This window comes from Streptomyces sp. NPDC006655, assembly GCF_040703965.1.
GTDB lineage: Bacteria > Actinomycetota > Actinomycetes > Streptomycetales > Streptomycetaceae > Streptomyces.
In genome coordinates this window covers 1-54,695 of sequence record NZ_JBEYJU010000055.1, presented here as the reverse complement: position 1 = coordinate 54,695, position 54,695 = coordinate 1, and the positions used below count along the sequence as shown (strand labels likewise).

Here is a 54,695-nt window from a genome sequence, read left to right as displayed (position 1 = left end):
GACGATCGCGACGAGGAGCAGGATCAGGGTCAAGGGGGCCTTGGCCCAGCCCTTGGTCGGGTTGTGCGTCTCCAGGGGCCCGGCACCCGGCGTGCTGCTCTCGGCGGGCGGGGTCTCGCCGGGCGGGACACCGCCTCCGGGCTCCAGCCCGGTGGTCCGCTCGGGCTCCGGATCGGGGTTCACATGACTCATGCCCCCCGAGTAACCAGACCGGGCCGGATCATCGGCCGGAGCGCCCCTCCTTCGGTTTCCGTGCCAGGACGAACGCCCGCGGCCACCTCTCGCCCTCCAGCGGCTCCCGGATCAGGGTCGCCGCCACGTCCAGACCCGCCTTGGAGAGCATGTCGCCCACCGCGTATGCAGGGCGCCAGTGGTAGCGGAGGTCGATCCGGTGGCCGAAGCGCTCGGTGAGGTGCAGCCCGGGCGGATCGCCCTTCTGGAAGGCCAGCAGGACGTGGCCCCCGGGGACCAGGATGCGGTGGAACCCGGCGAAGGTGTCCGGGAGGTGGGCGTCGGGGATGTGGATGATCGAGTAGAGGGCGAGGATGCCGCCCAGGGTCGCGTCGGGCAGGTCGAGCGACGTCATCGAGCCCAGGTGGAAACGGACCCCGGGGTGGGCCGCACGGGCCAGGGCGACCATCGCGGGCGAGAGGTCGATGCCGAAGGCCGGTACGCCCAGGCCGTTCACATGGGCGGTGACGTCCCCGGGGCCGCTGCCCAGGTCGGCCACCGGCGCGGTGCCGTTCGCCTTCACCAGCGCGGCGAACGCGCCGATCAGGGACATGTCCACCGGCCGGTCGGGGAGGCCGGGGTAGGCGGTGGAGTAGTCCTTGGCGATCGCGTCGTAGGACGTACGGGTGGTCTCTATGAAGTCGGTCGTGTCCGAGTCCGTCACGGACGCGCAGGCTACCGGGCGGGCGTGGCCCGCGTGGCGAAGTCGCGGCACCGGGCCGGTCCCGTTTCGATCGGTGGACAGAACCGGCGTGATCGTCGTCAGACGTGGTATGCGTGGAAGAGGAAACATACGTGTTACCCAGCCACGTCCGAGGTCATGCCTACCCGGTCAGAGTTTCTTCCCCTAACGGGCTGAACTTTTGTTGATCTCGGGTCAGTTGACCCTTCGGGCGTCCTACCCTTCAGAGGGTGAACCAATTGATGTCCCTAGAGTCCGAGGCCGACCTCCCCGGGGATGTGCTCCCCGGCGTGCTCAGCGAGGAGCTGCACGCCGAACTCGTAGCCTTCCGCCGCGACCTGCACATGCACCCCGAGCTAGGAAACCAGGAGTTCCGCACCACGGCCGCGATCAAGGAACGGCTGGAGAAAGCCGGGCTGCGACCGCGTGTCCTCGGGTCGGGGACCGGGCTCCTCTGTGACATCGGGCCGGCCGGGGACGGGCTGCCGATGCTCGCCCTGCGCGCCGACATCGACGCGCTGCCCATCCCGGACATGAAGACCGAGTCACCGTACCGGTCCACCGTCCCGGACCGGGCGCACGCCTGTGGGCACGACGTGCACACGACCGTGGTGCTCGGCGCCGGGCTGATCCTCGCGGACCTGCACCGGCAGGGGAAGCTGCCGCGCCCCGTGCGGCTGCTCTTCCAGCCCGCCGAGGAGGTGCTGCCCGGCGGCGCCGCCGACGCCATCGCGGACGGGGTGCTGGACGGGGTGGGGCGGATCATCGCCGTGCACTGCGACCCCCGGGTGGACGCCGGGCGGATCGGGCTCAGGACCGGGGCCATCACCAGCGCCTGCGACCGGATCGAGGTGGCCCTGGACGGCCCCGGCGGGCACACCGCCCGGCCGCATCTGACCACCGACCTGGTCACCGCCGCCGCCCGGGTCGCCGTGGACGTGCCGGCGCTCATCGGGCGACGCGTGGACACCCGCAGCGGTCTCGCGGTGACCTGGGGGCGGATCGAGTGCGGACACGCGCCCAACGTCATCCCGCAGCACGCCGAGCTCTCCGGGACCGTGCGCTGCCTGGACATCGAGGCGTGGCGGCAGGCGCCCGACGTGGTGTACGCGGCCGTCGAGGAGATCGCCACGCTGCACCGGGCCAAGTCCGAGATCAACTACGTGCGCGGGGTGCCGCCGGTCGTCAACGACCCGGTGATCACCGAACTGCTCCGGGAGGCGATGATCGCCCGCCGCGGCTCCGAGGCCATCGAGACGACCGAGCAGAGCCTCGGCGGGGAGGACTTCTCCTGGTACCTGGAGCACGTCCCGGGCGCCCTGGCGCGGCTCGGGGTGCGGACCCCGGGCGAGCGGACCGTGCGCGACCTGCACCAGGGCGACTTCGACGCCGACGAGCGGGCCATCACCGTGGGCGTGGAACTGTTCACGGCCGCCGCCCTGATCGACGCCACCATGTAGTCGTACCACCGCGAGTCATATCAATCGCCGGCAGAAACGGTCCCCTTGCCGGCGGTCCGGTCGGCCACCGGTCCGGCCGTCCGGGGGGGGCGAAGGGTGTCCGACAGGTACCCCTTCGCCCGCTTGTGTCACCCCGCCGTAACCGGCGATCTTCACTTGTAACCCGGAGTCGGCACGGTTCGATAACGGCCCGGAGAAACCCCGTTCCCCTCCCCTTCTACGCGCGTTACTGTGCGCCGAAATCGCCACCGCGGGTGGCCGGTTGAGCAACGGGCCGGTGACGGTGCCGTGGGGACGAAGGGGTACGTGCTGTGCGTTCTGTCTCTCGGAGGACGAGGTTCTCCAAAGCCGCGGTGACCGTAGCCGTCATCGCCCTCGCGGCCGCCGGGTGCGGTAAGTCCAGCCAGGACAGCGGTGGCTCCACCGCCGGCTCGTCCGGCAAGTACAACGGCAAGGGCATCGGCCTCGCCTACGACATCGGCGGCAAGGGCGACCAGTCCTTCAACGACGCCGCCTACGCCGGTTTCCAGAAGGCCGAGAAGGAGTTCGGCATCAGCGGCCGGGACATCGAGCCGCAGGACGGCGAGTCCGACGCCGACAAGGTGCAGCGCCTCGACACGCTGGCCAGGGCCGGTTACAACCCGATCATCGGGGTCGGCTACTCCTACGCGCCCGCCGTCAAGGAAGTCGCGGCCAAGTACCCCAAGATCACCTTCGGCATCATCGACGACAACGAGGTGACGGCGAAGAACGTCGTCGACATGGTCTTCGCGGCCGAGCAGTCGTCGTACCTCGCGGGCGTGGCGGCGGCCTCCGCCACCAAGAAGGACCACATCGGCTTCATCGGCGGCGTCGACGTCCCGCTCATCCACACCTTCGAGGCGGGCTTCGACCAGGGCGCCAAGTCGGTCAACCCGAAGATCAAGATCGAGTCGCAGTACCTGACCCAGACCGCCCAGGAAGGCGGCTTCTCCAGCCCCGACAAGGGCAAGGCCGCCGCGCAGGGCCAGATCGACGCCGGCGCCGACGTCATCTACCACGCGGCCGGGCTCTCCGGCCAGGGCGTGATCGAGGCCGCCGCCACCGCCAAGATCTGGGCGATCGGCGTCGACTCCGACCAGTACCAGCAGTCCGCGCTCGCCAAGTACAAGGACTACATCCTGGGGTCCGCCCTGAAGAACGTCGGCGGCGCCGTGTACGACCTCGTGAAGTCCGTCCACGAGGGCAAGCCGGAGACCGGTGTGGTCGAGGGCACCCTCAAGACCGGCGGCGTGGGCTTCGCCGACACCAACCCGAAGTACAAGGCCCTGACCAAGGTCGTCGCGGCCGTCGACAAGGCCAAGCAGGACATCATCGACGGCAAGGTGACCGTCAACACGAAGTAATGCGCCCATAGCGGTCTCGGCTCGTACGCCCCTTGCCTCCTGCAAGGGGCGTACTGCTGTCCGTGACGGTGGGCCGTGACGGTGGCCACAGCTAGATAACGGACCGGACATTGGGGGTTTTCCGTCTGGTCTACGCGCGTTACGCTGCGGCGGAACCAGCGCCTGGTTTGGGCGCTTGCACAAAGGAGTCAAGTTCCATGCGCCGGGTGTCTCGTATCGCGGTTGCGGGCGTTGCAACCGCAGCCCTCGCCGTCACTGTTTCAGCGTGCGGCAGTTCGTCCAGCTCGTCCACCGGCAAGGGCGGCGCGTCCAAGGGCGTCGGTCTCGCGTACGACGTCGGCGGCAAGGGCGACCAGTCCTTCAACGACGCCGCCTACGCCGGTTTCCAGAAGGCCGACAAGGAGTTCGGCGTCACCGGCCGGGACATCGAGCCGCAGGACGGCGAGTCCGACGCGGACAAGGTGCAGCGCCTGGAGACCCTGGCCAAGTCCGGGTACAACCCGGTCATCGGCGTCGGCTTCGCCTACGCGCCCGCCGTCAAGGAGGCCGCCGCGAAGTTCCCGAAGGTCACCTTCGGCATCATCGACGACAACCAGGACCAGGCGAGCAACATCGCGGACATGGTCTTCCACGAGGAGCAGTCCTCGTACCTGGCCGGCGTCACCGCCGCGCTGTCCACCAAGTCGAACACCGTCGGCTTCATCGGCGGCGTGGACGTCCCGCTGATCCACAAGTTCGAGGCGGGCTTCGAGCAGGGCGTCAAGGACACCAAGAAGAACGTCACGGTCAAGGCCCAGTACCTGACCCAGACGGCCCAGGAGGGCGGCTTCTCCAGCCCCGACAAGGGTGAGGCCGCCGCCGAGGGCCAGATCGGCGCCGGCGCCGACGTGGTCTACGCCGCCGCCGGCCTCTCCGGCCAGGGCGTCATCAAGGCCGCCGCCGCGCACAAGGTGTGGGCGATCGGTGTCGACTCCGACCAGTACAGCCAGGCCGCGCTGTCGAAGTACAAGAACTACATCCTGACCTCGGCCCTCAAGAACGTCGAGGGTGCGGTCTTCGACCTGGCCAAGTCCGTCATCAAGGACAAGGAGCCGCTGTCCGGCGAGATCCGCGGCTCCCTGAGCAACGGTGCCGTCGGCCTGGCCGACTCCAACCCGGCCTTCAAGAACAACGCCACCCTGCAGGCCGCGCTCAAGAAGGCCGAGGCCGGCATCAAGGACGGCTCCATCGTGGTCAAGACCTCCTGACCCGACGGTCATGACCATGTCGTAGGCATGGCCAAAAGAACGCTGTAATGGCAGCGTTACGGCCACGGAACGGGGTGCGGGGAGGATGACTTCCCGCGCCTCTGCCGTAGACCTGAGCGATCCGCACGAGAGTCCGCGCACCGGCCCGGGGGCCGGCCGAAGATCCCTGGGGGACCCAGGGAGCAGCGGCCGGGATCCCGGGCGGGGGCTGGGCGATCGGTCGGGATCCGGGCACAGGTCCGGATCATCGGCCGGGGACCCCGGGCGCAGGTCCGGGTGACCGGTCCAGGATCGCGGGTGCCCGGCGGGGAGACCCTTGCGGACTCCTCGCGGTCCAACGGCAGAGCCACCCCCCGTTCGCGCGGCAGAATGCTCGGAACGGATCGAGAGTCAAAAAAGCTCGGTCAGGTCCGGGCACTATTTAAAGCAGGGGCGCTACGCGCGTAGAGCGGCCCCTTTCCCGAGGAGAGTGCGCCATCGACGCGTCCAGCAGCCCTCCGCTCACCGCAGAGACGACAGCCGCGGTCGAGCTGGCGGGGATCACCAAGCGATTCCCGGGTGTCGTAGCCAACCACGACATCCACCTGTCCGTCCGCAAGGGCACCGTCCACGCCCTCGTCGGGGAGAACGGCGCCGGCAAGTCGACCCTGATGAAGATCCTCTACGGCATGCAGAAGCCGGACGAGGGCACCATCGCGATCGACGGCGAGCAGGTCACCTTCTCGTCCCCGGCCGACGCCATCGCGCGCGGCATCGGCATGGTCCACCAGCACTTCATGCTGGCCGACAACCTGACCGTGCTGGAGAACGTGGTGCTCGGCAGCGAGAAGCTGTACGGCATCGGCGGCAACGCCAAGAAGAAGATCCGCGAGATCTCCGACCGCTACGGCCTCGGCATCCGCCCGGACGCCCTGGTCGAGGACCTCGGCGTCGCCGACCGGCAGCGCGTGGAGATCCTCAAGGTCCTCTACCGCGGCGCCAAGACCCTGATCCTCGACGAGCCCACCGCCGTCCTGGTCCCGCAGGAGGTCGACGCGCTCTTCGACAACCTGCGCGAGCTGAAGTCCGAGGGCCTCTCGGTCATCTTCATCTCCCACAAGCTGGGCGAGGTGCTGTCCGTCGCCGACGACATCACCGTCATCCGGCGCGGTACGACCGTCGGCACCGCGATCCCCTCCCAGACCACCCCCCGCCAGCTCGCCGAGCTGATGGTCGGCAGCGAGCTGCCCACCCCGGAGACCGCCGAGTCCACGGTCACCGACCAGGCCGTCATCACCGTGCGGAACCTCACCGTCTACGCCGCCGGCGCCTCCCTCGGTCCCGAGGCGGAGCCCGCCCCCGCGGCCAGCGGCGGCACCGGCGTGCTGATCGCGGAGCCCGGCGACGGCGCCAAGCGCGTCCTCGACGACGTCACCTTCACCATCCACGCCGGTGAGGTCATGGGCATCGCCGGCGTCGAGGGCAACGGCCAGACCGAGCTGATCGACGCGCTCATCGGCACCCGGCACGCCGACTCCGGCGCGATCGAGTTCCTCGGCGAGGACGTCACCGGCTGGGCCACCCGCAAGCGCCGCGAGGCCGGCGTCGGCTACATCCCCGAGGACCGGCACCGCCAGGGCCTGCTCCTGGAGTCCCCGCTCTGGGAGAACCGCATCCTCGGCCACGTCACCGAGAAGCCCAACGCGAGGGGCTTCTGGCTCGACATCAAGGGTGCCCAGGCCGACACCCGCCGGATCGTCGAGGAGTACGACGTCCGCACCCCCGGCATCGACGTCACCGCCGCCTCCCTCTCCGGCGGCAACCAGCAGAAGCTGATCGTCGGCCGCGAGATGAGCCACAGCCCGAAGTTCCTGATCGCCGCCCACCCCACCCGCGGTGTGGACGTCGGCGCCCAGGCGCAGATCTGGGACCGCATCCGCGACGCCCGCCGCGAGGGCCTGGCCGTGCTGCTGATCTCCGCCGACCTCGACGAGCTGATCGGCCTGTCGGACACCCTGCGGGTGATCTACGACGGAAAGCTGGTCGCGGACGCCGACCCGGCCACCATCACGCCCGAGGAACTGGGCTCGGCCATGACAGGTGCCGTCACCGGCCACCTGGAGCATCACGATTCCGACGGTGTGTCCGGGGAGGACCAGGACCGATGAAGAAGTTCGACAAGGAGCGGGTGCTCCTCGCGGTGGCCGGCCCGGTCATCGCGCTCGTCCTGGCGATCGCCCTGACGTCGATCGTGCTGCTGGCCTCGAACCGCAACCCGTTCGAGCCGTACGTGCTGATGCTCCAGCAGCTGCCGTACTCGGACATCCAGGTCCTGATCGTCAACCAGGCGGCGATGTACTACATCGCGGCCATCGCGGTCGCCCTCGGCTTCCGCATGAACCTGTTCAACATCGGCGTCGACGGCCAGTACCGGCTCGCCGCCGTGATGACGGCCGTGGTCGGCGCCAACATCGGCCTGCCCGCCTTCCTGCAGATCCCGATGCTGCTCCTGGTCGCCATGTTCACCGGCGCCTTCTGGGCCGGCATCGCGGGCGTCCTCAAGGTCACCCGAGGGGTCAGCGAGGTCGTCGCCACGATCATGCTGAACGCCATCGCCACCAGCCTGATCGGATACGTCACCCTCTCCAACGTGTGGGGCGTCCAGGTCGGCAACAACATGACGACCGGCGTGATGAAGAAGTCCGGCTGGTTCCCGGGCATCAACCTGGGCTCCGACGTCGGCGAGATCTACGGGATGGTCTTCGTCGCCATCGCCCTCGGCGTCGCCTACTGGGTGGTCCTCAACCGCACCCGCTTCGGCTTCGACCTGCGCGCCACCGGCGCCTCCGAGTCGGCGGCCGCGGCCTCCGGCGTCGACGCCAAGCGCATGGTCCTGATCTCCATGCTGATCTCCGGTGCCGTCTCCGGCCTCGCGGGCCTCCCGCTGCTGCTCGGCGACTCCCACACCTACAGCCTGGACTTCCCGGCCGGCCTCGGCTTCACCGCCATCGGCATCGCCCTGCTCGGCCGCAACAACCCCGGCGGCATCGCCTTCGCCGCCCTCCTGTGGGCCTTCCTCGACAAGGCCTCGCCCGCCCTCGACTACGCCACCCCGGTGGCGTACGAGAAGGAGATCGCCACGATCATGCAGGGCCTGATCGTCTTCTCCGTCGTCATCTCCTACGAAGCCGTACGCCAGTGGGGCCTGCGCCGCCAGCAGCGCCAGGTCGGCGCGGAGCTCGCCGCGGCCGCCGCCCAGAACACCAAGAAGGAGGTGGCGGCCTGATGTCCACCGCGACCATCGCCAAGCCGCAGGCGACCCAGCCCGGCAAGGGCGGCCGCCGAATGTCGCTCCCGGTACTCCTGCTGGTCATCGCGGGAGTCCTGGTCCTCACCTCGGCCGTGCGCATCATCACCGGCGCCGAGGGCATCACCTCGACCGGCCAGATGTCCACCGCGCTGCGCCTCGCCGTCCCGATCGGCCTCGCCGGTCTCGGCGGCCTGTGGGCCGAGCGCGCGGGCGTCGTCAACATCGGCCTCGAAGGCATGATGATCCTCGGCACCTGGTTCGGCGCCTGGGCCGGGTACCAGTGGGGCCCGTGGGTCGGCGTGGTCTTCGGCATCCTCGGCGGTGCGCTCGGCGCCCTGCTGCACGCCGTCGCCACCGTCTCCTTCAACGTCAACCACATCGTCTCCGGTGTGGCCCTGAACATCCTCGCCCTGGGCGCCACCCGCTACCTCTCCAAGTTCACCTTCGAGAACGCCCCCGGCGGCTCCTCCAAGCAGTCCCCGCCGATCGACTCACTGGGCACCTTCAGCGTCCCCGGCCTGTCCGACTGGCTGGACACGCTCAACGGGAAGCACTGGTTCCTGATCTCGGACGTCGCCGGCCTGGTCGGCGGTCTGCTGACCGACCTCTCCCCGCTGACCGTCGTCGCGGTCGCCCTGGTCCCGATCACGTGGTGGGTGCTGTGGCGCACGGCCTTCGGCCTGCGGCTGCGCTCCTGCGGCGAGAACCCGGTCGCGGCCGAGTCCCTCGGCGTCAACGTCTACAAGTACAAGTACATCGCCGTGATCATCAGCGGCGGTTTCGCCGGCCTGGGCGGCGCGTTCCTCTCCATCGTCGCCTCCAACGTCTACCTGGACGGCCAGACGGCCGGCCGCGGCTACATCGGTCTCGCCGCGATGATCTTCGGCAACTGGATGCCGGGCGGCCTCGCCCTCGGCGCCGGCCTGTTCGGCTACACCGACAGCCTCAACCTGCGCGGCGGCACGGTGAACGTCCACGCGCTGATCCTGCTGATCGCGATCCTGCTGGTGTTCGGCGCGGCCTACCTCGCCTGGCGCAAGAAGTACGTCCCGGCCGTCGCCACGATCGTCATCTCGGCCCTGATGTTCGTCTGGTACGCCTCCACCAACGAGGTCCCGCGTCAGCTCGTGACCGCGACCCCGTACATCGTCACCCTGCTGGTGCTCTCGCTGTCCGCGCAGTCCCTGCGGATGCCGAAGGCGGACGGCCTGCCGTACCGGAAGGGACAGGGCAAGTGACGCCCGGCGCCGGGCTCGACTGGGAGGCCCTGCGGGCCGAGGCACGGGAGGCCATGTCCCACGCCTACGCCCCGTACTCCGGCTTCCCGGTCGGGGTCGCGGCCCTGGTGGACGACGGCCGTACGGTCTCCGGCTGCAACGTGGAGAACGCGTCGTACGGCCTCGGCCTGTGCGCCGAGTGCGGACTGGTCTCCGAGCTCCAGCGCACCGGTGGCGGCCGGCTCACGCACTTCACCTGCGTGGACGGCACGGGCGGACTGCTCGTCCCGTGCGGCCGCTGCCGCCAGCTGCTCTACGAGTTCGGCGGCCCGGACCTCCTCCTGGACACCCCGGAGGGCGTCCTGCCCCTCTCCGAGATGCTGCCCCAGGCCTTCGGCCCGGCCCATCTCACCAAGTAATCCCGTACGGCCCCTCCCCGCCCGTCCGCGCGGAGGGGCCGTGCGCTTCGCAATGCTTCGAAGGGAACGTCATGGCCATGGACGCCATCTCCGTCATCCGCACCAAGCGGGACCGCGGTGAACTCACCGACGAGCAGATCGACTGGGTCATCGACGCGTACACGCGGGGCGAGGTGGCCGACGAGCAGATGTCGTCGCTCGCGATGGCCATCCTGCTCAACGGCATGAACCGCCGCGAGATCGCCCGCTGGACCGCCGCGATGATCGCGTCCGGCGAGCGCATGGACTTCTCCGCCCTGTCCCGCCCGACGGCCGACAAGCACTCCACCGGCGGCGTCGGCGACAAGATCACGCTGCCGCTCGCCCCCCTCGTCGCCGCCTGCGGCGCGGCCGTCCCGCAGCTCTCCGGCCGCGGCCTCGGCCACACCGGCGGCACCCTGGACAAGCTGGAGTCGATCCCCGGCTGGCGCGCCCTGCTCTCCAACGAGGAGATGCTGAACGTCCTGGACACGACCGGCGCCGTGATCTGCGCGGCGGGCGACGGCCTGGCCCCCGCCGACAAGAAGCTCTACGCCCTGCGCGACGTCACCGGCACGGTCGAGGCGATCCCGCTGATCGCCTCCTCGATCATGTCGAAGAAGATCGCCGAGGGCACCGGCTCCCTGGTCCTGGACGTGAAGGTCGGCACCGGCGCCTTCATGAAGACCGTCGAGGACGCCCGCGAGCTGGCCTCGACCATGGTGGGCCTCGGCACCGACCACGGCGTGAAGACGGTCGCGCTCCTCACCGACATGTCCACCCCGCTCGGCCTGACCGCGGGCAACGCCCTGGAGGTCCGCGAGTCGGTGGAGGTCCTGGCGGGCGGCGGCCCGGCCGACGTCGTCGAGCTGACGATCGCCCTGGCCCGGGAGATGCTCGACGCGGCGGGCATCCGCGACGCCGACCCGGCGAAGGCGCTGGCCGACGGTTCGGCGATGGACGTCTGGCGCCGGATGATCGCGGCCCAGGGCGGCGACCCGGACGCGGTCCTGCCGGTGGCGAAGGAGCAGCACGTGGTGAAGGCCGCCTCCTCGGGCGTCCTGACCCGCCTCGACGCCTACGGCGTCGGCGTCGCCGCCTGGCGCCTCGGCGCGGGCCGCGCCCGCAAGGAGGACCCGGTGCAGGCGGGCGCGGGCGTCGAACTCCACGCCAAGCCCGGCGACACCGTCACCGCGGGCCAGCCCCTCCTCACCCTCCACACGGACACCCCCGAACGCTTCGAGTACGCACTCCAGGCGGTCGAGGGTTCCTACGACATCGAGGCGGCCGGTACGGACTTCACGGCGTCGCCGGTCGTGCTGGAACGTATCGCCTGACCAGGGGATTGCTCGATCGGGTGAACGGGATCGGTGGACCTGCGCCGGTCCCGTTCGGCATGCTGAGATCGGTGACGCAACCGAAGGAGACCGCCATGAGCGCACTCACCGTGGGCCACGACCCCGAGCAGAGCTGGGACGAACTCGTCCAGTTCTGGGAGGAGATGGAATGGCCTGAGGGCAGCAAGGTGGAGATCATCGAGGGGATCGTCACCGTGTCACCTGCTCCCGCATCCCGCCACAACGTGATCGCGGCGCGCATCCAGCGCCGCCTCTACAGCGTGGTTCCCGAGGACTTGGAGATCTTCCAGACTCTCGCCATCGCGGTGCCGTCGCGTCTGGGCATGCTCATCCCGGACCTGTTGGTGGCACCCGTGCAGGACTGTGCGGAGGCGGAATCCCACATCCCGGCCGCGCTGGCCGAGTTGGTCGTCGAGGTCACTTCCAAGTCCAACGCCCGCCACGACCGCGTCAGCAAGCCCGCCGCCTACGCCACCGCGGGCATCCCGCTCTACCTCCTGATCGACCGCTGGGCCCCCGGTGGCCCCACCGCGACGCTCTACGGCGAGCCGAAGGGCGATGTCTACCGGGTCCTCAGCGCGGTCAAGTTCGGCGACCCCATCAAGCTGCCGGAGCCGTTCGGCCTCACGATCGACACCGCGGAGTTCCCCGCCGACTGACCGGCGCGTCATCCCAGCAGCGCCGCCACCACGACCAGCACCGGCACCGACAGCACCGTCGACAGCAGGATCGAGTCGCGGGCCAGTTCCTCGCCGACCCGGTAGGTGCTCGCGTACGTGTACAGGTTCTGCGCGGCCGGGAGCGCCGAGGTCACCGTCACGTCCAGCAGGGGCGCCCCGTGCAGGTCGAAGACGGCCGACGCCAGGGCCCACGCGGCCAGCGGCTGGCCCACCGCCTTCAGGGCCACCGACAGGAACACCGGGTGGCGTTCGCGGCCCCGGCCGGGGAGTCTGCTGCCGCGCAGGGAGATGCCGAAGGCGAGCAGGACCGCCGGGACGGACATGTTGCCGATCAGGGTCAGGGGGTCCATGACCGGGCCCGGGACGTGGATCCCGAGACCCGAGACCGCGACGCCGGTGAGGGAGCCGATGGCGATCGGATTGCGCAGCGGGGTCAGCAGGCGGCGCCACCAGGGGCCCTTCTCGCCCGCGCCAGACAGGTCGAGCACCGTCAGGGCGACCGGGGTGAGCAGCACCACCTGGAACAGCAGCACCGGGGCCACCAGCGACGCGTCGCCCAGCACGTACACCGCGATCGGGATACCGAGGTTGCCGGAGTTGACGTAGCTGGAGCACAGCGCGCCGATCGTCGTACGGCCCACACCCCAGCCCCGTACGACACCCACCGTCACGAACGCGCCCGCCGCCGCTGCCGTGGACAGGGCCGTCACCAGGAGGCGGCTGGAGAAGACCACCGCCAGGTCGGCCTTCGCGAGGGTGGTGAACAGGAGCGCGGGGGAGGCGACGTGGAAGGCGAGCTTCGTGAGGACCTCGCGGCCGTTCGCCCCGAGGTGGCCGCCGCGGCCTAGGACGTAACCGACGCCGATCACGATCGCGATCACCGCGAAGCCGCTCAGCACCCCCTGCACGGGACCCCCTCGGCGCGCGGAAGGCCGTCGGGTATGCGGGTGGGTGCCAGGGGCGGTGCGGATCTGTGGGACATACACCTGACCCTCTGGTGCCGGTCAGGTGCAGGTCAACCTTGTGATCCTTGCGGACACCGCGCGTACCGATGAGTTGCCGGGTCCTCACCGGTCTACCGCTCGTGGATGCCGTGACCCCCGCCGTGCTCGTGCTGGCCGGCCCCGTCGCCAGGGACGAGGTGCCGGGGCTCTGTGACGACGTGCGGGCGCTGCTGCGGGGCGGCGGGACCCGGACCGTCGTCTGCGACGTCGGCGGTCTGGGACCGCCGGGCCTCGCGGCCGTCGACCTGCTGGCCCGGCTGGAGCTGACCGCCCGCCGGGCCGGTGGCCGCATACGACTGCGCGACCCCGACCCCGCGCTACGCTCCCTGCTCCGGTTCGTCGGACTCCGCATCCAGCTGGAGGGGGAGGTCGAAGAGCGGGAACCAGCGCTTGGTGTCGAGGAAGAAGTGGAACCCGGTCAGCCGTCCGTCTGAGATCTCCAGGACCTGGATCGACCACGGGGTCCAGCCGCCGGTGTCCGGGTCGGGCTTGTACTGCGCGAACCCGGGCAGGCCGTTGACCTGGACCGGGAACAGCCGGGAGCCCTCGCAGGCCGAGCCGAGGGTGGTCATGAAACCGGCGATGTCGTCGTGACCGGTGAGCCACAGGTCGAACGGCGGCATCGTCATGACGGCGTCCTCGTGCAGGAGCGCCGTCAGCGCCGTCATGTCGTACCCCTCGAAGGCCGCGACATAGCGCTCGAGGAGTTTCTGCTGCTCCTCGTCCAGCGGGTCGGAGACCTCGGCGGCGGCGCCCGACTGCTGCTGCTCCGCCAGCGTGGCCCGGGCCCGCTGCAGGGCGCTGTTCACCGAGGCGACCGAGGTGCCGAGCAGTTCGGCGACCTCGCTCGCCTTCCAGGCCAGTACCTCGCGCAGGATGAGCACCGCCCGCTGCTTGGGCGGCAGCTGCTGGAGCGCGGCCATGAACGCCAGCCGGATGGACTCCTTGGCCACGGCCGCCTCCGCCGGGTCGTCCACGGTCGGCAGGACGCGCGCGTCCGGCACCGGCTCCAGCCAGGTGTTGTCGGGGCGGGGGGAGAGCGCCGCCTGGGCCAGCGGCGTCGACTCGGACAGGTCCATCGGGCGGGCCCGCTTGGTGCCCGCGTTCAGCATGTCCAGGCAGACGTTGGTCGCGATCCGGTACAGCCACGACCGCAGGCTGGAGCGGCCCTCGAACGTGGCGTAGCTCCGCCAGGCCCGCACCAGCGTGTCCTGCACGGCGTCCTCGGCCTCGAAGGAGGAGCCGAGCATCCGGTAGCAGTACCCGGTCAGCTCGGTCCGGTGCTTCTCCAGTGCGACGTCCAGCTCCGCGGTCGCCGTGCTGTTGGTCATGCCGTCCACCCACCCCACGTGGCCTTTTCACGCGCCTTCGCGCTCCAGCACTTGAAAGCTAGCGCAGGGGACTGACAATGGCGGCCGTTGTTCGGGAACGTGCAGGTGGGGCTGGGTCGGCCCTAGGGGGGTGGGGTGCGGGTTCCGGTTGCGAGTGCGGCGCCGCGGGGGTTGGTCGCGCAGTTCCTCCCCCCTAGCCTTCGGCCGGGGGGACCCCCAGCGCCCCTTTCGGGGCGCTTCAGTGGGCGCCGGCCATGACGTGGCGGCGGGCCGCCAGGGAGCCGAGGACCGTGATGGTGACCACACCCGCTACCGCCAGGAGGCCGACGCTCACCGTGCCCGACCAGCCCTGGGCGTGGAACGCCAGCGCGCCGACCGTGCTGCCCGCGCTGGAGCCGATGTAGTACGCGGACTGGTAGAGGGCCGAGGCCTGGGCCCGGCCGTGGGTCGCCGTCTTGCTGACCGCGGAGGAGGCCACCGCGTGGCCCGCGAAGAAGCCCGCGGTGATCAGGACGAGGCCGAGCAGGACCAGCGGGAGCGAGTCGGCCAGGGAGAGCAGCAGGCCGGTGGCGGTCGTACCGCCGCCCAGGTAGAGGGCGCCCCGGCGGCCGAGGCGGCCCACCAGCCGGCCCGCCGCGGACGCCGACACCGTGCCGACCAGGTACACCAGGAAGATCGAGCCGATGATGCCCTGGGGGAGCGAGAACGGCTCCTCGGTCAGGCGGTAGCCGATCACCGTGTAGACACCGCCGAAGACGGTCATGAAGAGCGCGCCGATCGCGTACAGGCGGCGCAGCAGCGGGTTGGCGAGGTGGTCGCGGACCGTGCCGAGCAGACGGCGCGGGTGCAGCGAGCCCGCCGTGAAGTGCCGCGGGGCGGGCAGCAGCAGCCGGAAGGCCACCGCGCAGCCGACCGCGACCACGCCGATGGTGCCGACGGCGACCCGCCAGCCCCACTCCTGTGCCACCCAGCCGGTGATGACCCGGCCGCTCATCCCGCCGACGCTGTTGCCCGCGACGAACAGGCCGATGGCCGTCACCAGCGCCTTCGGGCGGACCTCCTCCGCCAGGTAGGCCTGCGCCGAGGCCGGCAGACCCGCCAGCGCCGCGCCCTGGACGCCGCGGAGCACGACCAGCACGGCCAGCGAGGGCGCGAAGGGGACCAGCAGGCCGACGGTCACCGCCACCGCCAGCGACGCCGTCATGACCGTACGGCGCCCGAAACGCTCGGACAGGGCGCTCATCGGGATGACGAACAGCGCCAGACCGCCGGTCGCCGCCGCCACCGTCCAGCTGGCGTCGCTCGCGCTGACCCCGAAGCCGTCGGAGATCAGGGGCAGCAGCGCCTGCGTGGAGTAGAGGAGGGCGAAGGTCGCGACACCGGCGAGGAAGAGCGCGAAGCTCATCCGGCGGTAGCCGGGACCGCCCGGGGTCAGCCGGGAGTCGGCGGGAGGAGCGGACGGGACGGCGACCACGCTGGTGGACGCCTCGGTACTGGCGGGAGACATGCTTCGAACGTACGGACCCCTTGTTGATCCGTCCAATGCATGGAATCGCCATAATCGTTCCCATGGAGCATCAGCAGAGGTCGGCGGGGCGGCTGTCACCGTCCAGTGACACAGAAGACATGACGATGTCGCTGGCGCCCCGCCTCGCGTACTTCGCCGGAGTGGCCCGCACGGAGCACGTCACCAGGGCCGCGCAGGAGCTGGGCGTCCCCCAGTCCACCCTCTCCCGCGCGGTGGCCCGCCTGGAGGAGGACCTCGGCGTCGACCTCTTCAGCCGCCACGGCCGCACCGTCTCGCTGACCCCCGCCGGCCGCACCTTCCTCACCTCGGTCGAACGCGCCCTCGCCGAGGTGCGGCGCGCCGCCGACGAGGTACGTGCCGACGCCGACCCCGCCACCGGCAAGGTCGCCTTCGGCTTCCTGCACACCATGGGCGCGGAGACGGTCCCCGGCCTGCTCCAGGCGTTCCGGCTCGACCATCCCCGGATCCGCTTCAGCCTCGTCCAGAACTACGGCGAGGCGATGCTGGAGAAGCTCCGCGCGGGGGAGCTGGACCTCTGCCTGACCTCCCCGGTCCCGGACGCGCCCGACCTGGTGGCCCGCCGCCTGGACGAACAGAAACTCCGCCTGGTGGTCCCGGCCGACCACCGCCTGGCCACCCGCAGACGCGTCCGCCTGGTGGAGGCGGCCGAGGAGACCTTCGTGACCCTGGAACCGGGCTACGGCCTGCGCCGCATCACCGACGACCTGTGCCAGGAGGCCGGCTTCAGGCCGCGTATCGCGTTCGAGGGGGAGGAGGCCGAGACACTGCGGGGCCTGGTGGCGGCGGGGCTGGGGGTGGCCCTCCTCCCGCCACCCGCCTTCCCCCGCCCCGGAGTCGTCGAACTGACGGTCACGGCCCCGAGAGCGGCGCGGGAGATCGGCGTGGCCTGGCTGGAGGGCCACCCGGACACCCCACCGGTGGCCGCCTTCAAGAAGTTCCTGCTCTCAAGAAGAGGCAACTTGCTCCCGACCTAGTGTGCAGGCGCCCCTTCAGGGGCGCTGGGGGTACCCCCGGTCGAAGGCTGGGAGAGGAACTGCGCGACCAGCCACCACGCACCCGCACCCCGAACACCCACGAACCCCCCACCCCCTACCGCCTCAACGACTTCCCGAACCCCGCAGCCAACGGCATCCGCAACCCGATCGGCGGCGGCGCGGCCAGCGCATCCTCCACCGGCCGCGACACCGCACACCCGTACAACGCCCCCATCACGAAGTCCGAGGCCAGCGCGAGCACTTCGTCCCGGTGCTGATGCAACCCGTGCCCGTCGGAGTGCACCTCGAACCGGCACACCTCCCGGTTCGCCTTCTTCGCCCGCGCCGCCAGCCGGAACGACAGCTCCGGATCGGTCCGTTCGTCATTCGTGCCGTGCACGATCAGCACCCGGCGACCCGCCAGCTGCCGAACCGGTTCGTCAGGCGCCGCCACATCCGCCTCCGGCAGCCACGGGGCGATGGACACCACCGAGTTGACGGCCTCGTGGCCCCCCGCACGCAGCGCCGCCCGGCCGCCCATCCCGACGCCCAGCAGGCAGACGGGCACGTCGCCGTACCGCCGTACCACCTCGTCGGCCGCCCAGTTCGCGTCGCCCGCGAGGTGCGCCTCGCTGCCGTTCCAGCCGCGGTAGCGGTAATGGACGACATGCGCGGCGAGGCCCTCGTCGCGGCCGTCGCGGGCGAGCCTGCGGCCGAGCGCGCGGACGAACGCCGTCGCCCATACGAGGGACGGCTTGCGCGCGGAGTTCTCCTCGCCGCCCGGGAGCAGCAGGACCGCTCCGCTCACCGTCGTCGGCTCCTGGCCGACTGCCCTGCCCAGTCTGGCCGTTCGCACCGGTGTCGCTTGCTGTGCCATGACAGAACAGTGTCAGAAGTCGCGGTGGACCTGACCTGTCCGTGGGGTCACCGTTGCGTATCGACGGAGAGGGAAAAAGTCGGGTGCCGGGCGATCTACGCGCGTAGGAGTTACAGTGCGGAAATGACGAGCCAGAGCACCGCGAACACCCCGACGCCGGACCAGATCCGCCGGGCGCCCAAGGTTCTGCTGCACGACCACCTCGACGGCGGCCTGCGTCCCGGCACGGTCGCCGATCTCGCCCGGGAGACCGGGTACACCCAGCTCCCGGAGAGCGACCCCGACAAGCTCGGCATCTGGTTCCGGGAGGCCGCCGACTCCGGCTCGCTGGAGCGGTACCTGGAGACCTTCTCGCACACCGTCGGCGTGATGCAGACCCGGGACGCGCTGGTCCGGGTCGCGCGCGAGTGCGCCGAGGACCTGGCCGAGGACGGCGTCGTCTACGCCGAGGTGCGCTACGCCCCCGAGCAGCACCTGGAACAGGGGCTGACCCTGGAGGACGTCGTCGAGGCCGTCAACGAGGGCTTCCGGCAGGGCGAGGCCCTCGCCCGGGAGGGCGGCCGGCGGATCCGGGTCGGCGCCCTGCTCACCGCCATGCGGCACGCGGCCCGCTCCCTGGAGATCGCCGAACTCGCCAACCGCTACCGGGACCTGGGCGTCGTGGGCTTCGACATCGCCGGCGCCGAGGCCGGTTACCCGCCCACCCGGCACCTCGACGCCTTCGAGTACCTCAAGCGCGAGAACCATCATTTCACCATCCACGCGGGTGAGGCCTTCGGACTGCCGTCCATCTGGCAGGCCCTGCAGTGGTGCGGCGCCGACCGGCTCGGGCACGGCGTGCGGATCATCGACGACATCCAGGTCGACGACGACGGCACGGTCAGGCTCGGCCGGCTCGCTTCCTACGTCCGTGACAAGCGGATCCCGCTGGAGCTGTGCCCCAGCTCCAACCTCCAGACCGGAGCCGCCGACTCCTACGCCGGCCACCCGATCGGACTGCTCCGCCGGCTGCACTTCCGCGCCACCGTCAATACGGACAACCGTCTCATGTCCGGCACCAGTATGAGCCGGGAATTCGAGCACCTCGTCGAGGCGTTCGGTTACACGCTCGACGACCTCCAGTGGTTCTCCGTCAATGCGATGAAATCAGCGTTCATTCCTTTCGATGAACGCCTTGCCATGATCAATGACGTCGTCAAGCCCGGATATGCAGAGCTGAAATCCGAATGGCTGTTCAGGCAGACCGCTTCCACCAGCGGTTCTGTCGATCCGAAGGGCTGACGCGGCATCCGGACGGGGTGCGGAATGCGGGCGGGCTTTCACAAGCCGTCCGCATTTCGTTGTTTGCGGCGGGCGGTCCGCCATGTTTACGGTCGTGGACCGCTCAGCATGTTATCGATCCCTCGTCACCGCATTCCAAGGACGCATCAACGATGAAGCAGTCTGCTGCCAAGACCCTCGGTGTCGCCGCCCTCGGTGCCGCCTTCGCCGCCGTCGGCGCGGGCGCGGCCAACGCGGCCCCGGCCGTCCCGGACTCCTCCCAGGCCCTGGACACCGTCACCAAGACGCTGCCGGCCGAGAACGTCTCCAAGGCGCTGCCGGGTGCCGGGGAGGCCGTGACGCAGGGGCAGAGCGCCCTCGGTGCCGGACTGACCGCCGTCCAGCCCGCCGTCCGGCAGGTCCTCGCCGGCGGCCCGACCAAGCCGGTGGCCGGCCTCCTCGGCGGACTGCCGGTGCAGGGCCTGCCCACCCACGGCCTGCCGGTCAACGGGATTCCGCTCGGCTGACCCTCTCCCCGGCCGGGCGGTGACACCGTCGGGGCGCCCCGGACCGTTCCGGGGCGCCCCGACGGCGTTGTCGTACCGGGGGATCACCAGGCGGCGGCCTTCTCCTCCGAGGGGAGGAGGATCCACAGGGCTATGTAGAGCAGGAACTGCGGGCCGGGCAGCAGGCAGGACAGCAGGAAGACCACCCGCATCGTGGTGGCGGAGGTGCCGAAGCGCCGGGCCAGCGCGGCGCACACTCCGCCGATCATGCGGCCGTGGGTGGGGCGGGCGAGGCTGGACATCTGCGGCTCCTTCGTGAGCGTCCGGTGCGAGAAGGCCCGTACGGCCCCTCGTCTGTCCACCACGGTACGGAGACGAACCGGGTCGAAGCGTCGCTCTACGGGGCGATCCCGACCCTGGGAATCGTCGGGGTACGACCCTGAGCCGGGTCCTCCTGGAGGACGGCGGCCGACCGCTCCCGCCGGTGCCTGCGGCGGAGCCGGGCCCGGGCCGCCGGGACCACCGCGAGGTGCGCGACGACCACACCGACGGTGTTCAGCAGGATCGAGTCGACGTCCACCACCCGGCCGGGCACCCCGGTCTGCAACAGGGCGATGCCCAGCGAGAGCAGGGCGGCCGTGGTGGCCGTGCCGACCAGGGAACCGAGCGGGGAGACGCGGACCCTGCCGTTCGCCATCGGCAGCAGCACCCCCAGCGGTGCGAGCAGCGCGAGCCCCTCACCGATGCGGTGCACCGCCTCGCGCGGGCCCAGCGCCAGGTCGGCCCGGATGCCGGCGAACGGATGCAGGTTGGCGGGCATCACCCAGGGCACGTCCAGCGGGCGCAGCATCAGCCAGGCGACGAGCGCGAGGTGTGCGGCGAGGAGAACACCCCCTGCCGCACGGACCCGAATCCCGGCGCTCCCGCCGATGAACCCTTGACGCTGCACGCCCCTCAAGACGCCCCCGCGCACCCGAACGGTTCCGGACCGGGGCGTGAGCCCTCCAACACGCGCCCCCGACAGCGCCCCTGAAAGGGGCGCGGGACTGTATTCGATATGCGGCTACCGCCGCGCGGGCGCGATCAACCGAATGCGACCGGCACCCGCCCCACAACCCGAGGTGGTACCCCACTGGGCGCCCCGGCCCCCCTCACCCGGAAGTGACCTCACCGGACGGCGGCCGGTTCCCGCTCGGAGAGTTCCGCACCGCGTCCGTGCACGCGTACCGCCGCAACGGCTCCGGCCCCGGACCCCCGAGGATCACCGACCCGTCGCCTTCCGCGGCCGCCGAGTCGGACAGCGTGCACACGATCTGGGCGAGGGCGTACGACGTCAGCTGCGGCGGCGACGTGCTCAGCCGCAGCGTGTCGTCGGGGTCCCCGCGCCGCGGCCCGCCGACGCTCATCCCGCCGCGCACGTACGTCGTGTAGCCCGCCTCCTGCTCGGCGGCCGACGGCGTCTCCGCGAGCTGGTCCAGCAGCCCCTGGGCGACGATCACCCGCCGCTTGGCGACCGCCGTGCCGTCGGGGACGCGCACCTCCCGGTCGACGGTCACCAGCGAGGCCCCGCACAGCAGGAACACCTGCACCGGCACCCCCTGCGAGGACTGCGCCGACAGATCGGGCTGGGTCATCGAGCACGGCACCCGCGACGGCGCCCCGCCGAAGTCGGTCGGCACCTCCGTCGCCCGGATCCCGCACCCGGCGAGCGCGAGCGCGAGCGCGGCGACGCCCAGGAGTCTTCGTACGTGCATCACGCGCCCTTCTCCCCGGCGTCCCCGGTCCCCCCGGCGTCCCCGGCGTCCCCGGCGTCCTTCGTCTCCTCGGTCAGCGCCGAGGCGTCCCGGGGCAGCCGGAGCGTGAACACCGCGCCGCCCTCGGGGGAGTTGGCGGCGGTGATCGAACCGCCGTGGATGCGGGCGTTCTCCGTCGCGATGGACAGGCCCAGGCCGCTGCCCTCGGAGCGCGGCCGGGAGGCGCTGGCCTTGTAGAACCGGTCGAAGACGTGCGGGAGCACGTCCTCGGGGATACCGGGACCGTGGTCGCGGACCGCGATCACCAGTTCGCCGCCCTCCTGCTGGTCCATCCGCACCGACACCCGCACCGGCGAGCCGCCGTGCTTGAGCGCGTTGCCGATCAGGTTGGCGAGGATGACGTCGAGGCGGCGCGGGTCGAGGCGGGCGTGGATGCCGCGCTCGGCGTCCAGGTCCACCGCGTCCAGCCAGGCGCGGGCGTCGATGCAGGCGGTGATCTGGTCGGCGATGTCGACGTCGTCGAGGACGAGGCGGGCCGTGCCGGCGTCGAAGCGGGTGACCTCCATCAGGTTCTCGACGAGGTCGTTGAGGCGGCGCGTCTCGCTGACCACCAGCCGGACGGCGGGCTCGATCATCGGGTCGATGGAACCGGACTCCGCCTCCAGCTCCTCCTCCAGGATCTCCGTCACGGCGGTGATCGCGGTGAGCGGGGTGCGCAGCTCGTGGCTCATGTCGGCGACGAACCGCCGGGACGCCTCGTCGCGGGCGGCCATGTCGTCGACCCGTTTCTCCAGCGCCTCGGCGGCGTCGTTGAACGTCCGTGACAGATCCGCGAGTTCGTCGGTGCCGGAGACCCGCAGCCGGGTGTCGAGCCGGCCCTCGCCGAGCCGCCGCGCGGCGACACCCAGCCGGTGCACCGGCTTCAGCACGGTCGTGGCGGCGGCCTGCGCGAGCAGCGCGGAGCCGATCAGCGCCAGCGCGGTGGCGATACCGAGCGACCAGGCGAGGGAGTTGAGGTCCTTCGCCTCCGGTTCGAGGGACTTCATCATGTAGCCGGTCGGTCCGCCGCCGCTCAGCCGCGTCCCGGCGACGAGATACGGCGTGCCGTGGTCGACGACGCGCTGCCAGTACAGGTGGTACGCCGACTTGTTGGCGTCGGTGATCTTCTGCTGCTTGTCGACGGCCCTGCGCAGCGACGCCGGCACCTCGTCCAGCGCGAACCCGCTGAGCCCGCCCGAATTGCCGTACACCACCTTGCCGTCGGCGCCGTCGCCGACCAGGAGCACGCTGAAGCGCTGGCTGCTGTTGGCCATCTGCCCGGCCGTGCGCTGCAGTTCGTCCTGGGTGGGATGGACGGGCAGGGCGCCGGCCCGGTTCTGCATCTCCTGCTGGAAGTCGCGCAGCACCGCGTCCTGGGTACGGGTGAGCACGGCCTCGCGGTTGAGCCAGTACGCGATGCCGGACGCGGACACCGCGGCGGTCAGCGCGACGAGCCCGAAGACGACCACGAGCCGTAGCCGCAGACTGGTGAAACGCAGCCGGGACACGGCTCCCTTGCGATCCGCGGCCCAGCCGCGGAAACCCTCCTGCCGGTCCGTCACTGAGGGGCGTCCAGGCGGTAGCCGACACCACGCACGGTACGGATCAGGGTCGGGGACGAGGGCACGTCCTCCACCTTCGCGCGCAGCCGCTGCACGCACGCGTCCACCAGCCGGGAGTCACCGAGGTAGTCGTGCTCCCAGACCAGCCGCAGCAACTGCTGCCGGGACAGCGCCTGCCCGGGACGCCGGCTCAGCTCCAGGAGCAGCCGCAGCTCCGTCGGGGTGAGCTGGAGGTCCTCGCCGTTCTTCGTCACGGTCATCGCCGACCGGTCGATGACGACGTTCCCGAACGTCGCCGAATCGGTGGACTCCCGCTCCCCGCGCCGCAGCACCGCCCGGATCCGGGCGTCCAGCACCCGGCCCTGGACGGGCTTGACGACGTAGTCGTCGGCACCGGACTCCAGGCCGACCACCACGTCGATGTCGTCGCTGCGCGCGGTCAGCAGGATGATCGGCAACTGGTCCGTGCGCCGGATGCGCCGGCACACCTCGAACCCGTCGATCCCGGGCAGCATGACGTCGAGGACGATCAGATCGGGCCGCTGCTCACGCAACAGCTTCAGACCGTCCTCACCGGTCGCAGCGGTGGCCACCCGGTGTCCCTGGCGCGTCAGTGAGAGCTCCAGGGCCGTACGGATGGCGTCGTCGTCCTCGATCAGCAACAGGGAAGGCACGGGCTCATTCTGGCCCATGAGGGCCCTGTCGTACGACCTGTGCTGTCGGAGCCGCCGAACCGGCATGGCACCACCCCCTGTGCGCCCGTTGTGGAACGTCCGTGCCGGACCCCTGTGACAGGTCTGTGACAGTCGGCGGATACGGCCGTGAAGGTGGCCCGGCAGAGTTCTCGGCACGGGCAACCGAGCAAGTGGGAAGCCCGGGCAGACCGAACTACCGGAAGTCCACGACGGGGGGCGCGAGATGAACACGCTGATCGGTCACAGCACCAGCGCAGTGATCACGCGTCTGCACGACGTGCACCGGGGTTCCGAGAAGTCCGGTGCCGTGAGCGGGCGGGGGTGCGCTCGCGGCACCGGGCGGCAGCACACCGCCTACATGACGGTGGTCGACGGGGGGACGGGGGAGACCGGCGCAGCGGCGTACGGGGAGGACCAGGGGGAGCGCCGCTCGCTGACGGAGGCGGAGTTCACCGCCTACGTCCAGGAGCGCCGCGCCTCCCTGTACGCGACCGCCTACCACCTGACCGGCGACCGCTTCGAGGCCGAGGACCTGCTGCAGAGCGCGCTGTTCTCGACGTACCGGGCGTGGGAGCGGATCAGCGACAAGGCGGCCGTCGGCGGCTACCTGCGCCGGACCATGACCAACCTGCACATCAGCGCCTGGCGGCGCCGCAAGCTCAACGAGTACCCGACCGAGGAACTGCCGGAGACGCCCGGCGACACGGACGCGATGAGCGGCACCGAGCTGCGCGCGGTCCTGTGGCAGGCGCTCGCCCGGCTCCCCGAACTCCAGCGCACCATGCTGGTCCTGCGTTACTACGAGGGCCGCACGGACCCGGAGATCGCGGAGATCCTCGACATCAGTGTCGGCACGGTGAAGTCCAGCATCTGGCGGTCGCTCCGCCGGCTGCGCGAGGACGAGGTCCTCAGCTTCGGCCGTGACGAGGAGGACGCCTTCGGGGAGCTCGTGGCCTGAAGGTAAGGGGATCCGGGGGGATCCCGACGGGGAAACCGGGGGAAACGGGGGCCCGGGGGAGGGTCCGGGGGGACCCACGGGGGAAACGAGTCCGGGGGGACTCGGAAGCACGGGGGAGCTCCGCCACGGGGGACACGGGGGTGTTCGGCGGAGCGACGGGGGAAGCGGGACTGGAGGGCCGGGGGGTCCGTCCAGTCCCGCTTTTTTCATGCTTCGCCCACGACGCTCAGTGGCCTCACTCCGCGACGCTCAGCCGCCTCACTCGCGACGCTCAGGCCGTCTTGGCCAGGACGTTCAGGCCGCCGGGGCCTGGGTGCGGTCGCGGCTCTGCCGGCCCACCGCGGCCGCCGCCATCCGGCTCAGCGCCTCGTCCCGGTCGCACGGGTGGGCGCCCAGGGACACCTGGCGGGCCACGATCGCGCGCTCCGCGCGCATCAGCCGCCAGCCGCGGCGCAGCAGGAAGGGCACCGACTTGCGGCCCTCCCTGAGGTCGCGCAGGAAGCGGCGCCGGAAGGTCTTCACCGGACCCCGGCTGAGACACAGCGCGTCGGCCAGCAGGCCCAGCTCGCGGCAGCGCTCCACGATCTCGGCGGCGAAGATGCCCTCCGCGATGAACAGCGGGGTGCGGCCGATGTGCAGGGTCTCCTCACCGGTGCGGGCGCTCAGCGAGATGTCGTACACGGGCACGCCCGCCGAACCCGTCGCGCACAGCCGGCCGATGGCCTCGACCGCGACCTCCGCGTCCCAGGACTCCGGGTGGTCCCAGTCGATGTCCGAACTCCCCGCCACCAGCGGCAGGGTCGGGTCGTCGCCCTCCTTGTAGAAGTCGTCGAGACGCAGCACGGGAAGCCCGGAACGGGCGGCGACGAGGGACTTGCCCGAACCCGAGGGGCCGCACAGCAGCACGACGCGGGCGGGGGGCGGAGGATGAATGCTCACGGAACACCAGTTTGACGTATGGGGAGCCTCCTGCCGACCCCGCGGGTCGGCTTTTGAGCGTGAGTCACACCTCAACTACCCTGTGTGCCGACACGATCACTTAGCGCACCCGAAGGTGGCACCAGCGATGTCCCGACCCGCGTCCTCCCCGAACCCGACCGCCCAGCGCGCGCTGATCGCTCTGGCGACCGCCTCCGTCGCGCTCGGCGCGGGCGCCGCGACGGCCGCCGCGGCCCCGCAGCCCGCGCAGGACGCCGTGCGGCACCGGCCCACCTCCGTCAGCCCCGTCGACCCGCAGGCGGGACTGACCGCGCTGGGCGGTCTGCTGCCGTACGTCACAGGACCGGTGGCGGGCCTGAAGCCCAACCCGCTCGCGGGCACCGGCGTCGACCCCCTGGACAACGGCGTGGGCACACAGCTTGCCGACTTCAAGCCGCTGACCTCCAAGCCGCTGACGGAACCGGTGGCGGAAGCCCCGTCGATCGGGGACGTGCCGGTGGTGGGGCAGTTGCTCCTGGGGGGCTGAAAGCAGCGGGGAACCGCGGGCCCGTCCTGACCGGCCGACGGTTCGCCGCGTCCCCGGTGGTCGCCGACCCGGAGACGGCGGATGTCGGCTCATCTGTACGGAGCCGACGCCGCGGGAAGACGAAGAGCCGTGCTCCCCTTGGACGCAGGGGAAGCACGGCTCGCCGGTTTCGGGCTCGTGGTCAGTACGCGGAGCCCGACGCGCCCAGGGAACCCGTCGGGTGCCACACCGTCTTCGTCTCCAGGAACGCCGTCATGCGGTCGGTCCCGGGCGTCGCCGTCCAGTCGTCCACAGCCTGTGGGCGCAGGACGCGCTTCAGGTTGTCGGCCGCCGCGATCTCCAGCTCCTTCGCCAGCGCCTCGTCCGCGCCCGCGAGGTCGATCGCGTTGACGTCCTGGTGGGACGCCAGGGTCGGCGCGATCTCCTTCGTGCGGCCGGAGAGCACGTTGACGACGCCGCCGGGGACGTCGGAGGTGGCGAGCACCTCGGCGAGGGAGAGGGCCGGGAGCGGCGCCCGCTCGCTCGCCACCACGACCGCCGTGTTGCCGGTGGCGATCACCGGGGCGATCACCGACACCAGGCCGAGGAACGAGGACTCCTGCGGGGCCAGGACGGCCACCACGCCCGTCGGTTCGGGGGAGGAGAGGTTGAAGTAGGGGCCCGCGACCGGGTTGGCGCCGCCGACCACCTGGGCGATCTTGTCGGTCCAGCCCGCGTACCAGACCCAGCGGTCGATCGTCGCGTCCACGACCGCGGCGGCCTTGGACTTGCCGAGGCCCTCCGCGTCGGCGACCTCGCGCACGAACTGGTCCCGGCGGCCCTCCAGCATCTCGGCGGCGCGGTAGAGCACCTGGCCCCGGTTGTAGGCGGTGGCCCCGGCCCAGCCGCCGAACGCCTTACGGGCCGCGACGACCGCGTCCCTGGCGTCCTTGCGGCTCGACTGCGGCGCGTTGGCCAGCCAGTTGCCCTTTGCGTCGGTCACCTCGTACACCCGGCCGCTCTCGGAACGCGGGAACTTCCCGCCGACGTACAGCTTGTAGGTCTTGAAGACGCTCAGACGGTCGTTGCGGTCAGACATCGAGGTATGCCTCCAGGCCGTGACGGCCGCCCTCGCGGCCGAAGCCCGACTCCTTGTAACCGCCGAACGGCGAGGTGGGGTCGAACTTGTTGAACGTGTTGGACCAGACGACGCCCGCGCGCAGCTTGTTCGCGACGGCCAGGATCCTGGAGCCCTTCTCCGTCCAGATACCGGCGGAGAGGCCGTACTGCGTGTTGTTGGCCTTCGCCACCGCCTCGTCGGGGGTGCGGAAGGTGAGGACCGACAGGACCGGGCCGAAGATCTCGTCACGGGCGATGGTGTGCGCCTGGGTGACGTTCGTGAACAGCGTCGGTGCGAACCAGTAGCCCGCGGACGGGAGTTCGCAGGCCGGGGACCAGCGCTCGGCGCCCTCCGCCTCGCCCTGCTCGGCGAGCGCGGTGATCCGGGCCAGCTGCTCGGCCGAGTTGATCGCGCCGATGTCGGTGTTCTTGTCCAGCGGGTCGCCGAGCCGGAGCGTCGACAGGCGGCGCTTGAGGGAGTCGAGCAGCTCGTCGTGGATCGACTCCTGGACGAGCAGACGGGAACCCGCGCAGCAGACCTGGCCCTGGTTGAAGAAGATCCCGGTGACGATCCCCTCGACGGCCTGGTCGATCGGGGCGTCGTCGAAGACGATGTTGGCGCCCTTGCCGCCCAGTTCGAGGGTGAGCTTCTTTCGGGTGCCCGCGACGGTCCGGGCGATCTCCTTGCCGACGGCGGTGGAACCGGTGAAGGCGACCTTGTTCACGTCGGGGTGGGCGACGAGCGCGGCGCCCGCGTCACCGTAGCCGGGGAGGATGTTGACGACACCCCTGGGCAGGCCCGCCTGGCGGCAGACGTCCGCGAAGAAGAGCGCGGACAGGGGGGTCGTCTCGGCGGGCTTGAGGACCACCGTGTTGCCGGTGGCGAGCGCCGGGGCGATCTTCCACGCGAGCATCAGGAGCGGGAAGTTCCAGGGGATGACCTGGCCGGCGACGCCCAGCGGCCGCGGGTTCGCGCCGTAGCCCGCGTGGTCGAGCTTGTCGGCCCAGCCCGCGTAGTAGAAGAAGTGCGCGGCGACCAGGGGGAGGTCGGCGTCCCGCGTCTCCTTGATGGGCTTGCCGTTGTCCAGGGTCTCCAGGACGGCGAGCTCGCGGCTGCGCTCCTGGATGATCCGCGCGATGCGGAAGAGGTACTTGGCCCGCTCGGAGCCCGGCAGCGCGGACCACATCTCGAAGGCCTTGCGGGCCGCCTTCACGGCCCGGTCCACGTCCTCGGCGCCGGCTCGGGCGACCTCGGAGAGGACCTCCTCGGTGGACGGGCTGACCGTCTTGAAGACCTTGCCGTCCGCCGCGTCCGTGAACTCGCCGTCGATGAAGAGTCCGTAGGAGGGGGCGATGTCGACGACGGAGCGGGACTCGGGCGCCGGTGCGTACTCGAAAGCGGTGGTCATCTTTTCCTTGGCCATGGTGATCAGTCCACCGTCACGTAGTCGGGGCCGGAGTAGCGGCCGGTGGCCAGCTTCTGACGCTGCATCAGCAGGTCGTTCAGGAGCGAGGAGGCGCCGAAGCGGAACCAGTGGTTGTCCAGCCAGTCCTGACCCGCGGTCTCGTTGACCAGGACGAGGAACTTGATCGCGTCCTTGCTGGTCCGGATGCCGCCGGCGGGCTTCACGCCGACCTGGACGCCCGTCTGCGCACGGAAGTCGCGCACGGCCTCCAGCATCAGGAGGGTGTTCGCGGGGGTGGCGTTGACGGCGACCTTGCCGGTGGAGGTCTTGATGAAGTCGGCGCCCGCCAGCATGCCGAGCCAGGAGGCCCGGCGGATGTTGTCGTACGTCGACAGCTCGCCGGTCTCGAAGATGACCTTGAGCCGGGCGGCGGCCCCGCAGGCCTCCTTCACGGCGACGATCTCGTCGTACACCTTGCGGTAGTTCCCCGCGAGGAACGCGCCGCGGTCGATGACCATGTCGATCTCGTCGGCGCCCGCGGCCACGGCGTCCCGCACGTCGGCGAGCTTCACCGGCAGGGCCGCGCGGCCCGCGGGGAAGGCGGTCGCGACGGAGGCGACCTTGACGGACGAACCGGCGACGGCCTCCTTCGCGGCGGCCACCATGTCGGGGTAGACGCAGACGGCGGCCGTGGCGGGGGTCGTACGGTCCGTGGGGTCCGGGTGGACCGCCTTGGCGCCGAGCGCCCGGACCTTGCCCGGGGTGTCCGCGCCTTCCAGCGTCGTCAGGTCGACCATCGAGATGGCGAGGTCGATGGCGTACGCCTTCGCGGTGGTCTTGATCGAACGGGTGCCGAGCGAGGCGGCACGCGCCTCCAGGCCGACCGCGTCGACGCCGGGCAGCCCGTGGAGGAAGCGGCGCAGCGTGCTGTCGGACGCGGTGACGTCAGCAAGTGCGTGGGGTGCGGTGGTGGGCATGGTCACCAGCCGAGCATATCTACGCGCGTAGCGGCTGTACACCCCGAGCGAGCGGTTCTTCCGGCGTGCGGTGGGGCGCGGGGAGTGGAGGCGATCAGTCGTTCGTCATGGGGCTGAGGCAGAATCGGCGGCATGACCACGCCCCTCGTCAAGGACCGCGTCTACCGCTCACCCATGGCGGTGGTCGGCGGCGTCCTGCTGCTCGCCATCATCTGCTGGCTCGGCGTCGACGCGCTGATCCGCGGGCACGGCCGCACCCCCTGGCTCGCCCTGGCCGCGATGATCCTCGTCGTGCCGCTGGTGGTCGCCTTCACCCTGCGGCCCGCCGTGTTCGCGGGCGAGGACCGGCTGCGGGTGCGCAACCCGTTCCGGGTGGTCACGTTGCCGTGGGGGGAGGTCGCCGCGCTGCGCTCCGGTTACTCGAACGAGGTGATCGCCAAGTCGGGTACGAAGTACCAGCTGTGGTCGATCCCGGTGTCCCTGCGCGGCCGCAAGAAGGCCGCGCGCCGCACGGCCAAGGCGGAGGCGGACGCACAGCGCGGGCGGCAGGGGGCCGCGGGGCGGATGCCCGGCGGGTTCGGCGGCGGGTTCCGGGCGCTGCGCGACACCGACGGCGCGGCCGGGCCGACGCGCGCGGAGAACGACCGGGTCATGGACGACCTGCGGGAGCTGCTGGAGAGCAGGCAGGCGGCGGAGTCGGCGCAGGGCGACGTGACGGTGCGGTGGGCCTACGAGGTGGCCGCGCCGGCCGTCGCGGGCGCGGTGCTGCTGGCGATCCTGCTGGCGGTGGGGTAGTTCCGGGCGGCCGGCCCGTACGGTGGACCGTACAGTCCATTCTCCGGAGGTCCGGTCGATGCGCAGGGAACTCACGGCCAAGGGCAAGGCCACCCGGCACCGGATCGTCGAGGGGGCCGCGGCCACGCTGCGGGAGAACGGCGTCGGCTCGGTCACCCTCGACGACATCATGGCGCGCACCAGCACCAGCAAGAGCCAGCTCTTCCACTACTTCCCCGGCGGCAAGGACGAACTGCTGCTCGCCGTCGCGCACTACGAGGCGGACCAGGTCCTGGAGGACCAGCAGCCGTACCTGGGCTGCCTCGACTCCTGGGAGAACTGGGAGCGGTGGCGGGACGTGGTGGTCGCCCGCTACGAGATCCTGGGGGACACCTGTCCCCTCGGGTCACTGTTCCTCCAGGTCGGGCGCTCGACGCCGGGGGCACGGGCGATCGTCGCCGAGTTGATGCGGCGCTGGCAGGAGAGCCTGGCGGCCGGGATCCGGGCGTTGCGGGCGGCCGGGGGCCCGTCGGCCGAGTTCCCGTCGGCCGAGTTCGACGTCGACGCACGGGCCGCCGCGCTGCTGGCCGCGATCCAGGGAGGGGTGTCCATCCTGCTGGCGACGGGCCGCTCCGACCATCTGCGGGCCGCCCTCGACCAGGGGCTCGCGGACCTGCGCCGCGACCTGACGCCGGCCGGTGCGGCCACGCCGCGATGACCGCCGGGCCGTGGGGCTCGTCGTGCCGCGATGACCGCCGGGCCGTGGGGCTCGTCGTGCCGCGATGACCGCCGGGCCGTGGGGCTATTCACGCCGCGATGACCGCCGGGCCGGCCGGCCGGAGGGTTCGTCAGGCGGCGACGACCGCGACACCGGTACGGCCGCCGTCCACGTCCAGCACGATCCCGTGCACGAACGACGACTCGTCGGCGGCCAGGTACACCGCCGCGCTCGCGATCGCCTCGGGCGTGCCCATCCCGCCCGCCGGCGTGCCCTTCATCATGGCGCCGCCGATCTCGGCCACCTCGGCGTCCGACGGCAGCACCGCCCCCGGGGAGATCGCGTTCACCCGCACCCCCTGCGGCCCGAACTCGGCGGCCCAGGCACGGGTCAGGGCCTCCACGGCTCCCTTGGTGGAGCTGTACAGCGCGCCGACGGGGATGCCCAGGCGTACGATCCACGAACTCAGGTTGATGATCGCGCCCGCGCCCGCCTCGGCCATGGCGGGTGCGACGGCCCCCGTGAGGAAGAAGGGGGCCTTGACGTTGACCGCGTAGACCCGGTCGAAGGTCTTCTCGTCGGTGGCGGGGGTGGTGTCCGCCGGGTAGATGCCGGCGTTGTTGACGAGTACGTCGACACGGCCGCCCAGCACCCGCGTCGCCTCCGCGGCCAGGTCGTGCGACGCGGCGGCGCTGCCGTCGAGGTCGGCGCGTACGAAGTCGGCGCGGCCGCCTCGCGCCCGAATCCCCTCGACCACCTCCGCCCCGCGTTCGGCACTCCGCCCCGAGACGACGACATGCGCGCCCTCGGCGGCGAACGCCTCGGCGATCGCCCGTCCGATGTTGCTGGTGGATCCGGTCACCAGCGCGGTCTTTCCCGCCAGTCGCATGCTCATGATCAGCCTCCGTGTCCTCGGTTTCCCGGTCAGGTGCGGACCACTGTGCGCCGAGAAAAATGGACCAGCAAGTCCAGAAACGGGGACCAGGACCCAGCCGGGCACCTCACTCGGCCGGGCCGGGCTGCCCGGGTCGCGCGGTGTCCCGAGGGTCGGGTGCCGGGCCGTAGTCCTCGTCGTGACTGCTGGTCAGCGCGGCCAGTAGAGCAAGGTCGGAGGAGACCTCGGCAGTGTGCTGCCAGGCGATGAGCAACTGGGCCACGGAGGCGGTGTTGCCGACCGAGTCGGCGGCGCGCATGGTGTCGACCAGTTCGACGGTGAACGCGTGGAGATCGGGCTCGGGCAGGAATCGGACCCACGGGAAGGCGTCCGGCAGTATGTCGAGCAGTAGTTCGGTGCTGCCGGGCTCCCGGCGGGCCAGCGCGACCAGCATGCGGGTGGCCGCCGACACCACGGTCTGGTCCTGCTCGGCCCGCGCGGCGGTGGTGAGGACCAGGTCCTCACCGTCTCTGCGGTGCAGGAGCAGTCTCGATGCGGTCCGCTGCGGACCTCGAGATCGCGCACAGCGGGGCAAGCTGGCGCATCGTGAAATCCGTTCGTCAGTACGCCGTAACAAGCAGGGCCCGGTCCTTGCGTGAAAGACTCCACGGCCAGCCCCTGCGGGCCGCGTCCGCACCCCGGTGCCGCAGAACCGTCACCAGCCACCAAGGCGCGGACTGACTCCCCGTTCTCGTCTGCCGCCGAAGCCGTCGGCGTCTCCAGCACGTCCAGTAGCCGCTCCGGTTCCATACCTGGCAAAAATGGCATTTCCCTGCAACGGATCTCCCGCTTCGATACTTTCCTCTGATGGTCAACGCCACTGACGCCGCTGTCGCAGTCACCGAAGCTGTCGCCGCAGGCGCAGCCACAGGGCTCCTCGACCGCGTACGCGAACGTGTCAGGGCGCTGGTCTCCGGTGCGCCCCGGGAAGTTCAGGACCGGTACGCGGAGGAAGCCGCCGACCACGCGGTCCTGCTCAGGGAGGAAGCTCTCCCGTTGGAGGACATCGCCGCCTACTGGAGGGTCAGGCTCATCCAGCACAACCTGACGGTCGACAACTCGACCTCCGCCGTGACGTTCGGCGAGGTACACGCTCAGACGAACTACAACGTGGGCAGGGACTTCAGCGGCACCATCAACCTCTGATGGGCGACAAGTACCTCTCCTTTCAATCCGGCCGGGACACCCACGTCGTAATCAACGAAGTGGCGAAGGAGTTCCCCGAGGTCGCCTCAGCCCTCAACCGCCTTGACGCAAAGGTCCTCAGAGACTTCTCTAACGCACTGTCGACCAAGATGAACTGGTCGATGGCCGAGATGTTCAGTCAGGCGGCCAACGGTCTGAGCATGGATATCCTCGAAGGTTTCTCCAGCACTGCCCATCTGGTGGATTCGAGGCGCTTGGAAGACTTTTCACGGGCCGTGAACTACCTGGAGAGCGATCCCGTGGTCTCCGATCTGGGCCGGGTCCTGGAGGACATGAAGAAGCTGGTGGAGGCCAAGAGGGAAACACTGTCCCTCATCGCCGAAGCGAACCGAGGGCTCGCGGAAGCGAAGAATTCCCTCGTCAAGTTGGACGTGGTGGCCCTCGCGGAGAGTTATCGCTGGCAAGAGGAGCAGGGTAAACGGCAGTACACCGCGAAGCTGAAGAAACTGGAGCAGGAGCTTCAGAAATGGAAGACCCGATGCATGTACGCGGTCGGCATCGCGGTGATCGCTGTTTTCCTGTTCGTGCGCTGAACGCTACTGAACTTGAATGGGTGATGCCGGGCTGGACGGCTGCACTTGGATCCTGCGGAGACCTGAGTCAGATGTGGCCTCTGATCTGCTTCACCGGGTGCCCGAGTGTGTCGCCGATAGTGGCCAGTTCCTCGTCGCCGAACCAGTAACGTTCGGGGTTCCAGATGGCGATCTCGAAGCGGGCGAAGCCGCATGGCCAGTCGTAGTCCAACACGTCAAGCGACGTGGCGGCGCCGCAGCAGGGCACTTCCACGGCCAAGGTGGCGAAGCCGTCCTCACAGTGGCTTTCCAGCAGGTCGGCGTACCACTCGGTATCGATGGAGGCGCCGCAGTGCGGGCAGCCGATCCGTTCCAGGTTGTCGCCGCAGTCGACGGGTGTGAGGGCGTCGTGCCAGGTGACGTCGATCTCGATTTCCACGCCGTTGGGCAGGCCGGGAGCCAGGTCCGCGGCAAGCGCGGCAGTCCGCTCGGCCGCCGCCCGATCGGGCTGCCACTGGGGATCGGTCGGAATGATCGACAGGACGTCGTCGCTCACGGGCTTACTCAATTCGTCGGGTACAAGCGTTCGGCTGGGTGCCGCGATCGTAGGGCCACGTGGCAGGCCGGCCGTTCCCTGGGTTCGTTACTTGTGGATGGCAAGGCCAGTGCCGGCGAGGCAGCCGTCGACTAATGTCCGATCGGTACTGGATCTGCTTGAGTCTGCGCTTGACAGCCTTGGTGATCTGGGCCAGGTCGGCCGCGGCGAGGTTGCCGACCTCTCGCTTGACCAGCGACCAGATGCCTTCTTGCGGGTTGAGGTCAGGTGCGTATGCAGGCAGCTGGAAGATGGTGAGCCAGTGCACGTTCACAGCGGCCCATTCCCTCATCCCGGCGGCCAGGTGCAGCCGCACGTTGTCCCAGACGAGCACGATCGGGCCGCCAAGCTGGATGCGAGCTCGGACAAGCAGATCCCGCAGATCGCGCCAGCCGAAGCCCTTCGGCTCGTCTTTGCGGCCGCCGTACTCGCGCACGGCGTAGATCGGCCGCGACCGTTCCCCGTGCCTGTAGCAGACCATGCCTGCCATCGAGACCCGTCCGGATCCCCGCCCGCGGACCCGCACCACCGGAGTGCGGCCGACCCGGCCCCAGGTCCTGGCACGCGGCGGCATCATCGACTGGCCGGCCTCGTCCTGAAAGACGATCCAGGCCCCACGTACCGCCGCCGTGCTCTTACCCGCGACCAGACCTCCTTCTTCCACAGCTCGACCGCTTCGTCATCCCGCTCGATCGCCCGCCGAGCAGGCTGCTGCCATGACCAGCCGTGCCGCTTCAGCAACTGCCAGGTGCCCTCCACGGTGTACGAGACATGGATGAGGCGACCGATCAGGGATCTTGACCAGCGCCAGCGCCGCCACGGCGGCGTAGGTGACTGCGTCGCCAGCATGGGCGGCAGCGTCGTCTGCGTACTCTGCGGCCTTCATGACCTGGAGGTCACTGCCGATTCCGGCGAAGGCCATGCCACCGACGCTGCCGATACCGGCCGCCAGCCGGGAAGGCTTCTGAAGCCGCCGCGCTGGCCGCCACCAACGCCCCGGCGGTGGCCTCGTACACGAAGGATTGTCCGGCAGGGGTGCTGCGCCCCTCCGGAGTCCAGGTTCAGCGCCCTGTCCTCGCCGTGTGCGTGACGAAGTCTGCCCAGGCGGCCCGGTGGAGGGTGAGGTGAGGGCCGGAGGGGTGCTTGGAGTCGCGTATGCGGATGGTGGTCGGGGTGGGTGCTATCTCCACGCAGGCCGAGCCTTCTTCGCTGTAGGTCGACTTCTGCCAGGTCGGTTCGGTCATGGTTCGTCTCTCAGATGTCTTGGGCGATGCGGTGGACGAGATCGAGCGAAGGGGTAGGTTCCAGGGCGACGGATTCCATTCGGTCCAGGACAAGTCGGTACTTCTCCAATTGTCCTGGGGCGTGGACAAGTTCGTTGCCGTGCGCGGTGTCCACCTCGACGGTGTCGAGGACGGGTACCGGACCGTGAAAGTAGTCGACAGCGTGGCCCGTGGTGGGGAAGGAAGTGCCGTCGAAAGGGATCACGCGGAGGGTGACGGCGGGGTGTCCGCTGATCTCGGCGAGGTGCTGCAACTGGGTTCTGGCCACCTCGCGACCGCCGAACTGCATGCGCAAGGCGGCCTCGTGGACGATGGCCGTGTACGACGGAGGCTGTTCGCGGTTGAGGATGGCCTGACGCTTGATGCGATGTGAGATGCGGTACTCGATCTCGTGCGGACGCAGTGCGGGCACAGCTTCCCGGAACAGGGCGCGGGCGTGTTCCGGCGTCTGGAGCAGGCCTGGGATGTTGATGACCTGAGTCACGCGCAGCGCTTCGGCGTGGTGTTCCAGTTCGGCCAGGTCGAGGAGGCGAGACGGCAGGTTGTCGCGGTACTCCTCCCACCAGCCGCGGGTTCGGTCGGCGGCCATGGCGGCGAGGGCGTCGACCAAGGGCCGGTCCGTGCAGCCGTAGATGTGGGCCAGCGTGTGGACGCGTTCCGCGCTGATGCCGAAGCGGTTCGCCTCGATGTTGCTGATCTGCGCCTGTGTCGTACCCAGGGATCTGGCGGCCTCGGCGGCGGTCATGCCTGCGCGTTCGCGTAGCCGGCGCAGCTCTGTGCCGATACGGAGGCGCCGTGCCGTGGGGGTGGGCCTCGGTGGCATGCCCTCACTCCGTTTCATACACCTGGCGTAGTGGTCACCCACACGAAGGGTCTTACTGAAGGTTTTGCTCGATACTGCAAAACCTTCAGGCCCCGCAGTCTACGTTTGACCCCAGCCGCCCAACTCCCGCCCCCAAGCCGGAAGCGCACCGCGTCGACCTGTCCGGGCGCGGCACTGCCACCGCTGGGGCGGATACGTCGGGCGAACCAAGTCCTCTCGCCGCAGGAGCCGTTCATGGTCACCGTAGCCCCGAGCAACACATGGGTGTACGCCCTCCGCCTACCCCATGACCCGCGCGCCGCACGTGTCGCACGTATGACCGTACGGTCCGTGCTGGACAGTCACGGCAGAGGTGAAGTCCGCGACACCGTCGAGTTGTTGACCTCGGAGCTGGTCACCAATGCCTATCTGCACAGCTGCGGGGCTGTCTCGCTGCGTCTCACCGCTCTTGATGACGGGCGGCTGCGGGTCGGGGTCTGGGACGGGCATCCACATGTCCCCGCTCCCTTCGGCGGACCACCCCGGGATCGGGTGCCGTCCGCGCCGGTCGACGCCGAGGGCGGGCGTGGGCTGGGGCTCGTGGCGGAGTGCGCCGACCGGTGGGGCGGCTGGTCGCTCGGAGAAAGTCCGTTGGATCGCGGCGCCGGGAAGCTGCTCTGGTTCGAGGTGGGGGGCAGGGAAGGAAGTCCCTGATGTGAGCGGGGTGTGCCCAGGCCTCGTCGGGGTCGCCGGTAGGCGATGTGCTACGGGTGCGGCTCCGGGCGCAGGGCCAGGTCGAGGAGGCCCGGGAAGCGGGCGTCGAACTCTGCTCGGCGGAGGCGGTTGACGCGGCGTGGGCCCTCGTCGCGCTGCTCGACGAGCCCGGCCGCCCGCAACACGGAGAAGTGGTGGCTGAGGGCGGGTTTGCCGACGGGCACGTCGAAGCTGCCGCAACTGCGGGACCAGTCGGCGCTGGCGGCCAGCTCCCGGACGAGTGTGAGCCGTACGGGGTCGGCGAGCGCGGCGAGCGCGGTGGTGACGGCTACCTCGTCGGGGTGGGTGTGCTCGGGGGCGGCCCGGTGGCTCGTGCCGGCCATGCCTTTCTCCTCGCTGCCGTGTTCCGCTTGCCGAGTGTTCGATGAAAACCATACACTCCCGACTGTTCGATTGATGTTGAACACTCGCTGAGGGATGTGTGCCATGCGCGCGGTCGAGTTCCAGGAGTACGGCGGTCCCGAGGTTCTCAGGGTGGTGGAGGCGGAGGTCCCGGAGCCGGGTCCCGGCGAGGTGGGCATCGAGGTGGCGTACACCGGCGTGAACTTCGCCGACCTCAAGGCGCGCGCGGAGGGCTACCGCGTGCCGCATCTGCCGTTCCGGCCGGGACTCGAGGTCTCGGGGCGCGTCCGGGCCCTCGGCGCAGGCGTCACGGACCTCGCCGTCGGCCAGGAGGTGGCCGCCCTGACGCAGGGCGGCGCCTACGCGGACGTGGTCGTGACGGACGCGGCGACGGTCTTCCCGCTGCCGGCCGGGGCGGACCTGCGCACCGGGGCCACACTCCCGTCCGTCCTGCCGACCGCGTACGCCCTCGTCCACACCGTCGGGCGCCTCCAGCCGGGCGAGACCGTCCTGGTGCAGGGCGCGGCGGGCGGGGTCGGCACGGCGGCCGGACACCTGGCCGTGGCGGCGGGCGCGGCCGCGGTGTACGGCGTGGTGTCGAGCGCGGCCAAGGCGGCGTACGCCCGGGACCACGGCTACGACGAGGTCTTCGTCGGCGACTTCGAGGAGGGGGTCCAGAAGGCCACCGGCGGCCGGGGCGTCGACCTGGTCCTCGACCCCGTGGGCGGCCGGACGCTGCAAGCGGGCCTGGCGTCCCTGGCCCGCTTCGGCCGCCTGGTCTCCTACGGCAACGCGAGCGGCGAGCCGGCCTGGACGGCGGGCCAGTCCGAGCTGTATCCGCGGGGTCTGTCGGTCGCCGGTTTCTCCGTCCTGGGGCTGGCCCAGTCGGCGCCTGACGTGCTGCGGGAGCTGTCCGCCCGTGCCTTCGCGAAGGCGGTGGACGGCACGGTCACCCTGCCGGTCACGGCCGAGTTCGCCCTGGAGGAGGCGGCAAAGGCGCACCGCCTGATGGGCGGCCGGACCAGCACGGGCAAGCTGCTGCTGCGGGTCGCGGGGTGAGAACGCCGTGCGTCGCCCGGCCGTGGGTCACGGCGCGCTCGGCCACACCAGCAGCATGTACGCGCCGCAGTACGCCGACCCAAGCACCGCCGACGTCAGCACCAGCAGCCGCAAGCGGCGCGAGGCGCGGGCCAGATACCCGGCGAGCGGCAGCAGCAGCGGGAAACCCGGGAGGAGGAAACGGGCGCGCGGGAAGTACACCCCGCCGCTGGTCAGCACGATCACCAGCAGCACCCCGCCGAAGACCAGCAGCGGCACCGGCTGCCGGTCCGCGAGCGCGCACCCGAACAGCACCACCGACACCAGCATCGTCACGCTCACCACGACCAGGAACAGCTCCGGCCGCGACACCTGCCCGAACAGCTGCCGCAGCCAGCGCACGGTCTCCGCGCCGCCGTCCACCTCGTTGTGCCACAACCGCTGAACGGCGAAATAGCCGTCCCAGCGCCCGAGTCTGACACCCACCCAGCCGACGTAGGCGCACCAGCCGAGAGGCGCCAGCAGGGCGGCCGCCAGGGCGCGGGGCGAGAAGCGGGTGCGCAGCGAGAGCAGCGCGGTGACGGTGACGGCCGCGGCCACGGCGATGCCCGTCGGCCGGGTCAGCCCGGCGAGCACCGCGCCCGCCGCTGCCCACCACCAGCGCTCGGCCAGCACCGCGTACAGCGTCCACGCGGCGAACGCCGTGAAGAGCGACTCGGTGTAGCCCATCCACTCGACGAGGCCCACCGGGTACGCCGCCCAGAGGACCGTGAGCAGGACGCCGACCCGGCGGCCGGCCAGTCGGTCGCCCACCGCGAACACCCCCCAGGCGGCGACGAGCGAGGCCAGCCACGCGAGCGCGAGGCCGGTACTGGCCCGGGTGCCCGGGGTCACCACCGCGACCGCCTTGACCAGCAGCGGGTAGAGCGGGAAGAAGGCGAGGTTGTTGTGGTCGTAGGCCACGCCCAGGGTGTGCGCGTAGCCGTGGTCGGCGATCCCGAGGTACCAGCGGGAGTCCCACTGCGTCGCCAGCATCGGCCAGATCCCGTGGTGCCGCCGGTGCGCCCAGACGGCCAGGAACGCCAGCCCGGTGAGCCGTACGGCGAGGTACCCGGCCAAGGCCGGGGCCGCCCGGCGCAGGGCGGGGCGCGGCGCCGTCGCGGCCGGCGGGCCGGGTCGTCGGGTGCCCGGGATGTGCCCGCTGGGGACGGTGTCGGGGGCGGTCGAGGACACGGCGGCGGCTCCTGTGCGACGGCTGGCGGGGCGGGCGGTACCGCACCACCGTTTCCCGGTCGTCGGGGCCGGACGTGGAGCCCGGGTCACCTACTGGTGGGAAATCACCCGATGGGGTGCCCCGGACTCGTACCTGGGCCTGCGGGGGAGCCGTTCCGGTCGCTCGGCGACGCCGTCCCCGCGGCCGCTGCCCGTCAGATGCCCGCCGCCGCGGAGAGGTCCCGCTTGATCACCGCGAGCAGGTCGGCCGCCCTGGTGCGGGCCGCGGGCAGCGCGTGGTGGTCCGCGACAGGGACGACCACCTCCAGGTAGCACTTCAGCTTGGGCTCGGTGCCGCTGGGGCGGACGACGACCCGGGCGCCGGTCAGGGTGTAGCGGAGGCCGTCGGTGGGCGGGAGCGTGTCCGTGCCCCGGGTGAGGTCCTCGGCCCTGGTGATCGGAAGGCCGGCCAGTTCGGTCGGGGGGTGCTCGCGGAGGGTCCGCATGGCCTGGGCGATGACGGAGAGATCCTGGACGCGGACCGAGAGCTGGTCGGTGGCGTGCAGGCCGTGCTCCACGGCGAGGTCGTCGAGGAGGTCGAGGAGGGTACGGCCCTCCTCCTTGAGGACGGAGGCCAGTTCGGTGATCAGGAGGGCCGCGGTGATGCCGTCCTTGTCGCGGACGCCGTCGGGGTCGACGCAGTAGCCGAGGGCCTCCTCGTAGCCGTAGCGCAGGCCGTCCACGCGGGCGATCCACTTGAAGCCGGTGAGGGTCTCCTCGTAGGGGAGGCGCGCCTTCTCGGCGATGCGGCCGAGGAGGGAGGAGGAGACGATCGACTCGGCGAAGACGCCGGTCGCGCCGCGGCGGACCAGGTGGGCGGCGAGGAGGGCGCCGACCTCGTCGCCGCGGAGCATGCGCCAGTCGCCGTCCTGCCTGACGGCGGCGGCGCAGCGGTCCGCGTCGGGGTCGTTGGCGATGACCAGGTCGGGGTCGGTCTCGCGGGCCTTCGCGAAGGCGAGGTCCATCGCGCCGGGCTCTTCCGGGTTGGGGAAGGCGACGGTCGGGAAGTCCGGGTCCGGGTCGGCCTGTTCGGCGACGAGGGCGGGGGTGGGGAAGCCCGCGCGGGCGAAGGCGGCGAGGAGGGTGTCCTTGCCGACGCCGTGCATCGCCGTGTAGACCGTGCGGGCGGTGCGGGGGGAGCCGGGGGACAGGACGGCGTCCGTGCGGGCCAGGTAGGCCTCCAGGACCGTGTCGTCGAGGGTTTCCCAGCCGGTGTCCGGGCGGGGGACTTCGTGGAGGCTGGTGATGGCCTGGATCTCGGCGGCGATCTCCGCGTCCGCGGGCGGGACGATCTGGGAGCCGTCGCCGAGGTACACCTTGTAGCCGTTGTCGCGGGGCGGGTTGTGGCTGGCGGTGACCTCCACGCCCGCGACCGCGCCGAGGTGCCGGATGGCGAACGCGAGGACGGGGGTGGGGAGGGGGCGGGGGAGTACGACGGCCTTGAGGCCGGCGCCGGTCATGACCGCGGCGGTGTCCCGGGCGAAGTCGGCGGACTTGTGGCGGGCGTCGTAGCCGATGACGACGGTGCCGGTGCCGTGGCCCTGCTTCCTCAGGTAGGCGGCGAGGCCGGCGGCGGCGCGGATCACGACGGCGCGGTTCATCCGCATCGGGCCGGCGCCCAGCTCACCGCGGAGACCGGCGGTGCCGAACTGGAGGGTGCCGCTGAAGCGGGCCGACAGTTCGGTGAGGTCACCGGCGTCGATGAGCTTGGCGAGCTCGTCGCGGGTGTCCGGGTCGGGGTCCTCGGCGAGCCAGGTCCTGGCCCGGGCGGTGAGATCGTCGTGCACGGTCGGTCTCCTGGTCTCGGGTGGTGCGCGTGGATGCCTGCGGCGCATCCGCGGCTTCGGTGGGGGTGCGCGTAGCGTCTACGGGTGGTGCTGCGTCGGGGCCGGGGTGGTGCGCGTGGATGCCTGCGGCGCATCCGCGGCTTCGGTGGTGCTGCGTCGGGGCCGGGGTGGTGCGCGTGGATGCCTGCGGCGCATCCGCGGCTTCGGTGGGGGTGCGCGTAGCGCCTACGGGTGGTGCTGCGTCGGGGCCGGGGCGGGGAGTCCCCGTCCTCGGACCGGCGGTGATGCATCTCGTACCGCGCGGGTCGGCCAACGCCGGCCGCTGCGGGCGGGAACTCCCCACCCCGTCCCCATCCCGCCGACGGCGGTTGCAGCGCCCGGGACGGGGCATCCCCCTGTGGCTGTGCTTACAGGCGGCCCAGTACCTGCGTCAGCAGGGCGCCCATGCGGGCCGCCGAGTCACGGCCGGCCTGGAGGACCTCCTCGTGGTTCAGCGGCTCGCCCGTCATCCCCGCGGCGAGGTTGGTGACCAGGGAGATGCCCAGGACCTCGGCGCCCGCCTCGCGTGCGGCGATCGCCTCCAGGACCGTCGACATGCCCACCAGGTCGGCGCCGATCACGCGGGCCATGCGGATCTCGGCCGGGGTCTCGTAGTGCGGGCCGGGGAACTGGGCGTAGACGCCCTCTTCGAGGCTCGGGTCGACCTCCTTGCACAGGGCGCGCAGGCGGGGGGAGTAGAGGTCGGTGAGGTCGACGAAGTTCGCGCCGATGATCGGGGAGGTCGCCGTGAGGTTGATGTGGTCGCTGATGAGGACCGGCTGGCCGGGACGCATCCCCTCGCGCAGGCCGCCGCAGCCGTTGGTGAGGATGATCGTCTTGCTGCCGGCGGCGACGGCCGTGCGGACGCCGTGCGCGACCGCGGCGACGCCTCGGCCCTCGTAGTAGTGCGTGCGGCCGAGGAAGACCAGCGCGCGCTTGTCACCGATGGAGTACGAGCGGATCTTGCCGCCGTGTCCCTCCACGGCCGGCGGCGGGAAGCCGGGCAGCTCGGTGACCTGGAACTCGGCGTCGGGGGCGCCCAGGGCGTCGACGGCCGGGGCCCAGCCGGAGCCCATCACGAGGGCCACGTCGTGGGTCTCGGCGCCCGTGAGCTCGCGCAGGCGAACGGCGGCCGCGTCGGCGGCGGCGTGGGGGTCGCCCTGGATGTCGTCCGGAAGAAGAGATGCGTTCACGCGGACGAGAGTAGCCGGTCTGGGCCTACGCGCGTAGATGACGGAGCTCACGGGATGGCGATCGTTGTCTTGTCGTTTCCTATGAGGAAAGGCGCGGTGCGGTCACTCGTCGGTGACGAGGACGTCCTTGTCGTTGAAGACCTCGACGATGAAGATCAGCAGGCGGCCACGGCTGACCGTGTACTCCACGAGGACGTTCTGGGTCAGGCGGATGGTGCGGTCGTCGCCCGTGGAGCCTATGGGGCGGGACACGGGAAGGAAGGGGTCGCGGGCGAGGAGGGCGATGCCCTTGTCGAACGCGATCCGCTGGCGGTCCTCCAGGCGGTCGCGGGCGGCAGCGGCCTGCACGGTGTAGTAGACGTCGTACGTGGTGGGGGACATCCGCTCTCCCGTCGGTGCGTCGGTCCCACAAGTGTAGGGACGCGGGCTTTCAGCAGGGGCGCTTGCGCAGCTCCATCACGTAATCGTGTGGTGCGCCCGCGGACTCGGCCGCGTCGGCGATCTCGCCCAGGTAGCGGGCGGACGGGAGGCCGCCCTCGTAGCCGTCCAGGACGTAGAGCCAGGCCGTCTCCTCGCCCTCCAGGGTGTGCACGCGCACGCGTGCCCGGCGGTAGACGCCGAGGCCGACGCCCTCCCAGCGGTCCATGGACTCCTCGTCCATCGGGGCGATGTCGTAGAGGCCGACGAAGACCTGGGAGAGCGGGTCCTCGACGATCGTCGCCAGGGCCCCCTCCCAGCCCATGTGCTCGCCGCCGAAGGTCAGCCGCCATCCGTTCAGCCAGCCGGTGGCGCGCAGGGGCGAGTGCGGGGCGCGGCGCGACATCAGCCGTGCGTCGAGATTGCCGGCGTACGCGGCGTAGAGCGACGACATGGGGAGAGGGTACGGCAGCCGTCCCGTGTGCCACTCCTGTCCCAGGCGGCGCCGGGTGGCGGCCCCCGGGCAGTGGCACCTTGAAGCGTGCGGGACAATGGAGTACGTGACTCGGATCGTGATCATCGGTGGCGGACCCGGCGGCTATGAAGCGGCGCTGGTGGCCGCGCAGCTCGGCGCGGAGGTGACCGTCGTCGACTGCGACGGTCTGGGCGGGGCGTCGGTGCTGACCGACTGCGTGCCGTCGAAGACCCTTATCGCTACGGCCGAGGTCATGACGACCTTCGATTCGTCGTACGAAGAGCTGGGGATCATCGTCGCCGACGACACGCCGCCACTGGAGCAGGCGGCCCGGGTGGTGGGCGTCGACCTGGGGAAGGTCAACCGGCGTGTGAAGCGGCTCGCGCTGGCGCAGTCGCACGACATCACGGCCTCGGTGACGCGCGCCGGCGCGCGGGTCATGCGGGGGCGGGGGCGGCTGGAGGGCATGCAGGCCCTGGACGGGTCCCGGAAGGTCGTGGTGAGCGCGGCGGACGGGAGCGAGGAGACGCTCGTCGCCGACGCGGTGCTGATCGCGACCGGTGGGCATCCCCGTGAGGTGCCCGACGCCCAGCCCGACGGCGAGCGCATTCTGAACTGGACGCAGGTGTACGACCTCGACGAGCTGCCCGAGGAGCTCATCGTGGTCGGATCGGGTGTGACCGGTGCCGAGTTCGCCGGTGCCTACCAGGCGCTGGGGTCGAAGGTCACGCTGGTGTCGTCGCGGGACCGGGTGCTGCCCGGCGAGGACCCGGACGCGGCCGCCGTGCTGGAGGACGTGTTCCGGCGGCGCGGCATGAACGTCATGGCCCGGTCGCGGGCGGCCGCGGCCAAGCGGGTGGGGGACCGGGTGGAGGTGACGCTGGCGGACGGCCGGGTCATCAGCGGTTCGCACTGCCTGATGGCTGTCGGCGCGATTCCGAACAGTGCCGGTCTGGGGCTGGAGGAGGCCGGTGTCAGGCTGCGCGACTCCGGGCACATCTGGACCGACAAGGTGTCGCGGACGACCGCGCCCGGTGTGTACGCCGCCGGTGACGTGACCGGTGTCTTCGCGCTCGCGTCGGTGGCCGCCATGCAGGGGCGCATCGCCATGTACCACTTCCTCGGTGACGCGGTGGCGCCGCTGAACCTGAAGACCGTCTCGTCGAACGTGTTCACCGACCCGGAGATCGCCACGGTCGGCTACACGCAGGCCGACGTGGACGCCGGGAAGATCGACGCCCGGGTCGTGAAGCTGCCGCTGCTGCGCAACCCGCGCGCGAAGATGCAGGGCATCCGGGACGGCTTCGTGAAGATGTTCTGCCGGCCGGGCACCGGGATCGTGGTGGGCGGGGTGGTCGTCTCGCCGCGGGCCTCGGAGCTGATCCATCCGATCTCGATCGCCGTCGACAACAATCTGACGGTCGAACAGATCGCGAACGCGTTCACCGTGTATCCGTCCCTTTCGGGGTCGATCGCGGAGGTGGCGCGGCAGCTGCACACGCGGAAGACCGGCAGCGAACTCTGACGGCCGGAACCGACTCCCCGCTGGTCACGGGGAGTTGTCGAGCATGCGTGCGGCATAGTCGGGGCGGACAGGTCCTATACCACTTCCGACCCAGCCGTGCGAACAACTTCTGCTATTCGGCGCAAACTGCTGAAAGCAGACGGTCGTTGGGGTTACTGTCAGTTTCGTGTTCGCTGCAGAACGTCGCCAATTGATCCTCGAAATGGTGCGAGCGAACGGGGCCGTGTCGCTCCGTGAGCTCGCCCGCGTCGTCCAGACCTCCGAAGTGACCGTACGGCGGGACGTGCGCGCACTGGAGGCAGAAGGACTCCTCGACCGCCGGCATGGCGGTGCGGTATTGCCGGGCGGGTTCACGCGGGAGTCCGGCTTTCCGCAGAAATCTCATCTCGCGACCGCCGAGAAGACGGCCATCGCCGATCTCGCCGCGGGCCTCGTCGAAGAAGGCGAGGCCATCGTGGTCGGAGCGGGTACCACCACGCAGGAACTCGCACGCCGGCTGGCGAGAGTGCCCGGTCTCACCGTCGTCACCAACTCGTTGCTGGTGGCGCAGGCGTTGGCGCACGCCAACCGGGTCGAGGTCGTGATGACCGGCGGCACCCTGCGGGGCTCCAACTACGCGCTGGTCGGCTCCGGCGCGGAGCAGTCCCTGCAGGGGCTGCGTGTGTCGCGGGCCTTCATCTCCGGGAGCGGTCTGACGGCCGAGCGGGGGCTGTCCACGTCCAACATGCTGTCGGCGTCCGTCGACCGGGCGCTGGTGCAGGCCGCCGCGGAGGTGGTGGTCCTCGCCGACCACACCAAACTCGGTACGGACACCATGTTCCAGACCGTGCCGACCGACCTCATCACCCGGCTGGTCACGGACGAGCCGCCGGCCCATGACGACCGCGCCGCCACCGAGCTCCAGGCCCTCGCCGACCAGGGGGTGCAGATCGCCGTGGCCGGGGCGTCCGGGAACCCGGGGGGTGACCAGGTCCCGACGCGACAGCAACAGCACCAACAGCGTCGGGACGTGTCCCTTCCGGGGCCGCGCCGGGGAGTGCCCGGGGCGGGCTTGCGGTCGGCCTCGGTGCTCGGGGCGGAACAGCCGACGGGGGCCGAACAGCGGGGGCGGGTCGCCGACATGCGACGGCGATGAGGGTGCCCCCTGCGGGGGGCGCCGGCCCTTGAGCCCCGGGCGTCTCACCTGCCAGGGCGATGGCAGGGCGAGAGGGGTGGGCAGGCGTCGGCAGGGGTGAGCCGAAGCGGGCCCGAGCGCGGCACGCGGGGCGGGGCCGAGGCCGACGACGCCGACATGAGGGCCACGACGGGGTCGGGACTCGGCAGCATGCGTGACCGTCTCATGCGGCTGGATGGCGCTGCGGAGCCGGCAAGGTCCGGGCGGGTCGCGGCTCGCCGACGCCGGGGAGGGCCGGCCACCGTCTCCTCGCGCCTCGTGCTGCCGCGGGCAACGGTGCCGGAGGGTCCGGCGCCCATCAGCGGCTGACCGGACACGTCCTACCACGAGGCGTCGGCGCCACGCTCGGCGCGGCCGACGCGGGCTTCGGTGAGTCGGCGGATGTGGTTGTCGGCTGGTGTCGGCGTGCGGGCCTTGGTGGGTGGGCACAGCCGGTCGCGGGGTTGCTGGAGTGCGGTCGGCCTGGGCCTTGGTGAGTGGCCGGCCGAGGTGGTGGGGCGTGGTTTTTTATGGGGCGAGTGTGGTTGGGGTTCGCCGCGATGGTTGCCGAGGGGTTGCGCCGGTCGGGTGACGTGGGTCGGTCCCGGGGAGTCGCGCCCCGACGGCGACGCCCGGCGAACGGTGGGTGTCGTTCGCCGGGCGTCAGGGGTCTGGCTTCGTCAGTCCTTGATCTCGCAGATCACGGCGCCGGACGTGAGGGACGCGCCGACCTCGGCGGCGAGGCCCTTGATGGTGCCGCTGCGGTGCGCGTTCAGGGGCTGTTCCATCTTCATCGCCTCGAGCACGACGATCAGGTCGCCCTCCTTGACCTCCTGGCCCTCCTCGACCGCGACCTTGACGATCGTGCCCTGCATGGGCGAGGCGAGGGTGTCGCCGGAGGCGACCGGGCCGGACTTCTTGGCGGCGCGGCGCTTGGGCTTGGCACCGGCGGCCAGACCGGTGCGGGCCAGGGTCATGCCCAGGGAGGCGGGCAGGGAGACCTCCAGGCGCTTGCCCCCGACCTCGACGACCACGGTCTCGCGGCCGGTGTCCTCCTCGGCCTCCGCGTCGGCGGGGGCGGCGAAGGGCTTGATCTCGTTGACGAACTCGGTCTCGATCCAGCGGGTGTGGACCGTGAAGGGGTCCTCGGAGCCCGTCAGCTCGGGGGCGAAGGCCGGGTCGCGGACGACGACGCGGTGGAAGGGGATCGCCGTGGCCATGCCCTCGACCTGGAACTCGTCCAGCGCGCGGGCGGCCCGCTGCAGCGCCTCGGCACGGGTACGGCCGCTGACGATCAGCTTGGCGAGGAGGGAGTCCCAGGCGGGGCCGATGACGCTGCCCGCCTCGACGCCCGCGTCCAGGCGGACACCGGGGCCGGTGGGTGCGTCGAAACGGGTGACGGTGCCGGGGGCGGGCAGGAAGTTGCGGCCCGGGTCCTCGCCGTTGATCCGGAACTCGAACGAGTGACCGCGCAGCTCGGGGTCGTCGTAGCCGAGTTCCTCGCCGTCGGCGATGCGGAACATCTCGCGGACCAGGTCGATGCCGGCGACCTCCTCGGTCACCGGGTGCTCGACCTGGAGGCGGGTGTTGACCTCCAGGAAGGAGATCGTGCCGTCCTGGCCGACCAGGAACTCGCAGGTGCCGGCGCCTACGTAGCCGGCCTCCTTGAGGATGGCCTTGGAGGCGCGGTACAGCTCGGCCACCTGGGCCTCGGAGAGGAACGGCGCGGGGGCCTCCTCGACGAGCTTCTGGTGGCGGCGCTGGAGCGAGCAGTCACGGGTGGAGACGACGACCACGTTGCCGTGGGTGTCGGCCAGGCACTGGGTCTCCACGTGCCGGGGACGGTCCAGGTAGCGCTCCACGAAGCACTCGCCGCGACCGAACGCGGCCACCGCCTCACGGACGGCGGAGTCGTACAGCTCCGGGACCTCTTCGAGGGTGCGGGCGACCTTCAGGCCGCGCCCGCCACCACCGAAGGCCGCCTTGATGGCGATCGGCAGGCCGTGCTCCTCGGCGAAGGCCACCACCTCGTCGGCGCCCGAGACCGGGTCCGGGGTGCCGGCCACCAGCGGGGCGCCGGCGCGCTGGGCGATGTGACGGGCCGCCACCTTGTCGCCGAGGTCGCGGATCGCCTGCGGCGGGGGGCCGATCCAGGTCAGCCCCGCGTCCAGGACGGCCTGCGCGAACTCCGCGTTCTCGGACAGGAAGCCGTAGCCCGGGTGGACGGCGTCCGCCCCGGCCTCGCGCGCCGCGTTCAGGATCTTGTCGATGACCAGATAGCTGGTGGCCGGGGTGTCACCGCCCAGGGCGAACGCCTCATCCGCGGCGCGGACATGCAGAGCGTCCCGGTCCGGGTCCGCGTAGACGGCCACGCTCGCGATCCCAGCGTCCCGGCAGGCCCGGGCCACGCGGACAGCGATTTCGCCACGGTTGGCGATGAGCACCTTGCGCACGATTGAGGCTCCCTCCTTGAAACAAGCCGAGTTTAGGGAAGGCCGACACGGCACTTCGACCCGTCCCCAATGGTGAGCTTGCCCACACGGAGCGTGATGCGAGGCTCGCCCGACCCGCGAAAGCCCTTGTCGCACCTTGGTACGCAGGACTCCTTCGGGAAACCCTAGCCCCGCCGTGTGGTCAAGGTCTCTGTGAGAGCGTGCCGCGCCCCACTCCGTTTCTTTGTTGAGTCCCTACGAATGGCCCAACGATTCTTTGCCGGCGACCGGACCCTTGTCCCCGGGTTTACCCGTTAGTAGCGTTCGCGATGTCTTGAACGAACTTCAAGTAACACCGGCTCGGTCGGGCCGGGGACGAAAGTGGGTGGACCGGTGATGCGCAGACCGGTGGCGTGGGTCGTGGCGGTCGTACTCCTCGCCGAGGCGCTCGGCATCGCGGCACTCAACTGGTTCATGGCGATGTCGGTGGACCGCCAGCACATGTCCCTGGCCGGCCTCGACCCGGACCGGATGTCGATGTCCGCACGGGTCGGCGCCGTGGTCTTCGGCCTCTACTTCGCGCTGTGCGCCCTGGTGGCCCTGCTGGTGGCGGTGCGCAACCGCCCGCCCGCCGGCCTCGGCCGCGTGCTGCTGGTCAGCGCGGCGGTCGTGCACGCCCTGCTGGGCGCCGTGCTGTGGGGCCTGAGCGGCTGGCCCGCGTTCCTGTACATGGTGGTCGTCCTCGCCCTCATCGTGCTGCTCCTGATGACGTACGACCGCACGGACGGCGTCGGGGCGGAGGGCGGCGGGGACGTTTCCGGGCCGGGCCCGCAGGAGGGCCCGGAACCGGAGCGGCGCGAGGACGACACGCCGGCCGCCGGGCCGGTCACCCCGCCGGCGCCCACAACTCCGTGATGCCGACGCCGAGCTCGGCGAGCAGTCGCCGGACCAGGGGCAGGCTGATGCCGATGACGTTGCCGTGGTCGCCGTCGATGCCCTCGACGAACGGCGCGCTGCGGCCGTCCAGCGTGAAGGCCCCCGCCACGTAGAGGGGTTCGCCGGTGGCGACGTACGCGGCGATCTCCTTGTCGGTGGGCTCGCCGAACCGTACGACGGTGGACGCGGTCGCCGACACCCAGCGCTCGGCCGCCGTGTCCCACACGCAGTGCCCGGTCTGCAGGGTGCCCGCCCGGCCGCGCATCGACTTCCAGCGGGCCGTCGCCTCCTCGGCGTCGGCCGGCTTGCCGAGCGCCTGCCCGTCGAGGTCCAGCACCGAGTCGCAGCCGATCACGATCGCACCCCGCACGTCCGGGCGGGCGGCGACCACGGACGCCTTGGCCTCGGCGAGGGCGAGCGCCAGGTCGGCCGGGGTGGGGGCGGTGACGGCGTCCTCGTCGACGCCGCTGACGATCACCTCGGGGGCGAGGCCCGCCTGACGCAGGAGGTTCAGCCGGGCGGGGGACTGGGAGGCGAGGACGAGTCTGCGCATGGGTGCAGGGTATCGGTGGGGCCCGCCGGGGCGTTCGTCATCTCACGCCCAGGACGAACATCAGTACCAGCATCACCAGGGCCAGGAAGACGCCGAGCCGCCGGAGGGTGTCCTGCATGTCCCGCAGTTCCTTCGGCGGCTCGTCCTCGGGGTCCGACCAGAGCATGGCACCAGCGTGCGGCCCGGACGGGGGTGGGCGCCTGAGTAGGGGTACTCAAATCGGAGCCCGGGGTCGCACTTCTGACCGTGCCGCTCCTAGCTCGGCCAGTACGTGCGGGTCCACGCGGTCTGGCTCGGCAGGGGGACCCGGCGCTGGGCGATCCGGGCCGGGTCGGACCACGCGTCCTTCGCCCCCGTGCCCTGCTCGGGTACGGCCGCCGCCATGGCCGCCGCGCGTGCTCTTACGACCGCCAGTGCGGCGGCCAGCTCCTCCGGGGTGGGGTTGCCCCGTACGACCTTGATCGTCACCGTGGCTCCTTGGGTCCTTAGAGGGGGATGTTGCCGTGCTTCTTCGGGGGCAGGGACTCGCGCTTGGTGCGCAGCTGGCGCAGGCCCCGTACCACGTGGCGGCGGGTGTCGGAGGGCATGATCACGGCGTCCACGTAGCCGCGCTCGGCCGCCGTGTAGGGGTTGAGGAGGGTGTCCTCGTACTCCTGGATGAGCTGGGCCCGGGTGGCTTCGCCCGTTCCTGAGGCCTCCGCCTCGGCGATGGTGCGGCGGTGCAGGATGTTGACGGCGCCCTGGGCGCCCATGACGGCGATCTGGGCGGTGGGCCAGGCGAGGTTGAGGTCGGCGCCCAGGTGCTTGGAGCCCATGACGTCGTAGGCGCCCCCGAAGGCCTTGCGGGTGATCACGGTGATCAGGGGGACGGTGGCCTCGGCGTAGGCGTAGATCAGCTTGGCGCCGCGGCGGATGATGCCGTCGTGCTCCTGGTCGACGCCGGGCAGGAAGCCGGGGACGTCGACGAAGGTGAGCACCGGGACGTTGAAGGCGTCGCAGGTGCGCACGAAGCGGGCGGCCTTCTCGCTGGCCTTGATGTCCAGGCAGCCGGCGAACTGCATCGGCTGGTTGGCGACGATGCCGACCGGGTGGCCCTCGACGCGGCCGAAGCCGGTGACGATGTTCGGCGCGAACAGGGCCTGGGTCTCGAAGAACTCGCCGTCGTCCAGGACGTGTTCGACCACCGTGTGGATGTCGTACGGCTGGTTGGCGCTGTCCGGGACCAGGGTGTCCAGCTCCAGGTCCTCGGCGGTGACCGAGAGGTCGGCCTCCTCGGGGAAGAGCGGGGGCTCGGAGAGGTTGTTGGACGGCAGGTAGGACAGCAGCTGCTTGATGTACTCGACGGCGTCCTTCTCGTCACCCGCCATGTGGTGCGCCACGCCGGAGACGGAGTTGTGGGTGCGGGCGCCGCCCAGCTCCTCGAAGCCGACGTCCTCGCCGGTGACCGTCTTGATGACGTCCGGTCCCGTGATGAACATGTGCGAGGTCTGGTCGACCATGACCGTGAAGTCGGTGATGGCCGGGGAGTACACCGCGCCGCCCGCGCAGGGACCGACGACCAGGGAGATCTGCGGGATGACACCGCTGGCGTGGGTGTTGCGGCGGAAGATCTCGCCGTAGGCGCCGAGCGAGGCCACGCCCTCCTGGATGCGGGCGCCGCCGGAGTCGTTGATGCCGATGACCGGGCAGCCGGTCTTCAGGGCGAAGTCCATCACCTTGACGATCTTCTGGCCGTAGACCTCGCCCAGCGCCCCGCCGAAGACGGTGAAGTCCTGGGAGAACACGGCGACCGGGCGGCCGTCCACCGTGCCGTAGCCGGTGACGACACCGTCGCCGTAGGGGCGGTTCTTCTCCAGGCCGAAGTTGGTGGAGCGGTGCCGGGTGAACTCGTCCAGCTCGATGAAGGAGTCCTCGTCGAGGAGCAGTTCGATCCGCTCACGGGCCGTCAGTTTGCCCTTGGCGTGCTGCTTCTCGACCGCGCGCTCCGAACCGGCGTGTGTCGCCTCGTGGACACGACGCTGGAGATCCGCGAGCTTTCCCGCGGTCGTGTGAATGTCGATCTCTTCCGGCTCGGACATCGGGATGCGGCTCCCTGCCTGCTCAAAAGGGGGGACGGTTACTCATCCGTAGCGTAGTGGGGCACCTGTCAAACGGCAGTGCGGCGTACAACACACCTAGGGTGGCTTGCATGACGCCGCGAGATGCAGCAGACGAGAACAACAATCGCTGGTCCGACCTGGACCGTCCACCGCTCCAGGAGACCGGGCTGCGCCGGGCCCTGGTACGGGACGGCGGCCACGGGGGTCTCTACCGCGACGTCGTGGTCGTGCAGCGCACCGGCTCCACCAATTCCGACCTCGTCGCACGCGCCCTCGCGGGGGAGGCGGACGAGGGTTCCGTCCTGGTCGCCGAGGAGCAGACGGCGGGGCGGGGGCGGCTGGACCGCCAGTGGACGGCGCCGGCGCGCTCGGGGCTGTTCTTCTCCGTGCTGCTGAAGCCGGCGGAGGTGCCGGTGGCCCGCTGGGGCTGGCTGCCGCTGCTCACGGGCGTGGCGGTGGCGACGGGGCTGGCGCGGGCGGCGGGCGTCGACACGGCCCTCAAGTGGCCGAACGACCTGCTGGTCACCGTGGACGGCGAGGAGCGCAAGGCCGGGGGCATCCTCGCCGAGCGGGCCGGCGAGGACGGTGTGGTGGTGGGCGTCGGCATCAACGTCACGCTCCGCGCGGCGGAGCTGCCGGTGCCCCAGGCGGGGTCGCTGGCGCTGGCCGGGGCGGTGAGCACCGACCGGGAGACCTTGCTGCGGGGCGTGCTGCGCCCCCTGGAGGACTGGTACGGGCGCTGGCGCGCGGCGGGCGGCGATCCGGCGGCCAGCGGCCTCCAGGAGGCGTACGCGGCGGGCTGCGCGACCCTCGGGCGGACGGTGCGGGCCGAGCTGCCCGGGGACCGGTCGCTGACCGGGGAGGCGGTCGCCGTGGACGGCGACGGGAGACTGGTGATCGCCACGGCCGACGGGCTCCGGGAACCGGTGGGCGCGGGCGACATCGTCCATCTGCGCCCGGCGTGAGGCCGGGGTCGCAGCGCCCCTCGGGGCCGCGGGGAGCGCGCGACCAGCCCTCACCGGGCCGCGGCCGTGAGGCGCGGTGACTCCTCCGCGGGGGCGCCCGCCGGGACCGCCGGTGATCCTGAGCGCACCGCACCCCCCGTCCCGGCCCACCTCACGAAGTGAGCTACCGCACACCTGCCGTAGAGTTGAGGCCGGTCGGTATGCGACCGCGGTAGATCGGAAGGGCAGCAGGCGTGACCGTCGACGACACGGGCTCCGGCGAGGGCGCGGACGCCGCCGACTCCGGCGAGGACCCCCTCGCGCTGCGCCTCGAAGGCCTGATCCTCGGGGCCGAGCGCCGCTACACCCCGTTCCAGGCGGCCCGCAGCGCCGGCGTCTCCATGGAGCTGGCGTCGAGGTTCTGGCGGGCGATGGGCTTCGCGGACATCGGGCAGGCCAAGGCGCTCACCGAGGCCGACGTGCTGGCCCTGCGCCGGCTCGCGGGCCTCGTCGAGGCGGGGCTGCTCAGCGAGGCCATGGCGGTGCAGGTGGCGCGGTCGACGGGGCAGACCACCGCCCGTCTGGCGGAGTGGCAGATCGACTCGTTCCTGGAGGGGCTGACCGAGCCCCCGGAGCCGGGCATGACCCGCACCGAGGTCACGTATCCCATCGTCGAGCTGCTGCTGCCCGAGCTGGAGGAGTTCCTCGTCTACGTGTGGCGCCGCCAGCTGGCCGCCTCCGCGGGCCGGGTCGTGCAGGCCGCCGACGACGAGGAGATGGTCGACCGGCGGCTGGCCGTCGGCTTCGCCGATCTCGTCGGGTTCACGCGGCTGACCCGGCGGATGGAGGAGGAGGAACTCGGCGAGCTGGTCGAGGCCTTCGAGACCACCGCCGCCGACCTGGTCGCGGCCCGTGGCGGCCGGCTCATCAAGACCCTCGGCGACGAGGTCCTGTACGCCGCCGACGACTCCGGTGTCGCCGCGGACATCGCGCTGCGCCTGGTGGAGACCATGGCGCACGACGAGACCATGCCGGAGCTGCGCGTCGGCATGGCCTTCGGCACCGTCACCACCCGGATGGGCGATGTCTTCGGTACGACCGTGAACCTCGCCTCCCGGCTCACCTCCATAGCCCCCCGCGACGCCGTGCTCGTCGACTCCGCCTTCGCCGAGGAGCTGATCCGCAGCGGCGAGGCGCCCGCCTCGGAGGCGGAGGCCGCGGAGGCCGCCGCGGCGGCGGAGAAGGAGGGCGAGGAGCCGCCCACCTACCGCTTCGCGCTCCAGCCGATGTGGCAGCGTCCGGTACGCGGCCTGGGCGTCGTGGAGCCGTGGCTGCTGACCCGCCGCGACGTGGAGTCCTAGGGCCCTTCTGATGGATCTCCGCGGCGTCGCGACGCCCGGCACGCACGCTCGACGCACGGGGTGGCGGGCCAGGTGGCTCCGCCACATGAC

The 54,695-nt window shown here is 71.2% G+C and carries 59 protein-coding genes and 1 pseudogene (1 of these 60 running past the window's edge); 26 read left to right on the top strand and 34 right to left on the bottom strand.

What is annotated here, in order from left to right; translation table 11 throughout:
- Together AB0958_RS28115 and AB0958_RS28110 are read right to left on the bottom strand one after the other, a co-directional pair.
- Positions 1-192: the 5' portion of a DUF6480 family protein gene (locus tag AB0958_RS28115; protein WP_366893266.1), read on the bottom strand. Its footprint begins 42 nt before the window's first position; only the first 192 of its 234 coding nucleotides appear in the window; the start codon lies at positions 190-192; its stop codon lies off the left edge, out of view.
- 28 nt (positions 193-220) lie between these two features.
- Positions 221-895, bottom strand: coding sequence for a class I SAM-dependent methyltransferase (locus AB0958_RS28110; protein ID WP_366893265.1), 675 nt, complete (start codon positions 893-895; stop codon positions 221-223).
- A 260-nt stretch (positions 896-1,155) separates the two neighbouring features.
- Here AB0958_RS28110 and AB0958_RS28105 point away from each other — a divergent pair, with 260 nt between their 5' ends.
- The 9 genes from AB0958_RS28105 to AB0958_RS28065 all read left to right on the top strand — a co-directional run bounded on the left by AB0958_RS28105 (position 1,156) and on the right by AB0958_RS28065 (position 11,965).
- Positions 1,156-2,373 carry a M20 family metallopeptidase gene (locus tag AB0958_RS28105; RefSeq protein WP_366893264.1) on the top strand — a complete coding sequence of 406 codons (1,218 nt, stop codon included), beginning with the start codon at positions 1,156-1,158 and terminating at the stop codon, positions 2,371-2,373.
- Positions 2,374-2,726: 353 nt separating this feature from the next.
- The gene (locus tag AB0958_RS28100) at positions 2,727-3,758 is read left to right on the top strand and encodes a BMP family ABC transporter substrate-binding protein (RefSeq protein ID WP_366893263.1); all 1,032 of its coding nucleotides are present in this window, start codon (positions 2,727-2,729) and stop codon (positions 3,756-3,758) included.
- Positions 3,759-3,955: 197 nt separating this feature from the next.
- The gene (locus AB0958_RS28095) at positions 3,956-5,005 is read left to right on the top strand and encodes a BMP family ABC transporter substrate-binding protein (RefSeq protein ID WP_366893261.1); all 1,050 of its coding nucleotides are present in this window, start codon (positions 3,956-3,958) and stop codon (positions 5,003-5,005) included.
- A gap of 476 nt (positions 5,006-5,481) precedes the next feature.
- Positions 5,482-7,152, top strand: coding sequence for an ABC transporter ATP-binding protein (locus AB0958_RS28090; RefSeq protein WP_366893273.1), 1,671 nt, complete (start codon positions 5,482-5,484; stop codon positions 7,150-7,152).
- Complete coding sequence (locus AB0958_RS28085) at positions 7,149-8,270, top strand: ABC transporter permease (protein WP_366893260.1); 1,122 nt, start codon at positions 7,149-7,151, stop codon at positions 8,268-8,270. The genes AB0958_RS28090 and AB0958_RS28085 overlap by 4 nt, the downstream gene beginning before the upstream one ends.
- Positions 8,270-9,532, top strand: a complete 1,263-nt coding sequence (locus AB0958_RS28080; protein WP_366893258.1) for an ABC transporter permease — start codon at positions 8,270-8,272, stop codon at positions 9,530-9,532. Before AB0958_RS28085 ends, AB0958_RS28080 begins: the two co-directional genes overlap by 1 nt.
- Entirely contained in the window at positions 9,529-9,930 is a 402-nt protein-coding gene (locus tag AB0958_RS28075; RefSeq protein WP_366893257.1) for a cytidine deaminase, read from the top strand. Before AB0958_RS28080 ends, AB0958_RS28075 begins: the two co-directional genes overlap by 4 nt.
- A 71-nt stretch (positions 9,931-10,001) precedes the next feature.
- Positions 10,002-11,285, top strand: a complete 1,284-nt coding sequence (locus AB0958_RS28070) for a thymidine phosphorylase (protein WP_360563820.1) — start codon at positions 10,002-10,004, stop codon at positions 11,283-11,285.
- A 95-nt stretch (positions 11,286-11,380) separates the two neighbouring features.
- A complete protein-coding gene (locus tag AB0958_RS28065) occupies positions 11,381-11,965 on the top strand; it encodes a Uma2 family endonuclease (protein WP_366893256.1) in 585 nt (194 codons plus the stop codon).
- A gap of 8 nt (positions 11,966-11,973) precedes the next feature.
- Here the strand turns inward: AB0958_RS28065 and AB0958_RS28060 are convergent, their stop codons facing one another.
- Positions 11,974-12,894, bottom strand: a complete 921-nt coding sequence (locus AB0958_RS28060; RefSeq protein WP_366893255.1) for an AEC family transporter — start codon at positions 12,892-12,894, stop codon at positions 11,974-11,976.
- Between the two features lie 143 nt (positions 12,895-13,037).
- Here AB0958_RS28060 and AB0958_RS28055 point away from each other — a divergent pair, with 143 nt between their 5' ends.
- Positions 13,038-13,424: an STAS domain-containing protein gene (locus tag AB0958_RS28055; RefSeq protein WP_366893272.1), complete on the top strand. Its 387-nt coding sequence runs from the start codon at positions 13,038-13,040 to the stop codon at positions 13,422-13,424.
- Here the strand turns inward: AB0958_RS28055 and AB0958_RS28050 are convergent.
- Positions 13,308-14,321: a sigma-70 family RNA polymerase sigma factor gene (locus AB0958_RS28050; protein ID WP_366893254.1), complete on the bottom strand. Its 1,014-nt coding sequence runs from the start codon at positions 14,319-14,321 to the stop codon at positions 13,308-13,310. The genes AB0958_RS28055 and AB0958_RS28050 overlap by 117 nt on opposite strands.
- A 238-nt stretch (positions 14,322-14,559) precedes the next feature.
- Positions 14,560-15,828: an MFS transporter gene (locus AB0958_RS28045; RefSeq protein WP_366893253.1), complete on the bottom strand. Its 1,269-nt coding sequence runs from the start codon at positions 15,826-15,828 to the stop codon at positions 14,560-14,562.
- Between the two features lie 62 nt (positions 15,829-15,890).
- Here AB0958_RS28045 and AB0958_RS28040 point away from each other — a divergent pair, with 62 nt between their 5' ends.
- Positions 15,891-16,844, top strand: a complete 954-nt coding sequence (locus AB0958_RS28040; protein WP_366893252.1) for a LysR family transcriptional regulator — start codon at positions 15,891-15,893, stop codon at positions 16,842-16,844.
- 115 nt (positions 16,845-16,959) lie between these two features.
- Here the strand turns inward: AB0958_RS28040 and AB0958_RS28035 are convergent, their stop codons facing one another.
- On the bottom strand, positions 16,960-17,721 hold the full coding sequence (locus tag AB0958_RS28035; RefSeq protein ID WP_366893251.1) for an alpha/beta hydrolase: 762 nt from the start codon (positions 17,719-17,721) through the stop codon (positions 16,960-16,962).
- Positions 17,722-17,844: 123 nt separating this feature from the next.
- Between AB0958_RS28035 and AB0958_RS28030 the strand changes: the two genes are divergently transcribed.
- Together AB0958_RS28030 and AB0958_RS28025 are read left to right on the top strand one after the other, a co-directional pair.
- A complete protein-coding gene (locus tag AB0958_RS28030) occupies positions 17,845-19,002 on the top strand; it encodes an adenosine deaminase (protein WP_366893250.1) in 1,158 nt (385 codons plus the stop codon).
- A 152-nt stretch (positions 19,003-19,154) separates the two neighbouring features.
- Positions 19,155-19,508: an ATP-binding protein gene (locus tag AB0958_RS28025; protein WP_366893249.1), complete on the top strand. Its 354-nt coding sequence runs from the start codon at positions 19,155-19,157 to the stop codon at positions 19,506-19,508.
- Positions 19,509-19,591: 83 nt separating this feature from the next.
- Here AB0958_RS28025 and AB0958_RS28020 read toward each other — a convergent pair whose 3' ends face one another.
- From AB0958_RS28020 to afsQ1, 5 genes are all read right to left on the bottom strand, one after another.
- Positions 19,592-19,789 (bottom strand): PspC domain-containing protein, encoded by a 198-nt coding sequence (locus AB0958_RS28020; protein ID WP_366893248.1) that lies wholly within the window; start codon positions 19,787-19,789, stop codon positions 19,592-19,594.
- A 95-nt stretch (positions 19,790-19,884) separates the two neighbouring features.
- Positions 19,885-20,436, bottom strand: coding sequence for a VanZ family protein (locus AB0958_RS28015; protein ID WP_366893247.1), 552 nt, complete (start codon positions 20,434-20,436; stop codon positions 19,885-19,887).
- Positions 20,437-20,638: 202 nt separating this feature from the next.
- Positions 20,639-21,241 (bottom strand): hypothetical protein, encoded by a 603-nt coding sequence (locus tag AB0958_RS28010; RefSeq protein ID WP_366893246.1) that lies wholly within the window; start codon positions 21,239-21,241, stop codon positions 20,639-20,641.
- Entirely contained in the window at positions 21,241-22,842 is a 1,602-nt protein-coding gene (locus tag AB0958_RS28005; RefSeq protein WP_366893245.1) for a HAMP domain-containing sensor histidine kinase, read from the bottom strand. Before AB0958_RS28005 ends, AB0958_RS28010 begins: the two co-directional genes overlap by 1 nt.
- Entirely contained in the window at positions 22,839-23,516 is a 678-nt protein-coding gene (afsQ1, locus tag AB0958_RS28000; protein WP_177232965.1) for a two-component system response regulator AfsQ1, read from the bottom strand. The genes AB0958_RS28005 and afsQ1 overlap by 4 nt, the downstream gene beginning before the upstream one ends.
- Before the next feature lie 244 nt (positions 23,517-23,760).
- On the opposite strand from afsQ1, the gene AB0958_RS27995 reads away from it, so the two are divergent.
- Positions 23,761-24,495, top strand: coding sequence for a SigE family RNA polymerase sigma factor (locus AB0958_RS27995; RefSeq protein ID WP_132891284.1), 735 nt, complete (start codon positions 23,761-23,763; stop codon positions 24,493-24,495).
- Between the two features lie 294 nt (positions 24,496-24,789).
- Here the strand turns inward: AB0958_RS27995 and AB0958_RS27990 are convergent, their stop codons facing one another.
- Positions 24,790-25,434, bottom strand: coding sequence for a uridine kinase (locus AB0958_RS27990; RefSeq protein WP_366893244.1), 645 nt, complete (start codon positions 25,432-25,434; stop codon positions 24,790-24,792).
- 127 nt (positions 25,435-25,561) lie between these two features.
- On the opposite strand from AB0958_RS27990, the gene AB0958_RS27985 reads away from it, so the two are divergent.
- Entirely contained in the window at positions 25,562-25,960 is a 399-nt protein-coding gene (locus AB0958_RS27985) for a hypothetical protein (protein ID WP_366893243.1), read from the top strand.
- 181 nt (positions 25,961-26,141) lie between these two features.
- On the opposite strand, the gene AB0958_RS27980 is transcribed toward AB0958_RS27985, so the two are convergent.
- The 3 genes from AB0958_RS27980 to deoC are packed head-to-tail and all read right to left on the bottom strand — an operon-like array spanning position 26,142 to position 29,441.
- Positions 26,142-27,038: an aldehyde dehydrogenase family protein gene (locus AB0958_RS27980; protein ID WP_366893242.1), complete on the bottom strand. Its 897-nt coding sequence runs from the start codon at positions 27,036-27,038 to the stop codon at positions 26,142-26,144.
- Complete coding sequence (locus tag AB0958_RS27975) at positions 27,031-28,467, bottom strand: aldehyde dehydrogenase family protein (protein ID WP_366893271.1); 1,437 nt, start codon at positions 28,465-28,467, stop codon at positions 27,031-27,033. Before AB0958_RS27975 ends, AB0958_RS27980 begins: the two co-directional genes overlap by 8 nt.
- Positions 28,468-28,487: 20 nt before the next feature.
- A complete protein-coding gene (deoC, locus tag AB0958_RS27970; RefSeq protein ID WP_360526212.1) occupies positions 28,488-29,441 on the bottom strand; it encodes a deoxyribose-phosphate aldolase in 954 nt (317 codons plus the stop codon).
- Positions 29,442-29,573: 132 nt separating this feature from the next.
- Here deoC and AB0958_RS27965 point away from each other — a divergent pair, with 132 nt between their 5' ends.
- Together AB0958_RS27965 and AB0958_RS27960 are read left to right on the top strand one after the other, a co-directional pair.
- Positions 29,574-30,236, top strand: coding sequence for a PH domain-containing protein (locus tag AB0958_RS27965; RefSeq protein ID WP_366893241.1), 663 nt, complete (start codon positions 29,574-29,576; stop codon positions 30,234-30,236).
- Positions 30,237-30,294: 58 nt separating this feature from the next.
- Positions 30,295-30,933 (top strand): helix-turn-helix domain-containing protein, encoded by a 639-nt coding sequence (locus AB0958_RS27960; RefSeq protein ID WP_366893240.1) that lies wholly within the window; start codon positions 30,295-30,297, stop codon positions 30,931-30,933.
- A gap of 130 nt (positions 30,934-31,063) precedes the next feature.
- Here the strand turns inward: AB0958_RS27960 and AB0958_RS27955 are convergent, their stop codons facing one another.
- From AB0958_RS27955 to AB0958_RS27945, 3 genes and pseudogenes are all read right to left on the bottom strand, one after another.
- Entirely contained in the window at positions 31,064-31,828 is a 765-nt protein-coding gene (locus AB0958_RS27955; protein ID WP_366893239.1) for an SDR family oxidoreductase, read from the bottom strand.
- 106 nt (positions 31,829-31,934) lie between these two features.
- Positions 31,935-32,402, bottom strand: coding sequence for a hypothetical protein (locus AB0958_RS27950; protein WP_366893238.1), 468 nt, complete (start codon positions 32,400-32,402; stop codon positions 31,935-31,937).
- Positions 32,359-32,529: pseudogene (locus tag AB0958_RS27945) on the bottom strand (IS5/IS1182 family transposase); the annotation flags it as partial. The pseudogene AB0958_RS27945 and the gene AB0958_RS27950, both read right to left, overlap by 44 nt.
- Before the next feature lie 145 nt (positions 32,530-32,674).
- On the opposite strand from AB0958_RS27945, the gene AB0958_RS27940 reads away from it, so the two are divergent.
- Both AB0958_RS27940 and AB0958_RS27935 read left to right on the top strand, forming a co-directional pair.
- Positions 32,675-33,013: a hypothetical protein gene (locus AB0958_RS27940; protein WP_366893237.1), complete on the top strand. Its 339-nt coding sequence runs from the start codon at positions 32,675-32,677 to the stop codon at positions 33,011-33,013.
- Positions 33,013-33,606: a hypothetical protein gene (locus tag AB0958_RS27935; RefSeq protein ID WP_366893236.1), complete on the top strand. Its 594-nt coding sequence runs from the start codon at positions 33,013-33,015 to the stop codon at positions 33,604-33,606. The genes AB0958_RS27940 and AB0958_RS27935 overlap by 1 nt, the downstream gene beginning before the upstream one ends.
- A gap of 67 nt (positions 33,607-33,673) precedes the next feature.
- On the opposite strand, the gene AB0958_RS27930 is transcribed toward AB0958_RS27935, so the two are convergent.
- From AB0958_RS27930 to AB0958_RS27910, 5 genes are all read right to left on the bottom strand, one after another.
- Positions 33,674-34,141: a hypothetical protein gene (locus AB0958_RS27930; RefSeq protein ID WP_366893235.1), complete on the bottom strand. Its 468-nt coding sequence runs from the start codon at positions 34,139-34,141 to the stop codon at positions 33,674-33,676.
- Between the two features lie 4 nt (positions 34,142-34,145).
- Positions 34,146-34,844, bottom strand: coding sequence for a transposase (locus AB0958_RS27925; RefSeq protein WP_366893234.1), 699 nt, complete (start codon positions 34,842-34,844; stop codon positions 34,146-34,148).
- On the bottom strand, positions 34,754-35,029 hold the full coding sequence (locus AB0958_RS27920; RefSeq protein WP_366893233.1) for a winged helix-turn-helix domain-containing protein: 276 nt from the start codon (positions 35,027-35,029) through the stop codon (positions 34,754-34,756). The genes AB0958_RS27925 and AB0958_RS27920 overlap by 91 nt, the downstream gene beginning before the upstream one ends.
- A gap of 212 nt (positions 35,030-35,241) precedes the next feature.
- A complete protein-coding gene (locus AB0958_RS27915; RefSeq protein ID WP_366893232.1) occupies positions 35,242-35,424 on the bottom strand; it encodes a DUF397 domain-containing protein in 183 nt (60 codons plus the stop codon).
- Between the two features lie 10 nt (positions 35,425-35,434).
- Positions 35,435-36,286 carry a helix-turn-helix transcriptional regulator gene (locus tag AB0958_RS27910; protein ID WP_366893231.1) on the bottom strand — a complete coding sequence of 284 codons (852 nt, stop codon included), beginning with the start codon at positions 36,284-36,286 and terminating at the stop codon, positions 35,435-35,437.
- Positions 36,287-36,520: 234 nt separating this feature from the next.
- Between AB0958_RS27910 and AB0958_RS27905 the strand changes: the two genes are divergently transcribed.
- Positions 36,521-36,979 carry an ATP-binding protein gene (locus AB0958_RS27905; RefSeq protein WP_366893229.1) on the top strand — a complete coding sequence of 153 codons (459 nt, stop codon included), beginning with the start codon at positions 36,521-36,523 and terminating at the stop codon, positions 36,977-36,979.
- 50 nt (positions 36,980-37,029) lie between these two features.
- Here AB0958_RS27905 and AB0958_RS27900 read toward each other — a convergent pair whose 3' ends face one another.
- Complete coding sequence (locus AB0958_RS27900; protein WP_366893228.1) at positions 37,030-37,362, bottom strand: transcriptional regulator; 333 nt, start codon at positions 37,360-37,362, stop codon at positions 37,030-37,032.
- A 103-nt stretch (positions 37,363-37,465) separates the two neighbouring features.
- Here AB0958_RS27900 and AB0958_RS27895 point away from each other — a divergent pair, with 103 nt between their 5' ends.
- Positions 37,466-38,440, top strand: a complete 975-nt coding sequence (locus AB0958_RS27895) for a zinc-binding dehydrogenase (protein ID WP_366893227.1) — start codon at positions 37,466-37,468, stop codon at positions 38,438-38,440.
- Between the two features lie 27 nt (positions 38,441-38,467).
- On the opposite strand, the gene AB0958_RS27890 is transcribed toward AB0958_RS27895, so the two are convergent.
- The 5 genes from AB0958_RS27890 to AB0958_RS27870 all read right to left on the bottom strand — a co-directional run bounded on the left by AB0958_RS27890 (position 38,468) and on the right by AB0958_RS27870 (position 43,581).
- Positions 38,468-39,613 carry a hypothetical protein gene (locus AB0958_RS27890; protein ID WP_366893270.1) on the bottom strand — a complete coding sequence of 382 codons (1,146 nt, stop codon included), beginning with the start codon at positions 39,611-39,613 and terminating at the stop codon, positions 38,468-38,470.
- 233 nt (positions 39,614-39,846) lie between these two features.
- Complete coding sequence (locus tag AB0958_RS27885) at positions 39,847-41,478, bottom strand: phospho-sugar mutase (RefSeq protein ID WP_366893226.1); 1,632 nt, start codon at positions 41,476-41,478, stop codon at positions 39,847-39,849.
- A gap of 407 nt (positions 41,479-41,885) precedes the next feature.
- A complete protein-coding gene (locus AB0958_RS27880; protein WP_366893225.1) occupies positions 41,886-42,710 on the bottom strand; it encodes a purine-nucleoside phosphorylase in 825 nt (274 codons plus the stop codon).
- Positions 42,711-42,812: 102 nt separating this feature from the next.
- Complete coding sequence (locus tag AB0958_RS27875) at positions 42,813-43,091, bottom strand: hypothetical protein (protein ID WP_366893224.1); 279 nt, start codon at positions 43,089-43,091, stop codon at positions 42,813-42,815.
- Between the two features lie 49 nt (positions 43,092-43,140).
- Positions 43,141-43,581: a gamma-glutamylcyclotransferase gene (locus tag AB0958_RS27870; RefSeq protein WP_366893223.1), complete on the bottom strand. Its 441-nt coding sequence runs from the start codon at positions 43,579-43,581 to the stop codon at positions 43,141-43,143.
- 97 nt (positions 43,582-43,678) lie between these two features.
- Between AB0958_RS27870 and AB0958_RS27865 the strand changes: the two genes are divergently transcribed.
- Positions 43,679-45,127, top strand: coding sequence for an NAD(P)H-quinone dehydrogenase (locus AB0958_RS27865; RefSeq protein ID WP_366893222.1), 1,449 nt, complete (start codon positions 43,679-43,681; stop codon positions 45,125-45,127).
- Positions 45,128-45,293: 166 nt separating this feature from the next.
- Complete coding sequence (locus AB0958_RS27860) at positions 45,294-46,262, top strand: DeoR/GlpR family DNA-binding transcription regulator (protein WP_366893221.1); 969 nt, start codon at positions 45,294-45,296, stop codon at positions 46,260-46,262.
- Positions 46,263-46,960: 698 nt separating this feature from the next.
- On the opposite strand, the gene AB0958_RS27855 is transcribed toward AB0958_RS27860, so the two are convergent.
- Positions 46,961-48,733 (bottom strand): biotin carboxylase N-terminal domain-containing protein, encoded by a 1,773-nt coding sequence (locus AB0958_RS27855; RefSeq protein ID WP_366893220.1) that lies wholly within the window; start codon positions 48,731-48,733, stop codon positions 46,961-46,963.
- Positions 48,734-49,108: 375 nt separating this feature from the next.
- Between AB0958_RS27855 and AB0958_RS27850 the strand changes: the two genes are divergently transcribed.
- Entirely contained in the window at positions 49,109-49,627 is a 519-nt protein-coding gene (locus AB0958_RS27850; protein ID WP_366893219.1) for a hypothetical protein, read from the top strand.
- Here AB0958_RS27850 and AB0958_RS27845 read toward each other — a convergent pair.
- The 4 genes from AB0958_RS27845 to AB0958_RS27830 all read right to left on the bottom strand — a co-directional run bounded on the left by AB0958_RS27845 (position 49,599) and on the right by AB0958_RS27830 (position 52,279).
- A complete protein-coding gene (locus tag AB0958_RS27845) occupies positions 49,599-50,201 on the bottom strand; it encodes a nucleoside triphosphate pyrophosphatase (protein ID WP_366893218.1) in 603 nt (200 codons plus the stop codon). The genes AB0958_RS27850 and AB0958_RS27845 overlap by 29 nt on opposite strands.
- Positions 50,202-50,238: 37 nt before the next feature.
- Positions 50,239-50,367, bottom strand: coding sequence for a hypothetical protein (locus AB0958_RS27840; protein WP_366893217.1), 129 nt, complete (start codon positions 50,365-50,367; stop codon positions 50,239-50,241).
- Between the two features lie 89 nt (positions 50,368-50,456).
- A complete protein-coding gene (locus tag AB0958_RS27835) occupies positions 50,457-50,669 on the bottom strand; it encodes an acyl-CoA carboxylase epsilon subunit (RefSeq protein WP_366893216.1) in 213 nt (70 codons plus the stop codon).
- Between the two features lie 17 nt (positions 50,670-50,686).
- The gene (locus AB0958_RS27830) at positions 50,687-52,279 is read right to left on the bottom strand and encodes an acyl-CoA carboxylase subunit beta (protein WP_366893215.1); all 1,593 of its coding nucleotides are present in this window, start codon (positions 52,277-52,279) and stop codon (positions 50,687-50,689) included.
- 110 nt (positions 52,280-52,389) lie between these two features.
- On the opposite strand from AB0958_RS27830, the gene AB0958_RS27825 reads away from it, so the two are divergent.
- Both AB0958_RS27825 and AB0958_RS27820 read left to right on the top strand, forming a co-directional pair.
- Positions 52,390-53,265 carry a biotin--[acetyl-CoA-carboxylase] ligase gene (locus AB0958_RS27825; protein ID WP_366893214.1) on the top strand — a complete coding sequence of 292 codons (876 nt, stop codon included), beginning with the start codon at positions 52,390-52,392 and terminating at the stop codon, positions 53,263-53,265.
- 233 nt (positions 53,266-53,498) lie between these two features.
- Positions 53,499-54,605: an adenylate/guanylate cyclase domain-containing protein gene (locus AB0958_RS27820; protein WP_366893213.1), complete on the top strand. Its 1,107-nt coding sequence runs from the start codon at positions 53,499-53,501 to the stop codon at positions 54,603-54,605.
- The last annotated feature ends 90 nt before the right edge of the window (positions 54,606-54,695 follow it).

Coding starts and splice junctions, on each gene's coding strand:
- AB0958_RS27875 (WP_366893224.1), bottom strand. CDS start 43,091: ATGTCCCCCACCACGTACGACGTCTACTACACCGTGCAGGCCGCTGCC.
- AB0958_RS28030 (WP_366893250.1), top strand. CDS start 17,845: ATGACGAGCCAGAGCACCGCGAACACCCCGACGCCGGACCAGATCCGC.
- AB0958_RS27845 (WP_366893218.1), bottom strand. CDS start 50,201: ATGCGCAGACTCGTCCTCGCCTCCCAGTCCCCCGCCCGGCTGAACCTC.
- AB0958_RS27965 (WP_366893241.1), top strand. CDS start 29,574: ATGACCACGCCCCTCGTCAAGGACCGCGTCTACCGCTCACCCATGGCG.
- AB0958_RS27985 (WP_366893243.1), top strand. CDS start 25,562: ATGTCCCGACCCGCGTCCTCCCCGAACCCGACCGCCCAGCGCGCGCTG.
- AB0958_RS28105 (WP_366893264.1), top strand. CDS start 1,156: ATGTCCCTAGAGTCCGAGGCCGACCTCCCCGGGGATGTGCTCCCCGGC.
- AB0958_RS28050 (WP_366893254.1), bottom strand. CDS start 14,321: ATGACCAACAGCACGGCGACCGCGGAGCTGGACGTCGCACTGGAGAAG.
- AB0958_RS27900 (WP_366893228.1), bottom strand. CDS start 37,362: ATGGCCGGCACGAGCCACCGGGCCGCCCCCGAGCACACCCACCCCGAC.
- AB0958_RS28040 (WP_366893252.1), top strand. CDS start 15,891: ATGGAGCATCAGCAGAGGTCGGCGGGGCGGCTGTCACCGTCCAGTGAC.
- AB0958_RS27980 (WP_366893242.1), bottom strand. CDS start 27,038: ATGTCTGACCGCAACGACCGTCTGAGCGTCTTCAAGACCTACAAGCTG.
- AB0958_RS27910 (WP_366893231.1), bottom strand. CDS start 36,286: ATGCCACCGAGGCCCACCCCCACGGCACGGCGCCTCCGTATCGGCACA.
- AB0958_RS28070 (WP_360563820.1), top strand. CDS start 10,002: ATGGCCATGGACGCCATCTCCGTCATCCGCACCAAGCGGGACCGCGGT.
- AB0958_RS28025 (WP_366893249.1), top strand. CDS start 19,155: ATGAAGCAGTCTGCTGCCAAGACCCTCGGTGTCGCCGCCCTCGGTGCC.
- AB0958_RS28020 (WP_366893248.1), bottom strand. CDS start 19,789: ATGTCCAGCCTCGCCCGCCCCACCCACGGCCGCATGATCGGCGGAGTG.
- AB0958_RS27935 (WP_366893236.1), top strand. CDS start 33,013: ATGGGCGACAAGTACCTCTCCTTTCAATCCGGCCGGGACACCCACGTC.
- AB0958_RS28055 (WP_366893272.1), top strand. CDS start 13,038: ATGAGTTGCCGGGTCCTCACCGGTCTACCGCTCGTGGATGCCGTGACC.
- AB0958_RS27825 (WP_366893214.1), top strand. CDS start 52,390: ATGACGCCGCGAGATGCAGCAGACGAGAACAACAATCGCTGGTCCGAC.
- AB0958_RS27865 (WP_366893222.1), top strand. CDS start 43,679: ATGGAGTACGTGACTCGGATCGTGATCATCGGTGGCGGACCCGGCGGC.
- AB0958_RS28080 (WP_366893258.1), top strand. CDS start 8,270: ATGTCCACCGCGACCATCGCCAAGCCGCAGGCGACCCAGCCCGGCAAG.
- AB0958_RS27995 (WP_132891284.1), top strand. CDS start 23,761: ATGAACACGCTGATCGGTCACAGCACCAGCGCAGTGATCACGCGTCTG.
- AB0958_RS28085 (WP_366893260.1), top strand. CDS start 7,149: ATGAAGAAGTTCGACAAGGAGCGGGTGCTCCTCGCGGTGGCCGGCCCG.
- AB0958_RS27870 (WP_366893223.1), bottom strand. CDS start 43,581: ATGTCGTCGCTCTACGCCGCGTACGCCGGCAATCTCGACGCACGGCTG.
- AB0958_RS27960 (WP_366893240.1), top strand. CDS start 30,295: ATGCGCAGGGAACTCACGGCCAAGGGCAAGGCCACCCGGCACCGGATC.
- deoC (WP_360526212.1), bottom strand. CDS start 29,441: ATGCCCACCACCGCACCCCACGCACTTGCTGACGTCACCGCGTCCGAC.
- AB0958_RS27850 (WP_366893219.1), top strand. CDS start 49,109: ATGCGCAGACCGGTGGCGTGGGTCGTGGCGGTCGTACTCCTCGCCGAG.
- AB0958_RS28010 (WP_366893246.1), bottom strand. CDS start 21,241: ATGCACGTACGAAGACTCCTGGGCGTCGCCGCGCTCGCGCTCGCGCTC.
- AB0958_RS27905 (WP_366893229.1), top strand. CDS start 36,521: ATGGTCACCGTAGCCCCGAGCAACACATGGGTGTACGCCCTCCGCCTA.
- AB0958_RS27955 (WP_366893239.1), bottom strand. CDS start 31,828: ATGAGCATGCGACTGGCGGGAAAGACCGCGCTGGTGACCGGATCCACC.
- AB0958_RS28045 (WP_366893253.1), bottom strand. CDS start 15,828: ATGTCTCCCGCCAGTACCGAGGCGTCCACCAGCGTGGTCGCCGTCCCG.
- AB0958_RS27920 (WP_366893233.1), bottom strand. CDS start 35,029: ATGCTGGCGACGCAGTCACCTACGCCGCCGTGGCGGCGCTGGCGCTGG.
- AB0958_RS27840 (WP_366893217.1), bottom strand. CDS start 50,367: ATGCTCTGGTCGGACCCCGAGGACGAGCCGCCGAAGGAACTGCGGGAC.
- AB0958_RS27940 (WP_366893237.1), top strand. CDS start 32,675: ATGGTCAACGCCACTGACGCCGCTGTCGCAGTCACCGAAGCTGTCGCC.
- AB0958_RS27895 (WP_366893227.1), top strand. CDS start 37,466: ATGCGCGCGGTCGAGTTCCAGGAGTACGGCGGTCCCGAGGTTCTCAGG.
- AB0958_RS27915 (WP_366893232.1), bottom strand. CDS start 35,424: ATGACCGAACCGACCTGGCAGAAGTCGACCTACAGCGAAGAAGGCTCG.
- AB0958_RS27975 (WP_366893271.1), bottom strand. CDS start 28,467: ATGACCACCGCTTTCGAGTACGCACCGGCGCCCGAGTCCCGCTCCGTC.
- AB0958_RS28035 (WP_366893251.1), bottom strand. CDS start 17,721: ATGGCACAGCAAGCGACACCGGTGCGAACGGCCAGACTGGGCAGGGCA.
- AB0958_RS28095 (WP_366893261.1), top strand. CDS start 3,956: ATGCGCCGGGTGTCTCGTATCGCGGTTGCGGGCGTTGCAACCGCAGCC.
- AB0958_RS27830 (WP_366893215.1), bottom strand. CDS start 52,279: ATGTCCGAGCCGGAAGAGATCGACATTCACACGACCGCGGGAAAGCTC.
- AB0958_RS28065 (WP_366893256.1), top strand. CDS start 11,381: ATGAGCGCACTCACCGTGGGCCACGACCCCGAGCAGAGCTGGGACGAA.